This window comes from Bacteroidota bacterium (genome assembly GCA_016718825.1).
Taxonomy (GTDB): domain Bacteria; phylum Bacteroidota; class Bacteroidia; order J057; family JADKCL01; genus JADKCL01.
Genome location: JADKCL010000006.1, coordinates 230,685 through 288,355, shown reverse-complemented (window position 1 = coordinate 288,355; position 57,671 = coordinate 230,685). Strand labels below are relative to the sequence as shown.

48 protein-coding genes and 1 pseudogene (2 of these 49 cut by a window edge) are annotated in these 57,671 nt (G+C 50.7%); 21 read left to right on the top strand and 28 right to left on the bottom strand.

What is annotated here, in order from left to right; all coding sequences use genetic code 11:
• Positions 1–1,630: the 3' portion of a hypothetical protein gene (locus IPN95_09480; protein MBK9449633.1), read on the top strand. Its footprint begins 173 nt before the window's first position; only the last 1,630 of its 1,803 coding nucleotides appear in the window; the start codon falls outside the window, past its left edge; it ends in the stop codon at positions 1,628–1,630.
• 232 nt (positions 1,631–1,862) lie between these two features.
• On the top strand, positions 1,863–2,309 hold the full coding sequence (locus IPN95_09475) for a hypothetical protein (GenBank protein MBK9449632.1): 447 nt from the start codon (positions 1,863–1,865) through the stop codon (positions 2,307–2,309).
• 521 nt (positions 2,310–2,830) lie between these two features.
• Here the strand turns inward: IPN95_09475 and IPN95_09470 are convergent.
• Both IPN95_09470 and IPN95_09465 read right to left on the bottom strand, forming a co-directional pair.
• Complete coding sequence (locus IPN95_09470; GenBank protein ID MBK9449631.1) at positions 2,831–3,601, bottom strand: response regulator transcription factor; 771 nt, start codon at positions 3,599–3,601, stop codon at positions 2,831–2,833.
• Entirely contained in the window at positions 3,594–6,464 is a 2,871-nt protein-coding gene (locus IPN95_09465; protein MBK9449630.1) for a histidine kinase, read from the bottom strand. Before IPN95_09465 ends, IPN95_09470 begins: the two co-directional genes overlap by 8 nt.
• A 163-nt stretch (positions 6,465–6,627) precedes the next feature.
• On the opposite strand from IPN95_09465, the gene IPN95_09460 reads away from it, so the two are divergent.
• Positions 6,628–7,035, top strand: coding sequence for a hypothetical protein (locus tag IPN95_09460; GenBank protein MBK9449629.1), 408 nt, complete (start codon positions 6,628–6,630; stop codon positions 7,033–7,035).
• A gap of 306 nt (positions 7,036–7,341) precedes the next feature.
• On the opposite strand, the gene IPN95_09455 is transcribed toward IPN95_09460, so the two are convergent.
• Both IPN95_09455 and IPN95_09450 read right to left on the bottom strand, forming a co-directional pair.
• Complete coding sequence (locus IPN95_09455) at positions 7,342–8,283, bottom strand: hypothetical protein (GenBank protein MBK9449628.1); 942 nt, start codon at positions 8,281–8,283, stop codon at positions 7,342–7,344.
• A 3-nt stretch (positions 8,284–8,286) separates the two neighbouring features.
• Positions 8,287–9,711: a ferritin-like protein gene (locus tag IPN95_09450; protein ID MBK9449627.1), complete on the bottom strand. Its 1,425-nt coding sequence runs from the start codon at positions 9,709–9,711 to the stop codon at positions 8,287–8,289.
• Between the two features lie 126 nt (positions 9,712–9,837).
• Here IPN95_09450 and IPN95_09445 point away from each other — a divergent pair, with 126 nt between their 5' ends.
• A complete protein-coding gene (locus tag IPN95_09445) occupies positions 9,838–11,676 on the top strand; it encodes an ABC transporter ATP-binding protein (protein MBK9449626.1) in 1,839 nt (612 codons plus the stop codon).
• Positions 11,677–11,860: 184 nt separating this feature from the next.
• Here IPN95_09445 and IPN95_09440 read toward each other — a convergent pair whose 3' ends face one another.
• The gene (locus IPN95_09440) at positions 11,861–12,730 is read right to left on the bottom strand and encodes a hypothetical protein (GenBank protein ID MBK9449625.1); all 870 of its coding nucleotides are present in this window, start codon (positions 12,728–12,730) and stop codon (positions 11,861–11,863) included.
• 264 nt (positions 12,731–12,994) lie between these two features.
• On the opposite strand from IPN95_09440, the gene IPN95_09435 reads away from it, so the two are divergent.
• Complete coding sequence (locus IPN95_09435) at positions 12,995–13,723, top strand: polyprenol monophosphomannose synthase (GenBank protein ID MBK9449624.1); 729 nt, start codon at positions 12,995–12,997, stop codon at positions 13,721–13,723.
• Positions 13,724–13,748: 25 nt separating this feature from the next.
• On the opposite strand, the gene IPN95_09430 is transcribed toward IPN95_09435, so the two are convergent.
• Complete coding sequence (locus tag IPN95_09430; GenBank protein ID MBK9449623.1) at positions 13,749–15,194, bottom strand: glycosyltransferase family 39 protein; 1,446 nt, start codon at positions 15,192–15,194, stop codon at positions 13,749–13,751.
• A gap of 45 nt (positions 15,195–15,239) precedes the next feature.
• Positions 15,240–16,163, bottom strand: coding sequence for a hypothetical protein (locus tag IPN95_09425; GenBank protein ID MBK9449622.1), 924 nt, complete (start codon positions 16,161–16,163; stop codon positions 15,240–15,242).
• A gap of 168 nt (positions 16,164–16,331) precedes the next feature.
• On the opposite strand from IPN95_09425, the gene IPN95_09420 reads away from it, so the two are divergent.
• The 4 genes from IPN95_09420 (at position 16,332) to IPN95_09405 (ending at position 18,518) form a co-directional block, all read left to right on the top strand.
• Entirely contained in the window at positions 16,332–16,538 is a 207-nt protein-coding gene (locus IPN95_09420; protein MBK9449621.1) for a hypothetical protein, read from the top strand.
• Positions 16,528–16,854, top strand: coding sequence for a type II toxin-antitoxin system RelE/ParE family toxin (locus IPN95_09415; GenBank protein ID MBK9449620.1), 327 nt, complete (start codon positions 16,528–16,530; stop codon positions 16,852–16,854). Before IPN95_09420 ends, IPN95_09415 begins: the two co-directional genes overlap by 11 nt.
• A gap of 67 nt (positions 16,855–16,921) precedes the next feature.
• Complete coding sequence (locus IPN95_09410; GenBank protein ID MBK9449619.1) at positions 16,922–17,314, top strand: RidA family protein; 393 nt, start codon at positions 16,922–16,924, stop codon at positions 17,312–17,314.
• Positions 17,315–17,357: 43 nt separating this feature from the next.
• The gene (locus IPN95_09405) at positions 17,358–18,518 is read left to right on the top strand and encodes a PLP-dependent transferase (GenBank protein ID MBK9449618.1); all 1,161 of its coding nucleotides are present in this window, start codon (positions 17,358–17,360) and stop codon (positions 18,516–18,518) included.
• Between the two features lie 147 nt (positions 18,519–18,665).
• Here the strand turns inward: IPN95_09405 and IPN95_09400 are convergent, their stop codons facing one another.
• On the bottom strand, positions 18,666–19,712 hold the full coding sequence (locus IPN95_09400; GenBank protein MBK9449617.1) for a DUF1186 domain-containing protein: 1,047 nt from the start codon (positions 19,710–19,712) through the stop codon (positions 18,666–18,668).
• 213 nt (positions 19,713–19,925) lie between these two features.
• On the opposite strand from IPN95_09400, the gene IPN95_09395 reads away from it, so the two are divergent.
• Positions 19,926–20,915 carry a hypothetical protein gene (locus tag IPN95_09395; GenBank protein ID MBK9449616.1) on the top strand — a complete coding sequence of 330 codons (990 nt, stop codon included), beginning with the start codon at positions 19,926–19,928 and terminating at the stop codon, positions 20,913–20,915.
• Between the two features lie 57 nt (positions 20,916–20,972).
• Here IPN95_09395 and trxA read toward each other — a convergent pair whose 3' ends face one another.
• The 12 genes and pseudogenes from trxA to IPN95_09335 all read right to left on the bottom strand — a co-directional run bounded on the left by trxA (position 20,973) and on the right by IPN95_09335 (position 35,287).
• The gene (gene trxA / locus IPN95_09390) at positions 20,973–21,302 is read right to left on the bottom strand and encodes a thioredoxin (protein MBK9449615.1); all 330 of its coding nucleotides are present in this window, start codon (positions 21,300–21,302) and stop codon (positions 20,973–20,975) included.
• A 39-nt stretch (positions 21,303–21,341) separates the two neighbouring features.
• Complete coding sequence (locus tag IPN95_09385) at positions 21,342–22,355, bottom strand: hypothetical protein (GenBank protein MBK9449614.1); 1,014 nt, start codon at positions 22,353–22,355, stop codon at positions 21,342–21,344.
• Positions 22,318–24,855: a DNA polymerase III subunit alpha gene (dnaE, locus tag IPN95_09380; protein ID MBK9449613.1), complete on the bottom strand. Its 2,538-nt coding sequence runs from the start codon at positions 24,853–24,855 to the stop codon at positions 22,318–22,320. The genes IPN95_09385 and dnaE overlap by 38 nt, the downstream gene beginning before the upstream one ends.
• A 158-nt stretch (positions 24,856–25,013) precedes the next feature.
• On the bottom strand, positions 25,014–25,751 hold the full coding sequence (locus IPN95_09375; protein ID MBK9449612.1) for an HNH endonuclease: 738 nt from the start codon (positions 25,749–25,751) through the stop codon (positions 25,014–25,016).
• 4 nt (positions 25,752–25,755) lie between these two features.
• A complete protein-coding gene (locus IPN95_09370; protein MBK9449611.1) occupies positions 25,756–26,538 on the bottom strand; it encodes an AAA family ATPase in 783 nt (260 codons plus the stop codon).
• Positions 26,539–26,739: 201 nt separating this feature from the next.
• Positions 26,740–27,141, bottom strand: coding sequence for an AAA family ATPase (locus IPN95_09365; GenBank protein MBK9449610.1), 402 nt, complete (start codon positions 27,139–27,141; stop codon positions 26,740–26,742).
• Positions 27,142–27,265: 124 nt separating this feature from the next.
• Positions 27,266–29,263 carry an arabinofuranosyltransferase gene (locus IPN95_09360; protein MBK9449609.1) on the bottom strand — a complete coding sequence of 666 codons (1,998 nt, stop codon included), beginning with the start codon at positions 29,261–29,263 and terminating at the stop codon, positions 27,266–27,268.
• Between the two features lie 184 nt (positions 29,264–29,447).
• Positions 29,448–30,605, bottom strand: coding sequence for an HYR domain-containing protein (locus IPN95_09355; GenBank protein MBK9449608.1), 1,158 nt, complete (start codon positions 30,603–30,605; stop codon positions 29,448–29,450).
• A gap of 163 nt (positions 30,606–30,768) precedes the next feature.
• Positions 30,769–30,885, bottom strand: a pseudogene (locus IPN95_09350) (HYR domain-containing protein).
• Positions 30,886–30,910: 25 nt separating this feature from the next.
• The gene (locus IPN95_09345; GenBank protein MBK9449607.1) at positions 30,911–31,240 is read right to left on the bottom strand and encodes a hypothetical protein; all 330 of its coding nucleotides are present in this window, start codon (positions 31,238–31,240) and stop codon (positions 30,911–30,913) included.
• A 648-nt stretch (positions 31,241–31,888) separates the two neighbouring features.
• The gene (locus IPN95_09340; protein ID MBK9449606.1) at positions 31,889–32,419 is read right to left on the bottom strand and encodes a hypothetical protein; all 531 of its coding nucleotides are present in this window, start codon (positions 32,417–32,419) and stop codon (positions 31,889–31,891) included.
• 174 nt (positions 32,420–32,593) lie between these two features.
• Entirely contained in the window at positions 32,594–35,287 is a 2,694-nt protein-coding gene (locus tag IPN95_09335; protein MBK9449605.1) for an HYR domain-containing protein, read from the bottom strand.
• A 501-nt stretch (positions 35,288–35,788) separates the two neighbouring features.
• Here IPN95_09335 and IPN95_09330 point away from each other — a divergent pair.
• Together IPN95_09330 and IPN95_09325 are read left to right on the top strand one after the other, a co-directional pair.
• Entirely contained in the window at positions 35,789–38,152 is a 2,364-nt protein-coding gene (locus IPN95_09330) for a choice-of-anchor B family protein (GenBank protein ID MBK9449604.1), read from the top strand.
• A 167-nt stretch (positions 38,153–38,319) separates the two neighbouring features.
• The gene (locus tag IPN95_09325) at positions 38,320–40,671 is read left to right on the top strand and encodes a choice-of-anchor B family protein (GenBank protein ID MBK9449603.1); all 2,352 of its coding nucleotides are present in this window, start codon (positions 38,320–38,322) and stop codon (positions 40,669–40,671) included.
• A gap of 118 nt (positions 40,672–40,789) precedes the next feature.
• On the opposite strand, the gene IPN95_09320 is transcribed toward IPN95_09325, so the two are convergent.
• The 3 genes from IPN95_09320 to IPN95_09310 form a co-directional block, all read right to left on the bottom strand.
• Entirely contained in the window at positions 40,790–42,886 is a 2,097-nt protein-coding gene (locus tag IPN95_09320; GenBank protein ID MBK9449602.1) for a hypothetical protein, read from the bottom strand.
• Positions 42,887–42,982: 96 nt separating this feature from the next.
• A complete protein-coding gene (murB, locus tag IPN95_09315; GenBank protein MBK9449601.1) occupies positions 42,983–44,029 on the bottom strand; it encodes a UDP-N-acetylmuramate dehydrogenase in 1,047 nt (348 codons plus the stop codon).
• A gap of 47 nt (positions 44,030–44,076) precedes the next feature.
• Positions 44,077–45,513 carry an N-acetylmuramoyl-L-alanine amidase gene (locus tag IPN95_09310; protein MBK9449600.1) on the bottom strand — a complete coding sequence of 479 codons (1,437 nt, stop codon included), beginning with the start codon at positions 45,511–45,513 and terminating at the stop codon, positions 44,077–44,079.
• Between the two features lie 73 nt (positions 45,514–45,586).
• On the opposite strand from IPN95_09310, the gene IPN95_09305 reads away from it, so the two are divergent.
• Positions 45,587–46,189, top strand: a complete 603-nt coding sequence (locus IPN95_09305) for a YdcF family protein (protein ID MBK9449599.1) — start codon at positions 45,587–45,589, stop codon at positions 46,187–46,189.
• 49 nt (positions 46,190–46,238) lie between these two features.
• Entirely contained in the window at positions 46,239–46,694 is a 456-nt protein-coding gene (locus IPN95_09300) for a transcriptional repressor (protein MBK9449598.1), read from the top strand.
• A 54-nt stretch (positions 46,695–46,748) separates the two neighbouring features.
• Here the strand turns inward: IPN95_09300 and IPN95_09295 are convergent, their stop codons facing one another.
• Positions 46,749–47,147: a MerC domain-containing protein gene (locus IPN95_09295; GenBank protein ID MBK9449597.1), complete on the bottom strand. Its 399-nt coding sequence runs from the start codon at positions 47,145–47,147 to the stop codon at positions 46,749–46,751.
• 189 nt (positions 47,148–47,336) lie between these two features.
• On the opposite strand from IPN95_09295, the gene IPN95_09290 reads away from it, so the two are divergent.
• Positions 47,337–48,128, top strand: a complete 792-nt coding sequence (locus tag IPN95_09290; GenBank protein ID MBK9449596.1) for a hypothetical protein — start codon at positions 47,337–47,339, stop codon at positions 48,126–48,128.
• Positions 48,129–48,285: 157 nt separating this feature from the next.
• Positions 48,286–50,514 (top strand): T9SS type A sorting domain-containing protein, encoded by a 2,229-nt coding sequence (locus IPN95_09285; protein MBK9449595.1) that lies wholly within the window; start codon positions 48,286–48,288, stop codon positions 50,512–50,514.
• On the opposite strand, the gene lipB is transcribed toward IPN95_09285, so the two are convergent.
• Together lipB and IPN95_09275 are read right to left on the bottom strand one after the other, a co-directional pair.
• Complete coding sequence (lipB, locus tag IPN95_09280) at positions 50,515–51,231, bottom strand: lipoyl(octanoyl) transferase LipB (protein MBK9449594.1); 717 nt, start codon at positions 51,229–51,231, stop codon at positions 50,515–50,517.
• A complete protein-coding gene (locus tag IPN95_09275) occupies positions 51,216–51,845 on the bottom strand; it encodes a NifU family protein (GenBank protein ID MBK9449593.1) in 630 nt (209 codons plus the stop codon). The genes lipB and IPN95_09275 overlap by 16 nt, the downstream gene beginning before the upstream one ends.
• 194 nt (positions 51,846–52,039) lie before the next feature.
• Here IPN95_09275 and IPN95_09270 point away from each other — a divergent pair, with 194 nt between their 5' ends.
• The 5 genes from IPN95_09270 to IPN95_09250 all read left to right on the top strand — a co-directional run bounded on the left by IPN95_09270 (position 52,040) and on the right by IPN95_09250 (position 56,523).
• Positions 52,040–53,503, top strand: coding sequence for a nicotinate phosphoribosyltransferase (locus IPN95_09270; GenBank protein ID MBK9449592.1), 1,464 nt, complete (start codon positions 52,040–52,042; stop codon positions 53,501–53,503).
• On the top strand, positions 53,500–54,426 hold the full coding sequence (prs, locus tag IPN95_09265) for a ribose-phosphate diphosphokinase (protein MBK9449591.1): 927 nt from the start codon (positions 53,500–53,502) through the stop codon (positions 54,424–54,426). Before IPN95_09270 ends, prs begins: the two co-directional genes overlap by 4 nt.
• 131 nt (positions 54,427–54,557) lie before the next feature.
• Entirely contained in the window at positions 54,558–55,277 is a 720-nt protein-coding gene (locus IPN95_09260; GenBank protein MBK9449590.1) for an NUDIX hydrolase, read from the top strand.
• 40 nt (positions 55,278–55,317) lie between these two features.
• Complete coding sequence (gene pncA, locus IPN95_09255; GenBank protein MBK9449589.1) at positions 55,318–55,950, top strand: bifunctional nicotinamidase/pyrazinamidase; 633 nt, start codon at positions 55,318–55,320, stop codon at positions 55,948–55,950.
• 48 nt (positions 55,951–55,998) lie between these two features.
• Positions 55,999–56,523, top strand: a complete 525-nt coding sequence (locus tag IPN95_09250; GenBank protein ID MBK9449588.1) for a hypothetical protein — start codon at positions 55,999–56,001, stop codon at positions 56,521–56,523.
• A gap of 158 nt (positions 56,524–56,681) precedes the next feature.
• Here IPN95_09250 and IPN95_09245 read toward each other — a convergent pair whose 3' ends face one another.
• Both IPN95_09245 and IPN95_09240 read right to left on the bottom strand, forming a co-directional pair.
• Positions 56,682–57,278, bottom strand: a complete 597-nt coding sequence (locus IPN95_09245) for an ABC transporter permease (protein ID MBK9449587.1) — start codon at positions 57,276–57,278, stop codon at positions 56,682–56,684.
• A protein-coding gene (locus IPN95_09240) for an ABC transporter permease (GenBank protein MBK9449586.1) crosses the window boundary here: on the bottom strand, positions 57,221–57,671 show its 3' portion. Its footprint extends 371 nt past the window's final position; only the last 451 of its 822 coding nucleotides appear in the window; its start codon lies off the right edge, out of view — the gene reads right to left on this strand; the stop codon is at positions 57,221–57,223. The genes IPN95_09245 and IPN95_09240 overlap by 58 nt, the downstream gene beginning before the upstream one ends.

Genomic DNA, 57,671 nt, shown 5'->3' with positions numbered 1-57,671 from the left:
ATTTGATGCCGCGCAAATCGACGAGTTGATCATCGGGATGCTGCATATTCAAGACACGCAATCAGGATCATTTTACATCGGTCGTTTGGCAGATGACAAAGGCTACGAATACGACCTTAACAACCTGGTCACAGCCGCCGACTTGAAAAATGCACCCAAATTCGGGCAGGAAACCACCAAATTGGGCGCCAATCTCAGCGGACAAGGCTTTTCTGCCGATGGCAAATTGATGGACAATGGATTGCTGACGATGAACGCGTCAGCACCAGATGGCATTCGCGTGAGCAAAATCAATTGGCATGATGCAGAAAACCAATTCAGCCTCAAAACCGTCGATGACAAAGGCGCGACCCTCGGCGGCATCCGTGGCAATATGGAATTCAAATTCAACAAAGCGAAGGACAATGCCTTGGAATCCGTTCACATCCGTTCCTTGAATGTGGACTATATCACCGCTGCCGGATTGGATATTGTGTCGGGTGGAAATTCGATCTATTTGAGTGGCCATGAGGCTTCGTCGATCACCAATATTCAGATGAAGGACCTCAACTACAAACTCAGCAACGCCGAACTGACCGGAAAAATTACTGCCGACAATATCCATTCGACCTTCACCGCCGAGTTGCAAAGTGAGATTTTGCAAAAACTGCTGATGTCACCGGAAATTAACACGGGGAAATTCAGCTTTGAACGAACGAAGGAAGGGGAAATCAACATTGAGCTGGAAAATGGAGGTTTAGGCCTTGCCATGGGCGACGAAAATGGCGAATGTGACAGCGACAAGTCGCCCAACCAAATGCACAACGAGGAAATGAGCGTCATTCTGAATCAGGTGGCAGAACATTTACCCTTCATCACGTTTGGTTCCACCTCCGTCAACATCAAAAAGATTGATCCATCGCTCGATACCTACACCAACAACGCGATCACTACCCTGCGCACGGTCAATCCGACCCTGAATGGCATGAAAATCAGCGGCACTGAATTTGGCGGCGGGGAATTCGGACAATTGGCAGGAGAAATGGAATTGACCGGCAAAATTGAAGGCGAATTGACGGTGATCGACACGCCCACTGGCTTGCAAATTTCCGTTTCGCAAAAAGATGAAGAAGGAAATGAAGTCAAGGGCGGCAAAGTTTCCGTGGCGGGTGGAAGCCTGGTCTTGAATGATTTCAGGCGATTGATGGAGATGGGCAGTGCTAAGGAGGAGAACCGAAATCTGCCAGATCCAAATGCAGGAAAAACCATCGACGATTACGAACCTTCCGATCGTTTTGACTTCCTCAATCAAATGAAACCGGCCAAAGAAAAGGGAGGCACCATCAAGATCAGATTGATGGGTGGACAAGCAATCGTCCCTATCGAAACAGTCAGCCCATCATTGTGGTCAGGCGACGATTTGGGTGGCTACATTGATATCAATTCCGCCTTGGATCAGCTAGAACCTCAGATTTCGAAAATCATTCGCAACTTTGTTTCAGAAAAAATCTCTGTGTTGGAGGCAATTGAATCCCCAGCAAGCGTAGTTGCCACGGAAACCCTCAATAGAGGGAATCTAACCCAATGGATTACCGTAGAAATACCTCACCTCGAATGCAGGAAAGTTCCTTCTAGCAGAACGAAATGGTGATCGCTACCAAATCGAGATAGGAATTCCAGGATTTAGTATGGGAGTTGGCGGGTTGCTGAAGGATACAATTCTGATGGACAAACTTGGGCCAAACGGAGTGATTGAGGAGAATGGCCGCGATCTAATTTCCCTATCTCATCTGCTTGACTATCAAATCTTCAAAGCAACGTTACCAAGTGATCCTGCCGAAAATTCTGAGGACGCATCCCCTGCTGAAGTTCTCAGTCAAATTATGCACTTCCTCGGCACGCAACCTTTCGGCATCGAACTAGACAACATACACGTCAACATGAAGGACGCGATCGACAAGCAAGGTCAACCCAACACTGCAAAACCGGGAGACACCAACCCTACCACGCTTGCCGACACCTGGAACACCGAAGACCAAAGCGAAATTGCGTTTAACCTTTCCCTAGGCGTTGCGCCGGCATTGGGCAAGGGCCCTTTGGTGTCACTCACCGATCTCAAAACGCCAGGATTCACAAAGACAGCGGGCATCAATGACGGTGCGTTTGAACATTTTGCAATGTCCACTTCGTCCATGAAAATTGGGAAGGCGATGGCCAAAGTTGAAAACATCTCCAATGCCGGGACCAAATTCAACCTCGAAAACATTGAGCTCAACGACTTCAACCTCCATCTCGCCAAGCGCAAAGTCTATTCGAAGAATATGCAGTGAACACAATTTTACTGAAGGGAAACGAGTGAATGAATGTCAGAGGGTTATATTTTGAAGACACGAAAAAGCAACGCAGCGATTTCTTTCCTCACCGCATTACCTCAAATCGCCCCGTTTCCCGGCGTCCGATTTCATCGCGGTACTCCCAGAGGTACCGCCCCCCACCATCAAGCGGTTCATGGGCCCGGTGGGGGCCCACAAACAAAGTTCTCATTGTCAATCTAGCGATGACCCATTTGGAAAATTCATTGTTAGGGCAGTCCCGACTGGCAAAATTTTCCTGGAAAGCAAAAGGTAAGGCACTTTCGGCCAAACTTTGTAAAACACCGTCCCCATATCGGAGCCCCGTGAATGGGCTCTAAACACCCCCCCCCCCCCCCCCCTTTCAACCAAACAAACCTAATTGACCGGTTTCAAGGATTAAAATCAATCTTTAACGTAAGAAATACCCCAGTAGATCTCCTTGAATTCCAAAGACCTATGGCTGCTTTAATCTGCACCATCCGAGGAAAAATTCTTCTCTACAACCGATCCCTATGCTGATTTGCTTCCAGGAATTCTTCCCGCCGGTTCCTCGCCAATGGAAGTTCCATTCCATTCTTCAATACCACGATTGCGCTATCGGAGCTGGAATATTGCCTTACAAAATCCAAGTTGACCAAGTAGCTGCGGTGGATGCGGAAGAAGTTTTTCGGGAGCATGGCTTCATAAACTTTGATGGGTTTGGAGGCCACGATTTTCTGATCCGCAAGCCTAAACACGGAGTACATCCCATCCGCTTCCAAGTACATCAAATCCTCAAGGTTCAGATAATGGGTTTCTGTCAAAGTTTGGATGGCGATCTTGACAGGTGAATTGGATTTCCGGTTATCTTCCAGCAGTTTCAAGCGAATGTCTTGGTCATGATCCAAATCAAGTCGCGCACGAATCCGAACCATGCACTCCTGCAACTCATTCACATCGAGTGGCTTGAGCAGGTAATCAATCGCACTGATCCGCATCGCTTGGATGGCATATTGATCATAAGCCGTCACGAAAACGAGGGCAAACTGAACTGGGCTCCCCAGATATTTCCGAATATCAAGACCCGAATGTCCCGGCATTTCAATATCCATGAAAACAATGTCTGGCGAATGCGATTGGATGAGATCGACCGCTTCCATCAGGTTGGATGCTTCACCGATGATTTCCACCTGGGGATCCACACGTTGCAAGAGGGCACGCATGATCATCTTCGCATGAGCCTCATCATCCACGATCAGGGCACGCAAGGTGCGGGAAATGTCATTCATCTTGAATTCGGATTTTGACTTCAGTTCCGGGGCTCAGGTCTTGGATGGAAAGGGTGATCGTTGGGCCACCGCTTTGACGGAGGTAGGAAATGCGCTGTTCGATGGCTTGGGTGGCAAAGGACTGATGCTTTTCTGTTCGTTGCGCATTGATCTTGGCCGCAGCTTCCCGTCCGATGCCATTGTCAGCAATTCGGATCAGCAGATCACCCGGCTGCCCTGTGCAGGAAATGTCGAGTTGCTTTTGTCCTTTTTGATGGAGCAGACCATGGCGGAGGGCGTTTTCTACGAATGGCTGGGTGATCAAGGCCGGAATTCGAATCCATTCCCCTTCCAACGCAGCATCCACAGAAACACGGTACTGAAAAGCCTCCCCAAAGCGATTCGACTCGAGTTTGAGGTAGTTCCGAAGGAAGCCCATCTCCTCCTCCAAGCTGATATATTCCCGTGAGGAATAATCCAAAACCGAGCGCAGCAATTTGGAAAACGTGGAAAGGTCATCGTAGGCAGCATCCCCATCTTGCGCCAATACCTTGGCCTGAATCGCACTGAGGGTATTGAAAATGAAATGCGGATTCATCTGGGAGCGGATCGCCTTGAGTTCAGCGGAGAGCACCTGGATTTTGAGGCGCTCCTGTGCGATTTTACCTTGGTTTTTCTGCTCTTCCTTCCAGATTCGCCATTGCAGAATGCCATAGACCGCAGCTGCCATCAGCGTGACACACAACGTCCAAAACCACCATGTTGCGTAATAGGGCGGATTCACAGTCAAGCCCACTGTCCAAATCTCGGAGTGGATTCCGTCTTGATTTTCAGCGCGAACCGCAAGCTGATAGTATCCCGCTTCAAGGCGATCCAATCGGATCCTAAAAAGGCCATCGTGTAATTCAGCCTGCCGCCATAAGCTGTCTTGCCCATGCAGGTTGTACCAAACGCGCATCTCTCCCCTGCTGCTGATGCTTGGAAGCGCTTCTATTTCCAGCTGGACAAAATTACCGGTATGGCGGGATGACCATTTTCCGTTGTAGAAATGGTAACTGCCCGCTGCCTTGCGCACATATAAACGTGGCTGAACCGTACGCAAGGGTGTAAAATGATCTATTCGCAGCAAGGACCGTGGCGTAACCACGTACAACTTTCCGTCCCGGAACTCCACCCCCTGGATATCATTCTCCAGCACAGCCTTGGTTTGGTCAAAAGCGCGCCATTTGCCATCATGCACCCAAACCCGGTCACGCGAAGCCCCATAGAAAACACCTTCATGAATTGTGAATTGGATGATCTCCGCCCAAGGTGCCTGAGAAAGGTCTATGATCATTTTTGCGCTGTCTCCTTGGATGAGGTAGCATCCCGATCGGGGTACCAAAAGTGCCAAGCTGCCATTTGGAAGCGGTTGAAGGCGCGTTCCGGCCAGCTTAGGCAAGCCTTTGATTTTCATTTGTTGCGGCGTGGAACCGGCCTTGTCGGGATTCATTGAATACAAACCTCCACGCGCCAAGACGATCAGGTTACCCGCCGTGTCAAACTCCATGTCCAAAATCCACTCCTGCACGATATACGTGGTTTGCTGCTTGCCTGAAATGCGAAAAAGCCCTCGGGAAGTTCCACAAAAGAGGGCATCTCCATGCACGCGGATCACTTTGGTGGAGGTCAACGCGATCGAATCCAATACTTTTCCCGTCTTGCAGTCGATTTGGAAAAGTCCATCGCAAAATGCCCACAACGATTTGCCAGATGATTCTGCAAAAAAAGACTGGATTTCGCCGTTGCGGGGAAGTTTTGTAGACCTATAGGTAACCCCGCCTTCGTCCAGCCAGAATATCCGGCCATCCATGCTTCCCAAAACAGCAGAGTCCCGACCGGTGAAGGCATGGGAAGAAATCTTGGCTCTTCGGTCCAAACGGCTCATGTCCAGACGCTTCAAATGCATGGAGGGCACGACCATCAAACCGTCTTTCAATGTGCCCAACCACAGGTTTCCTTCCTCATCAGCGTGTATCGCTGAAATTTGATAATCATGAAAATATTGGCCGATCAATGCTCCTTTTTCGTCCAGCAAAAATAGACCGCTGTAACTCCCGACTGCAATGACAGAATCGTTGATAGCCGCAATGCGCGTAATCTTGATGCGAGGGTCCAATGCCCCTTTTGCGACAGCGAAGGTCTTCTTTTCGTTGATTTGAAAAATATCCATTTCGTCGTATAAGAAAACATGCGGAAGTCCCCTGAGCATAAAAACACTTGCTCTCCCATAGGTTTTCAATTGGAGCAACTGCGAGAAAGTTCCCGTTTTGAGTGAAATTTCGATCAGGCTCGTGATCCCGTTCACCGCAGCATAGGCATACAGCAGGCTGTCTCCTTGCAGGATGGCTTCGAATATCTCTACACTGTCTGAGGAGGAATGAAAACGCAATGTCTTTGCTTGCAAATCGGCACTGATTTGATAGAGTTCCGAAACGCAATTGGCAACACGTGCAGAATGATTAAAATAAAACGTGGGAAGACTAGGCGGTGGTCGTTTGAGCTGTGGCTGCATGCGCAGTCTATTGCTATTGATCAAGGCAACTTCACCGCTGAAGGTTCGTGCGAAAACCGTGTCGTTTCCCCAGGGTGCAATCCCCGCCAAGGCTGTTTCTGTACTTGGAACACTGAAATGCTGAAACCCAAGTCCATTGTAACGGGAAATTCCACGGTCATGCCCGACCCAGATTGCTCCCTGATAATCCTGTACAATGTCGAAAACGGTGTTGGATGGCAGCCCTTCGGCCACCGAGATGGGGTAGGCGTTCAAGTCGAATTGCCCAAACAAGCCGGCGGGAACACCCGCAAATATCAACCAAAGAATCACCCTCCACCCAAAAAGCATGCTGCAATTTAAATTTTTGGACCAAAAAAAAGGGACAAGGATGAGGCTAATTTTCCCCGCAAGCAATTGCTGAACGGTAGCCTTCAATTGCTGAATGGTAAGGCCGGAGCCAAACGAGCTCCCGAACTTTGCCTGTAAGTAAAACGATCAACATTATCTTGATATGAAAAAGTACATCGCAATTTTCGCACTTCTGCTTTTCGCTGCTTCTGCTTTCGCGCAAAACGGCATCAACCACGTGTTTGTGCAACGCGACATCAACGGCGACCAGGTAAACTATAATGTAAACCTCGCCGGACCTGGTGCAAATGACGTGGTCTCCATGGCCATCACGTTGTCCAGCGGTATGGACTGCCGTGTGTGCACCAATGTCACCCTGCCCATGGGTCCCTCATCAGGAAACCAATGGACTGGCGGCGGACAAGGCTTCGTCGCTTTGGCCCTCGGCGGACCTGGTAAAATCACAATGGAGACCACCAACGGGGACATTTGGATTTACAGGTTCGTCTTTAACACGAATGGCCCAGGCGCATCTTCCGGTCATGCAGCCGTAAAGGCAGAGTTGGAGTAAGCAAAGATCATTTGCATCTCCAAATCATTTAATTTCTACCAACTACGAAAAGAATCTCTCCACAGAGGTTCTTTTTGTTTTTGGCTCCTTTTTGGGTAATTGACTTACTGAGTTCCCTTCCGAAGGCAACACGCTGCGGATAAAAACGAAAGGCAGCCGCCCATTTCGCTCGCTGCGATCTGTTGAGTATAATGACAGAAAGGTATGACGATCGGTCATGATGATAGCGTTTAGCAAATCCCGAGGATAGAAGGGAGATATTACGGTCAACGTTTTTTAGGCATTGACAATTGACACGCCTCCCCCCTACTTCAATCCCCGTACCCAGCCTTCAAACCCAGCCCCAAGATCATACACCTTCAGCGTGCCGCCCATGTAAAACGTCAGGCTGTCGGCATCCCAGCTGCCCATCCAGAAGTTGATCGGCCAGGGCATCATCGGATTGCTCGGGTCGAGGTATGTCCATTGTTGCAGTTTTTTGGGGTCGCCGAATTTCCCGTTGAGCCAGGTGAGCGGGGTTTTGTCGAGGGCGACCGCCGCCGGACCATTCACTTGGAAATCGAAGATCGTCGCATTGAGCAATTGCCCCGTGCGGCGGTCGCGGGGATCGTCGATGCGCAGTTCATCGATGCGTTTGTTGATGGCCGCCAATCCTTCGGGCGTGAGACGGCTGCGACTGCGAATGTCCTCCAAAGTCCGGAGCCGCTGCGCACGGTACACCGATGGGTCCTGCGAAGGACCCAACAAGGCCGGGCAGGCAGGATAACCGGGCGTAAACGTCGAAGTGAAGGGACGCAAAATCGATTGCGGGGTCTCCATCAACGGAAAATCGAGCGGCTTTCCCGGATAATAATCCATCCACCGCCGAATTTCAATGCCTTTGCCCGCCACGCGCAGGTGAAAGGGTGCGATGACCCCGAAGGTCTCCTTCGTCACAATATAATTGCGCTCCTCAAACCGCGGCCCATCATCCAGAAACAGCGGCGCCTCAAACAGCGGATGCCCTTTTTGGATCGGTTCCGTTCCACAAAATCCGCTGGTGACTTTGACGCCCACTTTGCGGTCGGTGACGCCGATGCGTTCCACGACGCCTTTGCCGGGTTGCGTATAAATCGTCCAATCCAGGTCGGGTTCGCCCGGCAAGGCAAAAGTATAGCCGCTCACCCCGCGCCGTTCGTCGGTCGGGTCGGGATCGGTGGCAAGGCGGCATTGAACGTATCCTTCGAAGTTGAGTGTGATCACAGACATGGCTCAGAGATTCATATAGGTGGCAAAATTCATGGAAATGCGGCTCAGGTTTTGCTGAATGAAAGGCAGGGCCACATCGGGCCGGTAGCCTTGTTGCTCCAGCAGTTTTTTGACCTCGGGCGGCACAACCTTCACCGCCTCCGCAAAATTGGCGGCGTTTTCAGCAAGCCGTTCGTGAATCGTGATCCAGGCTGCCGGCTTATGGGGCAGGAAGCCGATCGTGCGGAAAAATTCGAAGCCGGGACCCGCAGTATAACCTCCCTTGCCATCCGCAAAGGCCGGCAGCAGACTCACCAATTCCGACAGCGGCCTGATCGCCATGGTCATCATCGGGAAAAACACCGTCTGCACGAGGCCATCGATCTCCGCAGGAGTGTCCCCCGCGTATGTGTACAGGCGCACGAGCATCTGCATCAGCGATTCGTAGGCGGTATTGGCGATGCCCATGAGTTCGCGGGTCCAAGGATGCGTCACCACGGCAACCGACAATTCGGGTTGTGGATCGACCCCGCGGAAGACTTCCATGGTGATCGTGTCCTGATGCAATTCCCAGGCTGGGTTGCGCACACAATTCCGCGCCCCCTCAAAAACCGGCTGCGGGGGATTCATCCGGCCAAATCCGCCGATGTATTCCTCAAAAATCTTCCGAAACTGCATATAATGGCAGTTGGGATCGAGATCGCTGACCTTCAAAGTCCCTGGCGAAAGCGTCCCCTCCCCCTGCTCAATGATCTCATCCACGGCATTGATCGCACTTTGGCGGTCCCATACCTTGAAAATGAACATGTCATACGTGGGTTTGGTCATGCTCCCCGAACCAAAAAGTGTGTCGTTGTTGACTTGTTCCTTGGCTGGAACGACAAACAGTTGGTCTTCGGGAAGGGTTGCAAATGCCTTTCGAATCTGCCCATACAAGTCCCCGATGGAGGAAAACCGCAATTCGATGGGCTGTGCGGAGGATTTGAGCGCAGTCGTCTGAAGTTTGAGCAGCGGATCAATGTCGGGATCCTTCAGGTTTTGTGGCTTTTCGAAGGCCAAGAACCGCAGCAGGGAGGAAACATTGAACCGCTCCAGTTGAATGGGCAGCTTCACCGGCCAAAACTGCTTGGGCTGCGGGAAATTGGGCCGGTCAAAATACTGATTGCCCCCAATCGCCGAAAGCATGTTGCAGACAAACCCGAGATGCTCCATTTCCTGACGTGCCACCCGCAAAATGCCCGCTTCCCAATTGCGAAGCTTGCTGCGAAGGACCTCCGGTTCAGCGTTTTGCGTCAGTTCCTCGGGGAATGACTTCATGGAAAATGCCGCATAAAGGTACATCAGCATGAGCCCGTGTTCGAGCTGCGAAGCAACCGTGAGCGCTTGAATCAGATCCGCACGGTTCTGAATTTCAGCACGGGGCTGCGAAATAGCGTCCTTGCTACTCATAAAAGGTATTTAGTTGGATGAATTGGAGAGCCAATCTAGTTGATTCCCGACCAACATCCAAACGCCACAGCAGTATCCTGACGAATTGTAGCCCACAAATTCAACAAAACATTCCCTGCATTTTCCATGTTCCTACACAGAATTCCGCTAATTTTGCGGGGCGAAAAAAGAAGTGTGGCAGAAGCGAAAAAATCTCCGGAGGCCGTCAAAGGTTCGGCATTTGACTGGGCGCTGATCAAGCGGCTCTTCGCCTACACACGTCCCTATAAAGGGCGGTTTATCCTCGTGCTTTCGCTCACGTTGATCAGCGCAGCCCTTTCCCCGCTCATTCCCTGGGTATTTCAGCACATTCTCGACAAGCCGACCCTCCAAGGCAACGTCGCAGGCGTCCGCACTTGGATCCTGATTTCCTTGGGCCTCTTGCTTGTGCGCGCAGCCATCATGTACCTGCTCACATCCCTGACCGGTTGGCTCGGGCAATCCGTCATTCGGGACATTCGCATCAAGGTGTACGATCACCTGACGGGGATGAACCTGCGCTTTTTCGACAAAAATCCCGTGGGAATGCTCCAAACGCGGACCATCAGCGACGTCGAAACCCTCAATGACATTTTCAGCGAAGGCATTGCCCACATTCTCGAGGAATTGCTCACGCTGATTTTCATTTTTGCCGTGATGTTTGCCACAAGCTGGAAACTTACCCTCGTGGTCCTCACGAGCGTACCGGTCCTGCTTGTCGCGACCTGGATCTTCAAAAATGCCGTCAAATCTGCCTTTCAGGGTGTGCGGAAGTACGTGAGTCTGATGAATGCCTTTTTGCAGGAGCATATCACGGGCATGTTGGCCATTCAAATCTTCAACCGCGAAAAGGTCGAATATGACCGCTTCGAGCAGCTCAACCGCGAGCACGAACAGGCCAATCAACGTTCGGTAACGGCATACAGCATCTTCTTCCCTGTTGTCGAAGTCGTCACGGCCCTCGCGCAGGCATTGCTTGTCTGGTACGGCGTCGGCAACGTCTTGAACGACTACCTGAGCTTCGGGGTCATGGTGGCCTTCCTCATGTACATCAACATGTTTTTCCGGCCGATCCGCATGTTGGCGGATCAATTCAATACGCTGCAATTGGGCATGGTCAGCGCCGAAAGGATCTTCAAGATTCTCGACCAAGATGACAAAATCCCCAATGAAGGCACATTGATGGCCCCTCCGAAAGGCAGCGACATGCAAATCACCTTCGACAAGGTATGGTTTGCCTATACCGAGCAGGATTGGGTGTTGCGGGATGTGAGCTTCGAAGTCCAATCGGGGCAGAAAATCGCATTCGTGGGTTCGACCGGAGCCGGCAAATCGACCATTATCAACCTCTTGACCCGCTTCTACGAAATCAACCGTGGCAAAATCGCCATCAATGGCCACGACATCGACGACTACGAATTGAGCCAACTCCGGCAATTGGTCGGTTTGGTCTTGCAGGATGTCTTTTTGTTTTCGGGCACGGTCTATGAGAATATCACCCTGAACCATCCGGGCATTTCGCTGGAACAGGCCAAACGCGCGGCAGAAGTCGTAGGAGCTGACAAATTCATTGAAAACCTCCCGGGCGGATACATGTACAACGTGCAGGAGCGCGGCGCGACCCTGAGCGCAGGGCAACGGCAATTGATCGCATTTGCCAGGGTGATCGCATTCGACCCGAGCATCCTCATTTTGGACGAAGCCACCTCCAACATTGACACGGAATCCGAGGAAATGATCCAAGCAGCGATTGACAAGGTCCTTGCGGGCCGCACGTCCATCCTCGTTGCCCACCGCCTCTCAACCATCCAAAAAGCCGACCAAATCCTCGTCATGGAAAAGGGCCAAATCGTCGAACGCGGCAACCACCAAAGCCTCCTGGAGCAAGACGGACTCTACCGCAGGCTCTACACCCTGCAATTTGCAGACGCGAGCGTTGCGGTTTGAGATACAGTTTCAGTTTCGCGTCGGGGGCGCTACCCACACCTTCTTCTTCCGCGTCGGGGGCGCTACCCAAGGGGCGCTACCCAAAAGCGGTGTGAGCGCCCCCGACGCTACCACACAACATAGGACAGAACCAGCGTCAGGGGCGCACACACCGCGTGGTCATAGCGCCCCCGACGCGGTCATTTTACCAATTTTGCTCGACAGTATAACTTCTGGACTTGCTCACTTTTCCAGCGACGTCAACGGTCTTGAGGGTGGCCGTGGCCTTTACCGGTTCTCCGCGCTGCGACGTAGCCAATGCGGTACCGGCGTCTTCGCTCACAAAATAGACCAAACCAGAGGAGGCACGCTTGGGAACGAAGGCGTTGAGCACCCAAAGGTCGTCGCGGGTGACCGCCAAGGTATGCACCTTTCCGTTGGAGAACTTATAATCCTCGGGAACTTCGCCAATGGCGTAGCCTGCTGCCGTCGTTTCGACATAGTAATATTTCAGGCCATTTTGATCAAGTGCAGCGCCATTGCAGTCGTCACAGGCCACCGCAACCGCCATATGACCAGGAGGATTGAGCAGAATCGCCGAATAACCCAATTCGCGGAGCATCGCTGCAAGCAAAATGGACGTGTCCTCACAATCTCCACCCCGCTCGGCAAGCGTTTCGACCGGAAATTTGGGGTACTCACCGCGTTCAGGCTGATATTGAAGTTGTTGCACGAAAGCGATGACAAATCGCAGCGTCGTTTCCCGGTCCATCAGGGATTCATCGGCCAAACACTGCAGCTTGCGAACAAAGTCAGGCAACAAGGAATAATGGGGATTTTCGTAGGAATAGACGGCATAGTTGTGAAACACACGCTGCTTTTCCTGGTAAAAATGGTAGGTCTCCCAAGGGAAATCATATTCCAAAACGTAGCTCTCACCGTCAAAATGCCAAAAATAAGTTCGGTGAAAAACGTCCCGTGACGATGCTGCTTGGGCATCATGCATGCTTCCTGCTCCCAAAAGGAACACCAAACCGATCAAAAACAAGCGAATCCTTTCAAAATACCTGTTCATTTTATTGTCCATCCTTTCTCTCAGGCATATTCCGCGAGAAATTGCCTATCCATTCAAAACATCCAACCTTAGCAGGGGGCGTAGTTCAGGAATGTATACGGCAGGAATTCAAAAAAAATTGTTCCGAAATTCGAATTAGTCGCATCGGGAAAGAATTCAGTGGATTTCGTCAAAGAAACAGGCCATGAAAATTTGCCCTGATGTAGAAGGACCTTGGTAGCTGATTGGATTTTGCAGCAAGGTTTTTTGCCCTATATTTGGCGCATGTCCCAGTACTTGGTCATCATACCGACCTACAATGAGAAGGAAAATGTGGAGCTGATGGTGCGAAAAGTGTTTTCGCTCCCGCAGCCTTTCCACTTGCTCATTGTCGATGACGGCTCCCCAGACGGGACGGCGACGATCGTAAAGGGCCTTCAAACGGAATATCCCGATCGTCTTTTCATCGAGGAACGCGCTGGAAAACAAGGCCTTGGAACGGCTTACGTGCATGGCTTCCGCTGGGGAATGGCGCGTGGCTACGAATTCCTTTTCGAGATGGACTGTGACTTCAGCCACAATCCGGATGACTTGCCACGCCTTTTGGCCGCTTGTGAAAAGGATGGATTTGATCTGTCGGTCGGTTCGCGCTATGTCAAAGGCGGCGGCGTCGAAAATTGGCCGCGCGGGCGCGTACTTATGAGCAAGTATGCGAGCGTGTATGTGCGTATCGTGACTTGGATGCCCGTGCACGACACCACTGCGGGATTCAAATGCTACCGTAAACGCGTATTGGAGAAGATTTTGCAAGAGCCGCCACGCTTCGTGGGCTATGCCTTTCAAATCGAAATGAAATTCCGCACGTGGAAATACGGCTTCAAAATCAAGGAGGTGCCGATCATTTTCACGGACCGCAAACGCGGTGAAAGCAAGATGAGTGGCAAGATTTTCAACGAAGCCTTCTTTGGCGTCCTGAAAATCAAATGGAGCTCGCTTTTCAAGAAGTGGAAGTGACGACGAAGGAATTCAGCCTGAATCCCTACCTTTCCAACACATAAACCCGCATCGCCTTTTCGAAATTTTGGTCCTGTTTCACTTGAAAATCTGCTTTCAAGCCATCAAGAATCCCATTTTGCGGATAAACCGACTGAATATCGGCATCGATGAGCACGACCCGCTGCGCCGCGGCCAAGGCCTGGGTTGGCAGGGATGAAAAGCCATTGACTGGAAAAATGCCCTTTGCAGCAAATTTCTCCTGCCAGTGCAAATAATCCTGGAACAGAGGAAGGTCGGCATGATAGAGATAGGTCTTGTCAAAATAGTCGGGGGCAATGATCAAAATTGTCCCGGGTTGCATGGATTGCCTGACAAACTCCACCATCGGCTTCACAGCCCGGTCATTCCCCGGATTCAGCTTGAAACCCGGGAGCATCGCAGCCACAATCAACCCGAATCCGGCCATTCGCCACCGGACATCCGCAAATAGCAAGGTGAAGAGTGCTGCAACCGCCATGAAAAATGGAACGGAAACCCAACTGAGATACCGCGGAATGAAAGCCGGTGTGAATACCAAGGATTGAATATAGATGCCCAGGTAAATGCCGGCAAACATCGCACCCAAAATGAGCGCCTTGCGCAATTGCCTTCGGTCGCCAGCAAATTGGCCTTTACCGCCGTTGCGAAAAGTCAATACCAACCCGATGATCACCACCACAATGCAGGCGATCGTGGCCCACTTTCCGTTCCAGAAAATGTTCACATGGCCATAAAGCTGGGTCCAATGCGGTTTGGGCACCCACGTCGGCGTTGCCGCCACAGACCGGAGGCGCATCAGCAAGGCATAAAGATTGGGCGCATAAGCAAGGAGAATAGCCAGATAAAGCACCAGAAAACGAGGAATTAAAACGCGGCGCTCTTGAACCGCCAACACGCATACTGCCTGAAGGAGGAGCACCCAAATTCCTAGAAAATGGCTATAAATCAACAGGATATTCCAGATGCCCAAAAGCAAATAGGGCCGAATACGTCGTGGCTCGTCCAAAATCTGTAGAAAGCTACCGATCGACAAAGCGACAAGCAGGCTCAGCAAGGCATAGGTTCTTGCCTCGTGGGAATAATAGATTTGCTCCGTGGAGAAGGTGAAAAGCAAACTTGCCCCGACGCCGGCAACCCAACCAAAGTGACGCTGCCCGACATGAAAAACCGTCGCGGCACAAAGACTGCTGAAAATCAAGGAAGGGAAGCGTACGCTGAACGGCCCGATTCCGAAAAAGCGAATCCAGATATGTTCAATCAGGAAATGAAGCGGCGGATTGTTCTCGTTTTTTGCAAGTTCCAGAATATCACCGAGAGGACGCTGTGCCCAAAACAAGGTAAATGGTTCGTCAAGGGCAATGTCCTGTGCGCCCAAAAACAGTGCTTTGAGCAGGAGATTGACTGCAAAAACAACCAAAGCGAGCACCCAAGGCCGTTGCGGAATTTTCACTGACGGATTCCATTTCACAAGACCAATTTAAACAAATGGCCGAGATCAGGGCTGCGGATAGAAACGCAAGTCCAAGTCACGCTGCCTGCGCAAGGCAGGTGCCAGTTTGTACTTTCCGTCTCCGTAGGTTTTGTGCAGTGCTTCAATCACCTCCACAACGTTCCAAACGCCGATTTTGTCGCACCATTCAAACGGTCCCTGTGGATAGTTGGTCCCGAGTTTCATTGCCTGATCCACCGCCTCGACGGTGGCTGTACCTTCGCCCAAGACAAAAGCCGCTTCGTTGATGATCATGGAAACGACACGCGGCGTGACCATTCCGACCTGATCCTGCACGAGTTCGTATTCGAGTCCGAGGGTCTTCATCGTTGCCTCGAGAATCATGTGATCTGCCCGTTCGATCATGCTCATTTCGAGCTTTGGCCGATCAATAAACGTTGGCAAAGCATTCATTCCAAATATTTTGCAATCCATGTGCTCGAATCCGCTGACCATCTCTGCCAATGATTTTTTGACAGCGCAAGCGATCACCACCTGCCCTTCATTGTAGAGATAGTTCACAAACGAACTCTCGTCATCATCAAAATTCAAGTCGAAAATGATGTCATAACCGTCGGTGTCGGGCGAATCGTCATGCTCATCATCGTCGTCATCTTCCCATCGTCCGCCAAACACATATTCATCGCCACCTTCGTCGTCGGCCTCTTCCCCCTCCTCGTCGTCGTCTTCCTCGACAAAAATCAAATCATCTTCCTCATCATCAACGGCTTCACCAAAAACAAGTTCGTTGTCATCTTCGTCCTCGTCTTCATCCTCCGCGCCTTCACCAAAAGTACTTTCGCTGTTCCAGTCCAATTCCATCGAATCGAAACTCGCGTATTCATGATATGTGACCTCTGCATGCTGCAAATTCAGCATTTTGAACTCCTTTACGCGCTCTGCGTCACCGACCACAAGTACCTTTTTCATCGTCATTGAATTTGCTGCAAAATTAAGTAAGATGACGCTTCAAACCGAATTTTGAAGGGGAAAAAGCGGGGAAAAGGTCAGCCTGCCGGATTGCGATTCGAGGAAAAACTCAGTATTTTTGGTTTGTAAAGGGTTGATATCCGGAGTACACAAAAATTGAATTGACCGATGAAAATGACAATCGAAGTGCGAGACGACAAGGCGGCGTTCATTTTGGAGCTGCTCAAGAATTTTTCTTTTGTGAAGCTGGATGAGGCTTCGAAGGAAAAAGCGAGGGTGTTGGAGGAACTGAAGGAGGCTGTCAATGAGGTGAATCGCGCAAAACGCGGAGAAGTCAAGCTTCAAACGGCGAGGGAATTGCTCAATGAGCTTTGAAATCGTTGTCACACAAGCATTCCGCCGAGCTGCGAAAGCATTGAAGAAGCGGTATAGATCCTTTGACGAAGATCTTGGTTTGTTAATCGATTCCCTTGAGAAACAACCTGTTCAAGGGATTGAAATTCGGCCAAATTGCTACAAAATTAAAATTGCAATTTCCTCAAAGGGAAAAGGAAAGTCTGTCGGGGCCAGAGTGATTACCTTCATTGAGATTCAGGGTGAAAAGGTGTTCCTGTTATTGGTCTATGACAAATCGGAGAGAGACAACATTTCCGACAAAGAATTGGACGAAATTCTGAAGGAAATTGAATGATTTCGGTATTCTCGATAGGCGCTGAATGCCTTGGTTTTCCTAATATTGACAATCAATTCCAATACTGATGAAAAAGGAAATCATTCACACGTCCAAGGCACCCGCAGCGATCGGCCCCTATAGCCAAGCGGTGGCCGTCGGCCATATTCTCTACGTCTCCGGCCAAATTGCCATCGATCCTGCCACCAACGAAGTCAACCATGGCCCGTTGGATGTCCAATGCAAGCAGGTGATGAAAAATCTGGAGGCCATTCTATCAGCCGCTGGAACAACCTTTGCCCAGGTCATCAAAACGACAATTTTCCTCGCTCCGGGCGAGAATTTCGCCACGGTGAATGAAATCTACGGCAGCCATTTTGACGGCGACTACCCAGCGAGGGAAACCGTTTGGGTCCACAGCCTACCCAAAGACGTCAAAGTCGAAATTTCGATGGTGGCAATGATCCCGGCTGCCCTGTAAGCAAATCGTTTCTTTGTGCCTTAGTGTCTTCGTGGCAAAAAACATGGATATCTCCTACATTTTGAATGAGTTGGGCGAAGACCGCGAGCGTCATTACGGCTCGGTCTCCACGCCTTTGTATCAAAGCAGCAACTTCTGCTTCCCGAATGTCGCGGCCATGCGGGCTTCCTTGGAAGACGAGATGGACGTGCCGTTTTACACCCGCGGCCACAACCCGACGGTGGCGGTTTTACAGCAGAAAATCGCAGCATTGGAAGGCGCAGAAGCTGCGTTGGCCTTCGCGAGTGGCAGTGCCGCAGTCGCAGCCGCCGTGATGCAAGGCCTCCAAGCAGGCGACCATGTGGTGTGTGTACAAAAGCCGTACTCCTGGACGGGCAAATTACTGAGCAAGATTCTGAAGCGCTTTGGCGTCGAAACCACCTATATCGACGGCACCTTGGTCGAAAATTGGGAGGCGGCCTGCAAGCCCAATACCCGGCTTTTTATGCTGGAGAGCCCGAATTCGATGACGTTTGAGCTGCAAGACATCCCAGCGGTGGCCGCCTTGGCCAAGTCAAGGGGCATCCGTACGGTGATCGACAACAGCTATGCGACGCCGCTCAATCAGCGGCCGATCGAAATGGGCATCGACATTGTCGTACACAGCGCGAGCAAATACCTGAGCGGGCATAGCGACATGGTCGCGGGCGTGCTCTGTTGCAGCCGTGCGATTGCCGAGGAGATTTTCAAAGGCGAATTCATGACCCTCGGCGGCATCATTTCTCCGAATGAGGCTTGGCTGATGATTCGCGGGCTGCGCACGCTACAAATCCGGATGGACCGCGTCGCGGCTACCACGGCCAAGGTCGTCGCTTACTTGGAGCAACATCCCAAAATCGAACGTGTCATTTACCCTTATTCACCGAGCCATCCGCAGTATGAATTGGCCAAAAAACTGATGCGCCAAGGCACCGGTCAATTCTCCATCCTGCTCAATGCGCCCGACCTCGCCGCTGCCGAACGCTTCAGCGACGCCCTGCAACGCTTCCTCCTCGCCTGCAGTTGGGGCGGCCACGAAAGCCTTCAATTCCCCATTTGTACACTGTACACGAGTCAAAACTACAGCGAGTCACCCCTCCCCTGGAATTTTGTCAGACTCTACGTCGGATTGGAATCGCCAGAGGAGTTGATCGCGGACTTGGAGCAGGCACTTTCTGTTGTCTGAATCAGAATTTACAGAATTAGCAGAATTCACATGCTTGTTGAATTTGAGAACGGTTGCGAGAATTCGATACTACTTTGAATTATTGCAATCCTTCAAATTCTAATCAGTATTCGATTCTGGAAATTCTGTGAATTCTGAGAATTCTGATCAGCCGTGGCACTTTTTATACTTCTTCCCGCTACCGCAGGGGCAAAGGTCGTTGCGGCCGGGTGTGGGTTCCTTCTTGGGCAGCTGTGGATTGGGATTGAACGATGCCAAACCTTTGTTTTTGTCCTTGGATTGCATGAAGGCACCGCCGCTCAGTAATTCGGCATCATCATCATCTCCCGGGTCGGAGTAGGCTTCCCAAGTATCCGTAAAGTGCTCGTAGACATCAAAAATGCTTTTGATCGGTCTTTTTGCCCAATTGTTGACGGGCTCATACATATCTCCCTGAACTTCCAGGAAGGATCCGCATGTGGAGGTTTCTACAAAATCCTCATTAAAGAGGCTTTCAATTGCATCAAGCAGGTCAGGCGCACGCAAGTCGGCGACTTCGGAAATGGTAGCACCGAGCAGCAGGGCATCATCGTCATCTTGAAATTCTTCCAGGTAATACCCAAAAAATGCTTCAAACCAGGCAAAAACCTCCTTGCGACGGGCGGAATAGTGCCAAGCAACCTGTGCCACGGCTGCTGTTGCAGCCGCCCTTGCACGCCAATCGGCATCGTGGTTGCGTGCGAATTTCTGCAGACGCTCCAAATTGTCCTTGCCAAGTTTGAACAACGCCAACCACAAATCTTCGGAGAGATGGTCTGCCAGCCAATAATCCACCATTTCAGGATTTTTGCCCAGGAATCGGCAGACTTTTCCGAGGCTATTGGTGGCTTTGAGTTCGGCAAGGAGGAAAATCGCGTGAACGGGGAATGAAATCAGGCTCAAGGGCAATGGCTCCTTGGCTGCTTCCTCACGTTGGAGATAGGCCGCATACCGGTCATCGGCGTCTTGCAGCACAAGCTCCAAGTCCAAAATCAAGGACTCCACCGGCAGTGAAAGTATCCTTTTGACGACCGCCGTCGGAATATCAAATCCCCAAGCATAAAGATGCTGGATTTCAGGATGTTGAAAAGCGGGTATGCCGGGAATGGCCTTCCAATCTTCATTGCCATTGGAAAGCGGATGCTCCTCATTCCACTCTGAGAGCAAATCGTTCATTGTCATGAGCGAGCTGTAAAATGAATGCGATACATGAAATCCGAACTATTGAACTATGAATCGAATTTGGAAAAAAAAATTGTCATTCAAAAATCTGAACCGACTTGTATGAAAAAAGCTTTTCGTCAAGAGAAAAGTCTATTTTTGGGTGTAAAGGCTGAAAAACAGGGTTCTGAATGCCCGATGATTCCTACCCTAGGATTGAAAAAGACGATGATTCGAAATAAACTTCTCGTGACACTTACGTTATTGGTTGCTGCCGTTCTCGCTGGTTGCGATGACGACCGCTTTGCCATCCGCCTTGCCCCCAACAGTGAAACCTGCCTCGAATCCATACTTTCCACGACGAATGAATTGGCGAGGCCTGGGGGAAAGCTGCAACCGGGACTTGAATTGGAGGATATCCAGGCCTTGGCAATGCGCCCTGAAAATCTAGCAAGGGCCGTTGGCAACAAACAATACATTCTTCATTACTACCGCAGAAACAAAGATTTTGATGAAGAAGTCAGTCCGATCAAGTTCCCGTTTTATTGGGAAATCGATTCGACCAAGTTGCAAACAGAAGGAACCTACCTTGTGGAAATCAAAAGCCAATCGGAGTTACATCTTGCATTCTACTGTGAAGATTGTCAATCCATTGCGCCAGAAGGAACGCTGAAACCCGGCAGGGCGCCTAAAATCAACAATGATTTTGACTCAGATACGCAGGCTCGCCACTGCAACGAAGACGCGTGCTTTTCGATCCGTCCAAGAAAATTGGATCTCAGCAAGGAGGTCGGCAAAACCTATCTGGTCAAGCTGGAAGCGCAACAAACCTATCTAGATTCGGCTAAAACGCGCATTCAAGTGGAGAAGTTCGGCAGTACGGGAAACTATTTGCTACGCTTCCGTGACCAATTGTTGTATCGCGTCTCGACCTTTGTCAAGGAATTGGGTATCGCCATGGCATTGTCTGACAAAGCGCAACGTGAGAAGGAGATTTTGCCAAGAATTGATGCCATCAAAGGCAAAATTGATACGCTGAGGGTCAAAATTCAACTTCCACAGGGAAACCCTGTGACCATTACGCCAAGTGATCGCGCTGCATGGGAGCAGGAAATCGTGGCCTTGGAAACAGAACGGGTTCAATTGCAAATGGAGGCTGTGAGTGTGATTCCCCGCCTTTTGGTCATCACTCCCGGGATGCGTTGTGGAGGTAAATAAAAATTCCTGGAGTAGACAGATGCCTGCTCCAGGAATTCAAGAAAAGCGTCGAATAGATCAAAGCATTGACTGTGCCTTTTCCTTGAGTTTTGCTTTTGTCGGTACGCCCATGATGCTCTCGACTTTCTGGCCTCCTTTGAAGAACATCAGTGTTGGAAGTGCCGAAACGCCGTATTTGGTCCCAGTCATATTCTTCTGAACATCCATTTTGCCGAAAACCACTTGGCCATCCATTTCTTTGGCAAGCTCCTCGACAATCGGGCTCAGCATCTTGCAAGGGCCGCACCATGTTGCCCAGTAATCGACGATGACGGGCTTGTCAGACTTCAACACCAGTTCCTCGAAGTTGGCGTCGGTGATTTCCAGAGTTTTGTGTTCCACACTCATAGTATCTTATTGTTTCAAGTATTCGAATCTAAGGAATTCCTACTTCAACTGGTATTCGATGTCAAATGTTTCCAAGGCTTGGATCAATTCAAGACCGGGCTGCACCATCATTGTGCGACTCGTCAAAGGCACAGTTATGCGGTTTTCCCGGTCCACAATGTTGAATTCCAGCGCGCATTTGCCCTTATTCGCCGCAAAAAGCGCCTCCAACTCAAAAACAAGGTTGTCGTCGATCACATTCAAAGGAATGTCAAGGCAAAGACGTTTCGACAATTTCTCAACTGTGTCTGCCAAGAACTTGATGTCGACGATCTTGAGTTCGAATTCGTTTTGGTCACGGAAGCCGGGGACATATTTGGCATTGATGAAGAGCATGTTGTTGACCTCGATGTAGTTGCGAAACTTCGCAAAGTCATCTCCAAACAATGCCAATTCGACAGCTCCCGAAAAGTCCTCGAGCCCGAAAGTGGCAAACTTGTTGCCTTTCCGGGTCATACCCTCCCGCTTTTTCGTAACGATTCCAGCGATGCGAAGTTCCTTGTTCTTGAATTTCTCGATATCGACCAAGCCCGTGCTCGTGAAGCTCTTGATTTCCAGCTTATAGGTATCCAACGGATGTCCTGACAGGAAAAATCCGATGACATCTTTTTCAAAGTTCAGCTTTTCCATGAGCGTCCAATCCTCGGCGGCAGGCACCTTGGGCTCTTGGATTCCTCCCACAGCACCCGTGCTCGCACCAAACAGGCTCACTTGCGAGCTATTCTTCTCTAACTGAATCTTGTTGCCATATTGGACTGCCTTTTCCAAAAGATTGCTCGTGCCATCGATCGGCTCAAAATACTGCGGACGCCTGATTTCGAAGGTGTCCAAGGCGCCCGCGTAGGCGAGTTGTTCCAAGGCTTTCCGGTTCATGCTTCCCGTCGGAATGCGTTTGCACATGTCAAACAGGCTGGTATAACGCCCGTTTTTCTTGCGCTCGGCAATCAAGGCATCCACCATGTTTCCGCCGACACCTTTAATCGCCTCCAACCCAAACCGGATGTGTCCCGGCATCGGTCACCGCAAACAAACGCATCGATTCGTTCACGCAAGGCGACAACACCTTGATGCCCATGCGACGGCATTCCTCAATGAAGAAGGTGATCTTGGTGATGTCGCTCACGTTGTGGGTGAGGACCGCCGCCATATACTCTGCCGGATAATGCGCCTTCAAATAGGCCGTCCGGAATGCCAAAACCGAATATGCTGCTGCGTGGGACTTGTTGAAACCATAGGAAGCAAACTTCTCCATGGTGTCAAAGACTTCGCCGGCATTTTTCGCGTCCACCCCGTTGTCGAGGGCTCCCTTGACGAAGCCTTCGCGCTCCTGCGCCATGACATCGGCCTTTTTCTTACCCATGGCTCGGCGCAACAAGTCGGCTTGACCGAGCGTGTACTTCGCCATTTTTTGCGCCACCTGCATGATCTGCTCCTGATAGACCATGATCCCGTAAGTGTTCTTCAGGATCCCCTCCAACATCTCATGGGGATAAATGATCGGTTCGCGACCATGTTTCCGGTTGACGAAGGTCGGGATGTTGTCCATCGGACCCGGCCGGTAAAGCGCGTTCATGGCGATCAAATCTTCGATGTCGGTCGGCTGCAACTGCTTGAGGTACTTGCGCATGCCGTCGGACTCGAACTGAAACGTCGCCACGGTTTCGCCACGCTGATACAGCTCAAAGGTCTTGAGGTCGGTGATGTCGATTTCTTCCGGGTCGATTTCGACCTGATAGCGATCCTTGACCATGTGCACGCAGGTCTTGATGATCGACAAGGTTTTGAGACCGAGGAAGTCCATTTTCAAGAGACCGGCCTTCTCGGCCATCGGGCCGTCGTACTGCGTGACAAGGCTTTTGTCTTTGGCAACGGAAATCGGCACGAAATTGCTCACTTCGCCCGGCGCGATGATCACAGCGCAGGCGTGCACACCCGTGTGCCGGGCGGTGCCTTCGAGCGTTTTCGCAAACTTCATCATTCTGCGCACTTCCGGGTCCGGGCTTTCAAAAGCCTTGGCCAATTCTTGGGCGAAGTCCGGATTTTCGTCCATTGTCATCGCCTTTTTGAAGGTCATTCCCGGCTTTTCCGGAACGAATTTGGCGATACGGTTGACCTCCGCAAGTGGAATTCCGAGTGTGCGGCCTACATCACGGAGGGCAGTTTTTGCGCCCATCGTTCCGTAGGTAATCACCTGACTCACAGAGTTACGCCCGTATTCTGTGACCACAAAGTCAATGACCTCTTGACGGCCTTCGTCGTCAAAGTCGATGTCAATATCGGGTGGCGAAACCCTGTCAGGATTCAAAAACCTTTCGAAGAGCAACTGATACCGCAGCGGATCGACGTTGATGATTCCGAGGGCGTATGCGACGACGGAACCTGCCGCCGAACCACGACCGGGACCGACGTAAACGCCACGGCGGCGCGCTTCGGTGGTAAAGGATTGCACAATCAAGAAGTAACCCGCGTACTTCATCTTCGCCATGACCCGCAATTCCAATTCGATGCGCTCCTCGAGTTCCAAGCTGATCTCCCCGTAACGCTTGCGTGCGCCCTCGTATGTGAGGAAGCGCAGGTAATCGTCCATGTCGAGGAAACCCTCCGGCACCTTGAACTGCGGCAGGAGCATGTCGCCTGCAAGGTTCATTTTGAAGTCGCATTTGTCGGCGATCTCCATCGTGTTGTCGAGGGCAAAAGGCACGTCGGCGAAGAGTTTGCCCATCTCCGCCGGAGTCTTGAAGTAAAAATTCCGATTCAGATTGCCGCGGTCATCGGTGAATCGGAAGCGCTTGGGGTCATTGTAGTCGCTTGCCGTTTGCAGGGCAAGCAACAAATCGTGGGCATCGCTGTCCTCCTCGTTGACGTAGTGGACGTCGTTGCTCGCGATGACTTTCAATTCATATTTTTTGGCCATTCGGAGGAGCCATTCATTGCATTTGTCTTGGTCCTCCAATCCATGGCGCTGAATCTCTACGTAATAATCTTCCTTCGGAAAAATCTCGAGGTAGTTGCGCATCATGGCTTCGGCGGCGTCTTCCCCATGGGAAAGCAAGGCTTGGTTGACCTCGCTGCCCAAACAGCACGTCGAGCCGATCAACCCCTCGGAATGTTCGCGCAAAAGCTTCCGGTCGATGCGGGGTTTGTAGTAGAATCCGTCGACAAAGCCGATCGAGCAAAGTTTGATGAGGTTTTGGTAACCTTGGGCATTTTTTGCCCAAAGAATTTGGTGAAAGTTGGTTTTGAGCTTCTTCTTTTCGCCGTCGCCTTCAGATTCTTCGCGGCGTTTCAGGGTATGGTCGTTGGCGATGTAGAATTCGCATCCGACAATGGCCTTGATTCCCTTGCTTTTAGCCTCCAAAACAAACTTGGGAACACCGTACATGTTACCGTGGTCGGTGATCGCGACGGCCTTCATGCCGCAATCGCAAGTCTTTTGAATCATATCACTGATTTTGGCCGCCCCGTCGAGGAGGCTGAACTCAGTGTGGTTGTGCAAATGGACAAACTCGGGCATAGGAGCAGAAATAAGCAGAATTTACAGAATTCGCAGAATCAGCTTGCGTGTTGAATTCTGCGGGCAGGATTCAGCATTTGGCCGATTACAAAGTTACGGCAGATGTTTGGAGCGTGGGGGAATGGGTTTCCACAGGGTTTCCACAAATGGGGATGGAACTAGATTTCGGAGCCGTTTCTTGGGATGGGGTTGCCGTTTGGGTCGAAGCAGTTTTGGGCTGTGCCGGGGAATGCTTGGATGAGGGCTTGGCAGACTTCGGGAATGTCCGCGAAAATCTGCATCCAAACGGAGAAAAAGCCGCTTCCTAAGACAGAGATCTTCATCAATTCGAGAAAAGTTGCAGCGTTCTCAGGCTCTTTGTCCCAATACTGTCGATAGGTTTTTGCTGCCAAAAATGCCTTGTGACGAAAATACCATCGCATATCGGTGCACCGCGGATCAATTTTGCGGATAGCGCCCAATTTGCAAAGTTCAATGGTTGCTTTTGCCTTTGCGGAGTCTATGGCGTTTATGTTTCGAGGTTGGGGAATACAGGCCATTCGGTTGGGTTTGGACGGATGAGGCACTTCGACATACTCAAATACCAAATGGGTGTTGTGGTACTCGGCCAGATAATGGAGTGTCTCGGAAGTCGGTTGATTGGATTTGAATCGGTTGCATGGGCCACAAGCCAAAACCATATTCTCCCATTCCAAAAAGGAACCTGCGGTTTGACCGGGCTGTGGATTTTTAGGACTCACATGTTCGACTTGCGGGCTGTCTGTCAACGGCATATTGCAATAGCAACAACAATTTCCAAGCCGATTCATCAAGTCTTCCCGCCAATCCTTGTAGTCGGAGACCTTTTTGGGGCGGCCTGACAAAATTGGAACTGGACCTTTGTCAATCGGGCGCATATTTTTACTTTTTGTATTTCAGCCGCTGCATTTGAAGAAATGCGCGCATCACAGGGTCAGATATTTGCTGTTCCAATTCGTTCAGTTCGGTCTCCTTATTGCTGTTTCCGAGGAATTCGAGGCCTTTCTCACCTGGATCTTCGACGTCGACAGTACCCTTTTCTGTTCCATCTATTGCTTCCAAGTATTTGGTTGCGATTTCTTCAGTCTTTTGATTTTCAATCGAAAACGGGCTCTCAACACCCATGATTTCCTCTGCGACGTCCTCCAAACTTAGCGAACTAGGATTAACGTCTACAATTCCATCCAAACTAATAATTTCATCTGCCTCGAGTGACTGCACGATAAACGGCGAGTGCGTGGTGCAGATGAATTGGATTTTGGGAAAGGTGCGCTTTAAGTCGCCAACGATACGTTTTTGCCAATTGGGATGGAGATGGAGGTCGAGTTCATCGATGAGGATGATCCCAGGAGATTCCTTGGCTGCATTTTTACCCAAATGCGGGTTCAAACGAACGCAGCGCCAAGCAATTGTACCGACAAGAGCGACCATGCTTCGGTATCCATCGCTTAAATCGCGGAATAAACGCAGTGTTTGGACACCATTTTCATCAACGACCGTGCCCACCAAGTCATCCTCAGCCCAGCTGAAGGCCAAATCCTTCCAATCTTCTATCATGGAGAGAATAGCCTCTTTAACGGCTTCAAGATGATCACGAACGAAGTCTTTGTTGGGAAATTTGATTGCTTCGTCTTCAAAAGTCTTATACCAAGATAGGAAGCTCATGATTTTCGAATCACCATGAATAAATGTCCTTAAATATCCATTTTCGATCCGAGTCTCATTTCGAGAAAACTTGACATCTTCGATCCATCTTGTCCTGCTTCTATCGGTACCAAAAAAGTCCAATACTGGAAGTAGTACTTCTTCACCTTTCTCAATTGACCGACAAGTATCATCAACATACAGGCAAACTTTTGGACATAGTCATAGTAAAAGATGGGATCCATTTGAATAGAAATTTCTATTTTTTTTCTGATCATCCTTACCAACCGCATATTCAATTTCACAATCTCTTCGATTCCCGTTTGGTAACTGAAATTCAAACCTCTGAATCAAATTTCTGCTCCGTACGATACTTTGGAATTCATCCGTCCAGTAGCGAAAAATTTTCCGATTTACGAGTGATGGGTTACCAAGTTCGTCGTTGCCAACCTGCTTCCCAAAAGGACCAACCAGGTTTCTATCTAAACATATACTCAATGCCTCCAGAATAGCACTCTTCCCAGTCCCATTCTCCCCGATCAGCACGGAAAACATCGCAGGAAACTCCACCCGCTTCTTTTCAAACATCCGGAAATTTTCAAGCTCAATGGAAAAAATGCGCATCTTATTTGAGTTTTCGATCTCGATGAAGACAGAAATACGGCCTCCATTGCTAAATTAAGGGAAATCCCGCAAACTCAACCACCTTGACCTTCACTTCTCGCCCTTCCACCTCGATCTCAAACCCCTACTCTCCAAGGTACCGGTGCCAAAACACCCGTTGCCACATCAAATAGTCGGTCACACGGATGCGAATTTCATCTTTCATCGCCGACATGGTGGCTGTGGGAATCTGACTAAGAACAGCTTCTTTGTCCTGATCGCTAAACAATGCCACCAAACGTTGCTGCGCGGGTGTGAAGGTCTTCCAATGGTCGGCAGGCATTGGCTTGAGGTGTTTGATTTCTCGAAAAAGGCTGTCCTGTAAGAAAAAATCACCTTCGAAGGCATTGGGAGCAAACTGCAACACAACCTTTATATGTGCAGGCTGCTTGGGGAAATTGTCATCGTAGATTTCAATGCGATTGTCGTCTAGAATCACGTAGTCGACAGCATTGTACTTGTTGTATTGCAACATCCAGGAAATGAAATCGGAATCCTCGCTTTTGGAAAGCAACGTGAGAAACTTCAAACGTTCACGGTACCGCGACGCGGGGTGCGAATAATGGGCATTGGGACAAATGAACAGGTACATCGGTCTGTGGGCGACCAAATCGAGCCGGTTGGTCAGAAAAACCTTATCCTTGGCCAATTCGGTGAATTCAGGAAAGGGCATCAAACCGGGTGGCTTGGTATTGGCTGCTGCCTGCGAATCGTCATTTCCCTTTTCCCAGCTGAATCCCATCGCCATTCCGACCACAAAGACGCTCAAGATCGCCACAGGTAGCATTTTTTCCCATTTGGATTCGATGAAACCCGTGAAATGTTGGAGCAATCGAATCAGTCCAAGAATCAGACCGAGTTGCAGCAGGTATTCTTCGAGCCCTACCATCCTGAAATGCAGCAAAGGGAAACCTGCATACATGGCCCAATGCCCCACCAAAATGTAGGCGATCATTGCCACAAACAACGTCAAAATGGTCTGTGCGAGCTTGTTCCACGGCGCCAATCCGATCAACACGATCAACCCCAGCAATTCCTTCCATTGGTTGCTGATGTCAAATGGAAGCCCGAACATGTGAAACGCGAACCAACGGTTTTGATAGGAAGCCATGCCATAACGGGCCATGTCCCCGATCAGCGGCACCCAATAGACAGCGGATACGAGCATCATCACCCCGATCATCAAGGCAAATGCCTTCCATCGGGCCCAAATCTTTCCGATGTCCTGCGTCATCCGCCAATCAACCAGCAGTTGAATCGGAATCCAGACAATGAAGAGAAAGAAATAGTAATAGAAGGTCATGAAACAGAGTCCGCCAATGAGGCCCCCTATCAGTATATTTTTTCGGTCAAGCACCGAAGACATTTCCCAAACAGGATTTCCCTCCTCGATTTTCATCCGCACGCCTCCAACATAGTAAAGTGCCCAAGGAATGAAAATATTCAGCGAGATCACCTCAAATGGCTTGAAGGCCAAATTTCTGCGACAAATCATCATTGCCAGAACGATCATGAGAAATGCGGGCAATTCGGCTAGCACCTTGCGCCAGAGGCCGTAGGCCGCCAAAGGCAACAAAAAGGCCGTCCAATAGACCGCGTATTTCATCGCCTTGATCGCAGAGGTATGCGTCAAGGCCGCCAACCGACCGCCAAGGTATTGATAGAGTGAAGGATAGAACGAATGCAAGCCTTTGTAGGCGAAGTCCGTGTTAGAACCTTGATGTTTGTATTTGACAAGAATCGAGGTACTGAACCAAGCATCGCTCCCGATGCCACCGGAGCCATAATCATAGGAAGACCAAGCCAATAACGTTGCTGCACCAAATCCGAATGCAAACAAATGAGCAAGGAAATAGTAGCTCCATTGCCGTCCCTGCCACCACCACATCGCCACGATCGAAAGCAAACTGGTCAGCAACAAGGCCGTTTGCGGCAGCAGATTCTGGGTGGGATAGGCTGGGAACTTCACCCCTTCGAAGGCACGAATCAGAAAGTAGAATGCCAATGCAAAGCCGACAGTGATCATCACCTTGGGATGCAAAAGGGATTTGAGACCTGGGCGAGACTGAGTGCTGAGTTCCATTGCTGCGCTAAACCGGGGCAATATAGGAAATTGTCGGTGATGCGAGTGCTTTGAATGCGGCAACCGTCAGCGAGAAAGCAGCAAAACTCAAGATGGGACCTCCAACATGTGCAGTGTTCCATGTACCCCCAAATGCACAGAGGCCACCCAGTGGGTGGCCTCTGCTTCCTGAATGATTTCTATCTTATTGCTTCACAATACGTTCAACAAGGCGCTGATCTCCATTGGTGGCGGTGATCATATACACACCTGCAGCATACTGTGACAAGTCAAGCTTGGTCGAAGCTTCGCCGGAAGAAAGGGTGATTTCAATTTGACCCAATTGTTTTCCGTAGATATCGCTCACTTTCACTTGGTAGGTAGCGTCCTCGGTGCAGTTCTGGCAAGCCAGTTCTACCGTCAAAGCGCCGTTGGTCGGATTCGGGAAGGCACGCATAGTGACTTCTGATTCGAGTTCCATGGCAGCAGCTGGCTCGTCAGCCATCTTTACACCGACACATGTAATGTCGATTGCACAGACGCGTACGCTATCAACACCTGTACAGCCCTGAGCGTCCGTCACCGTGACGAAATAGGTGGTAGATACCGTCGGGCAGACATTCTGGCTACTTGCCTGCGAACCGTTGCTCCAGTTGTAGGTGTAAGGTGCACATCCACCGGCGCCGACGACGCTGATGGTTGCACAAGCAGAGTCAGCGTAGGCTGGGAACACCACGACGTCATTGCTAGCAGTTGCAATCACTGGAGTAGCCAAAGCCGTCAAGGTCTGCACACAAGTCACGCTGTTGCCGTAGATATCGGTCACGCGGTAAGTGCGCAAGATTACGCGTGCATTGCCAGTACAACCTGTGCCGGTAGTCACGTCTCCGACATGCGTCACAGCAGCAACACCGCAATTGTCACTGCTTCCTACAACTGCCGTATTGGCTGCAGGAAGGTCACGTACACAAGAAACGTTCACATTCGCTGGGCAAGTGATCGTTGGATTCTCGTTGTCATTGACCGTCACAGTGAAGGTGCAATTGACAGCGTTGCCCGATGGATCGGTTGCGGTAGCGGTCACGCTGCCGGTTCCGACTGCAAACACGCTGCCTGGAGCGATGCTGTAGCTCACCGTGGCGCTGCAGTTGTCAGCAGCGGTAGCGGTGTAGCCTACCACTGCACTGCAAAGACCTGCGTCATTGCTTACCGTGATGTTGGCTGGGCAGGTGATCGTAGGGTTGATGTTGTCCTGAACGGTGATCGTCGCTGTGCAGTTGCTGCTGTTGCCATGAATGTCCAGAACAGTCAATACGACGGTGTTGGCACCGGTGTTGGCGCAGCTGAAGTTGCTGTTGTTCAACGACTGCGAATGTGCTGCCGCTTGCAGGTGTCTCGACGATCGAGGCAATGCCGCAATTGTCAGTTGCCGTTGCGCCATAGCTGACCACAGCGCTGCAGTTGCCTACATCATTGTTCACAGTGATATTGGCAGGGCAAGTGATCGTTGGATTCTCGTTGTCATTGACCGTCACAGTGAAGGTGCAATTGACAGCGTTGCCGGATGGATCGGTTGCGGTAGCGGTCACGCTGCCGGTTCCGACTGCAAACACGCTGCCCGGGTAGCTCCCGTGGCGCTGCAGTTATCAGCAGCGGTAGCGGTGTAGCCTACACTGCGCTGCAAAGACCTGCGTCATTGCTTACCGTGATGTTGGCTGGGCAGGTGATCGTCGGATTGATGTTGTCCTGAACGGTGATCGTGGCAGTGCAGGTGCTGCTGTTGCCATGAATGTCAAAGACGGTCAATACGACGGTGTTGGCACCGGTATTGGCGCAGTTGAAGCTGCTGTTGTTCAGGGCGTAGCTGGCAATGCCGCAGTTGTCGCTGCTGCCGTTGTTCACGTCTCCCGTGGTGATGCTGCCTGCGCCGTTGGCGTCCAATTGCACGGTTAAATTCTGGCAGTTGGCCACAGGTGCCTCGTTGTCATTGACCGTCACGGTGAAGCTGCAGCGCTGTGTTGCCGTGGATGTCAGTCGTCAAGGCGTTGACGGTGCTGGTTCCGACTGCATGTGCTGCCGCTCGCAGGCGTTCGACAATCGAGGCGATGCCGCAATTGTCAGTTGCCGTTGCGCCAGCTGACCAAGCGCTGCAGTTGCCTCATCATTGTTGACAGTGATATTGGCGGGCAAGTGATCGTTGGATCTCGTGTCGTTGACCGTCAGAGGTGCTGAAGCGTGCCCTGGTGCGGTAGCGGTAGCGTCCGACCAACCTGCCGTGTAGTGTGGGTGGCCCCGGCTGAAGCTGGTTGTGGCTGGGCAGGTGATCGTCGATGTTCCTGAACGGGATCCGGCGTTGCTGTGCCATGAATGTCAGGCGGTCGTGATGAAGTGCGTGTCGGCTCGGGCGGCGGCGAGCGGGGGGGGGGGGGTGGGGGAACCGTTCCTGGGAGGCCCGCCAAGCGGTGGGGGTGCCGCGTGGCCAGGGCAAACCCCGGTTTGACCCGCAGAGCCCGACGTTAGAGTGACGTGACCCGTTAGCTGCGTTGCCTGCGAACCCGGAATAGGTTGGCGAAGCTCCGGGAGCAGTAATATTCGCCCAAGTAGTTCCACCATTCGTGCTGACCTGCCACTGATAGGCGATCGTATTTACCGTGGTGGTGCCAAGTGTCGTAGCAGGGGATGTAGGCAGGGAAGTCGCAGTGACGACGGAAGTGTGTTCCCGCCAAGAGCTACAAGCCTGTTAGGAGGACTTCCAGCATTCACGTTCACGCCTTGCAGATTCTTACGATATCCTTGCGTCGTAGACGCTGGGAAGGTAGAATAACGGAAATTTCCGATAAGTCCAGCGGAATTCACAAGACCGTTCGCATTCGCAGTACCAGCAAGTAAGGTAGGAATACCTGTTCCATAAATGCCTCCATCCCCAGCATCGGCATTAGGGTTATTGTAGGCTTCATTTGCATCGGAACATCCGTCATTGTCTGAATCCAAATCGACAATATTCATCAAACCATCGCCGTCGGTATCGCAGGTAAAGCTCGGGAAATTAGCACCGAAGAAGAAATTGACATAGTTCTCGTTGTTGAGATAAGAGAACGTAATGCTAGAGAAAGTACCATTGAGCTGGATAAGGGTATATCCTTCCAAACCGGTGATTTGGGTTGGAGAATTCTGCACTACAGCCGTGGACCATAGAACAGTAATCGGAACGGTGAAGTTGACCCCAACTGAAATACTTCCACTACCGATCGAAGCGAAGCCAAGATGGGGTTCACCATCGGAGATGCGAAAGTAATTGTGTTGGTACTCGTAAGAAGATTGCGAATGACTCCCTGGTTTGGAATTCCATAGCTAGTAGGGAATGTCCCGTAAGCAAAAATGGAAGGGCTTGTAAATACCTGCTGGCTGGAGGTATAAGTGTAATTGATGCCATTGATGGTACCTTGCCGTGTTAACTCCTGTTACCGTAGGTGGATTGGACCAGAAGAATGTTCCTGGGCACTCAGTGGAGTCGGTGATGCCGTCGTTGTCGTCGTCGAAATCGCAAATGTTCAACAAACCATCCGCGTCAGTGTCCAAGGTACTTGTTGGCGTCACTGCGACATTGAAGGAGCAAGAGGCAGTTTGGCCATTGGCAGCGGTCACTATGAACGTGTTCGTCGTGTTGCCAAACGGGAACGTCGTACCACTTGGTAGTCCTGCAGTCTGCACAGTGGTAGCTCCTGGACAATTGTCGGAGCTCGCAACAGCGTAGCTAACCAGCGCACTGCAGCTGCCTAGGTCGTTATTGACCGTGATGTTGGCGGGGCAAGTGATCGTCGGACTCTGGGCATCCACCACGGTCACAACATAAGAGCATGCACTCTGATTGCCTGCGGCATCCACCACGACAAAATCATTCGTGGTCGTACCTACGGGAAAAAGAGAGCCGCTGGTCAAACCGGCTGTCTGGCTGAGCGTCTGTCCGGGGCAATTGTCGGAAGTTGAAACTGCATAGGAGACCACAGCACCGCAAACGCCATTGTTGCTGTTGAGTGTGACCCCAGCTGGGCAATTCACCACTGGAGCCTCAACATCGACGACGGTTACGACAAAGGAACACTCGGTTGTATTGCCAGAGGCGTCCGTTGCGAGGAACGTATTCGTCGTAGCGCCAACGGGATAGGTACTTCCAGAAGGCAGACCAGCTGTTTGGACGAAGCTGAATCCTGGACAGTTGTCGGTGACCTCATTATCGAATTCATGCAAGGCACCGCAGATTCCTGGCTCATTTGCCAACGTGACGTCGTTGTCAAATGAATTGTGATTCGGACCCGAAATCAAACCGCCGCTGCCACATGTTACTATAGGGGCTTCGTTGTCGATGACCGTGACCACAAAACTGCAGGTTGACGTGCGTCCGGATCCATCCGTTGCACGGAATGTGACAGAGGAATTGCCTACCGGAAAAGCTGATCCCGAAGGGCTTCCGCTTGTCTGTACAACCGAGACCGTACCGCAATTGTCCGTTGCCGTTGCACCAAAAGTTACAACCGAGCTACAGAGGCCTGGAGCATTGTTCACAGTGATATTGCCAGGGCAGTTGATCACTGGATTGGTGAGATCGGGGGTCGTGCCCACCGTGGCAGTGGCTGTCGCTGTACATCCCACGGAGGTCACAGTAACCGAATAAGTACCTGCAGGTACGTTGCTCAAGTCTTGTGTGGTCGCACCGTTACTCCATATATATGTGACTGCGCCACCTGCGCCAGCAACGCTTAAGTCGACAGATCCAGTTGCCGTGCCCGGGCAGCTTGCCGGGGTAGTGCTGGCAATCGAGGCCGTGAGGTTGCAACAGCTACCGACATTTACGGTGATCACCTCAGTAACAGAACCAACGGGAAAACCATTGTCGGTCGCAGTCAGGCTGATCGTATGGGTTCCTTGGTTGCAAGGTGCACCGGTGATTGTAATCGTTGTAGTTGAAGTTGCTCCACTTGTAGAGCTGACAGTCGTGTTGCAAAGTCCGCCAGTATTGACCACGGTGGATACAGTCTGATTGACTTCAGGCGCGATAAAAGTCACTGGAAAGGTCAGCGTCTGACCACAAGCAATGTTGACGGTATTGTTGGATGGAATCGTACTCGTGGTTGGAGGAATATTCCCGGAGTTGCTTACGTTGAAGCAGGTACACTGATCGTCAAGGTAATTAATACCATCTGTCGCGCCGCCTGGGCCATCATAGGCAGAAGAATTCACACCAAAACGACCGATTTGAATATAGTCAATGCTGTTGCCTTGATTGATGCCCACGGTAGAAGGCGTACCACCAAAACCTGCAGATCCGCCAGATGCATCACCAGTCGTCCATTGCATATCACCGTAGTGAAAGCAAACGTTCTGACCAAGACCGATTAAAGGATCATTATTCGTGCCAATGATACATTGAAAGGTGTTAAGTTTCTCAATATGCTGACTATAATAGCCGACACCATTCCAAGTGACAATCAAATTTGTCGGATTCACCTTGTAGTAAATCATTCCGCCCGTGCGCGTATCGACGTCTGCCCAAAATGGCGCGACCATCGGAACGTTGAAGGGGAAACCCGAAGCGCTATAGACACCGTAAGGGCCTGTAAACGTTAGGTTTCCATTGGTGTTGATCCACACTTGGTTGTAATTTGTGCCATATAAACTAAATGTAAATGGCAATGCGATGGGACCAAAAGACCCATCGTCGTTCCTTGGAATGGACGTGAAACTACCATCCACCGGCACAAAGCAAGCAGGAAGGTTAGCCGAAGGATTTTCAAGATCCCCCACCCTTGCCGCACTCAATGGATTTACAGTTTCTGAAAGGGTTTTCGGGTTCCCTGTTCTGGTGTTTGACCCTTCCGGAGTTTGGAAAGCCTGCACTGTTTGCCGCTTCTGGAGGTCGTAGTTCCTGACCAGCACCGAGGGGTCGGTGACCGTCTGCGCTGAGACCAATCGAGGTAGACAACTCAATGCCCATGTCGTTCCAACCATCAAGGCGAATAACATGACTTGAATTTTTCTAATTTTCATAGTGGTTAAATTGAATCAATGACTGAAAACAAAGAACATCACCCTTGAATCAAGCACCGGCAGAATTCTAAATCAGATTTCTTCTATCTTTCTCCGTTACAGGTTCTCGGTCGATCGAAAGGAATCTTGCCAGACACCATTCGACACACAAAGTAATAAAAATCCTACACAAAAATAACACTCCAATGAATGATTTTTTTATAAAACAGAAGCCTAAAAGGGTAAGATTTAAGGCAAAATTGAGGCATACAATCTCGCAAAATTCTATGAACCAATTATTTAACAAATTGGAGGAGAATCGAGAATTTTATCCAAAAAACTTACATATAATCTCTTCGATTCTCATTTTTATTATCCATAACGGTAACCTATAGCCAGGAAGGACAAAAAGGCTTATCCCTCGCCGATACCTCCCAAAAAGAATTTAGCAACCAATGCAACCATTTGCCCCTATCTTCGGTCTACTTTTGGCTTTGGTAAATGAAATCGAATCCTTCCCTTATGATAAAAACATTGACATCTTTTTTGGTTCTGCTCCTATTTACTTTTGCTGCTTCCGCACAACCCATCGTTTCCAAAAACATTTCCCTCGTCAGCCATATTCCCTACAACGACATCTGCTCTGATGTCGAGGTCTATACCGATGCCGGCGTGGAATACGCGATCCTTGGACATGAATTCGGAACGAGCATTATCTCGCTTGCCAACCCGGCGAGCCCCGCGGTTTTGTTTGAAATCCCGGCTCAGGCGCCGATTATGTGGCATGAAGTTGCTGTTTATCAGCACTATGCCTATATCACCAATGAAGGCGGCGCTGGGTTGCGGATCATTGACCTTGGAAATTTGCCCACCTCGGTAGCGCACATCGACACGGTCATCGACGGCATGACCTCACAACACACCCTGATGATCGAAGGTGATCGCCTCTACATTTTTGGGGCGAACATTGACAATGGTGGCGTGAGCATTTATTCGCTTGCAGATCCATGGCGCCCGAGCAGGCTCGGCGCTTACGACGGTCAATATGTGCACGATGCCTACGTCCGCAACGATACTGCCTATCTCGGCGAAATTTACCAAGGGTTCATGCACATGGTGGACCTTGGCAATCCGACAAATCCTGTCTCGATTGGACAGGTCTTGACCCCGGACCAATTCACCCACAACACTTGGCTCAACGATGCCGGTAACATCTGCTTCACCACAGACGAGGTCGACGCGGCCTACGTCGCAGCCTACGACATTTCCAATCCCGCCAATATTTTTGAAGTCGGCAGGTACCGCTCAAGCTTGAGCGGCGGGCAATCCATCCCTCACAATGTCAAGGTGCTCAACGACTTTCTTGTGCTCGCCTACTACAAGGACGGCGTCAACATCGTGGACGCTGCACGTCCCCACAACATGATCGAAGTCGGTTATTTTGATACCAATCCCTTGTCGGGACCGGGTTTTGACGGGGTTTGGGGGCTGGAATGCTTCTCTCCGAGCGGACGCATCTATGCAGCGGACATGAGCCAAGGATTCTGGGTTCTCAATCCGACATACAAACGTGCCTGCTACCTCGAAGGGACTGTAACGGATTTCTCAAACGGCAATCCGCTTACAAATGCGTCCATCACGATTCTCGGCACACCTTCTTCCGATCTCTCCTCCAACTTTGGTGAATATGCCACGGGCGTAGCCGATTCAGGTACCTACACCATTCGCTACGCAAAATACGGCTACAGAGACACCACGATTACGGCATTGCTGGATCACGGCGTTCTCACGTTGCGCAACATCGCCTTGGTTCCCAATCCCAGAGTCGCCATGACGGTGAATGTCATTGAGACCGGCACAGGCAATCCTGTAGCCAATGCAGGTGTTGTCTTCCAGGAAGTTACAAGTGGAATTCCAACCACATACACCACCAATACCCAAGGGCAACTGGTCGACAACAACTTCATGGCCTCCGACTATCACTTGATCGTCGGGCATTGGGGTCATCAGACGGTACAAATTGACACCAATATCACCGCCTCAACCAACACGATTACCGTCTCTATTCCAAAGGGATACTACGATGATTTCACATTTGACTTTGGTTGGACTACCTCTGGAACGGCCCAATCTGGTCAATGGGAACGTGGCGAACCCGTCGGAACACCCTTTTTCAACATTTTCTGCAATCCAGAAGTAGATGACAGCACCGACTTTGGCAACGAATGTTATGTCACTGGCAACCAAGGTGGTGACGCAAACTTCAACGATGTGGATCAAGGCGTTACCGTGCTCACTTCTCCTGTGATGGACCTCAGTGGCTACACCAACCCCTGGCTCATTTTTGATTATTGGTTTATCAGCATTTCCAATTCGGGGCAAAATGGTTTCAAGGACAGTCTGTCTGTTTACCTCAACAATGGCACAACCCGCCAACGTGTTTGGTACCTGAAAGACAGGCAGTTTCCAGTATGGCAGACGGATACGATTCAAATTGCATCATTCTTACCCTTCACGAGCACGATGACCGTTGAGGTGCGCTGCAGCGACAACGTTTCGGACCAAATCGTAGAAGGTGCGATTGACAAAATCCGGATCGAAGACCAGAGTTTTGTCGGGCAAGCTCACGGCACCCCAGACGTTGAGCTTCTGAAGGCATTCCCGAATCCTTCCAACGGGTCGATTTCATTGGAATATGACCTTCAGGGATTACAGGATGGGGTGATCAGTATTTTGGATCTCAACGGCCGATTGGTCAGTCAATATTCCCTCCATAACGCCAAAGGCGTGCTGAAAGTAGATCTTGCGCTCAAAACGGGGATGTATTTTGCAGTTTTGGAAGCTGGCGGATCAAGGTTGGCGACGCAAAAATTGGTGCGCTTCTAACTAAGGCGCTGACGATCGCAAAGGGCTGGCATATCAATTGTCAGCCCTTTGCTTTTTTTGCCCCGTCCGCTAGCAGACATTTAGAAGCGCAAGGGCGTTAGAATCCCGTCATTCGTAGTAAATTGCTCCTTGGTAGGTTGGAAAATTGTAAAAACAACAACGACAGGATGAGAAAATATTTAATGATGTTGGCTGCCTTGCTTCTGGTAACAGGCACAATTTGGGGCCAAGCGTCCAAAAACATGAGTTTGATCGGCCATTTGACATTTCCAGATGACCTTGCAGATGTGGTTGGCTACAAAGCCGGCAATACCGAGTACGCATTTGTCGGCCATGAAAGTGGCGTGGGAATCGTTTCTTTGGCCAATCCTGCGAATCCCGTTTTGCTTCAGGATTTGCCTGGTATCAACACCATCTGGCGCGAGCTCGATGTCTACCAAAACTACCTCTACATCGTCAACGAAGGCGGCGATGGCCTGCGCATCGTGAATTTGGCCAACCTTCCCGGAACAGTCACATACAAAGACACCGTGATCAACGGCATGGAAACAGGCCATACGCTGATGGTGGATGGTACACGCCTTTATGTATATGGTGCAGACATTGACAATGGCGGCGTAAGCATTTTTTCATTGGCAAATCCTTGGAAACCAACACATATCGGACAATTCACAACACGCTATGTACACGACGCTTATGTGCGTAACGGGGTTGCCTATCTGGGTGAGATCAATGATGGTTTCATGGAAATTGTGAACCTCACCAATGCATCCAACCCCGTTTCCTTAGGCAGCGTCACAACACCCAGCAATTTCACCCACAACACTTGGCTCAATGCAGCAGGGGATGTTTGTTTTACCACCGACGAAGTAAATGCAGCATTTGTTGCTGCCTATGATATTACCAATCCGGCAAACATTGTGGAAATTGACCGCGTACGCAGCAGCCTGAGCGCAGGCCAAGCCATTCCACACAACGTTAAAGTGCTCAACGAATACCTTGTCACCGCCTATTACAAGGACGGCGTGCAGGTGGTCGACGCTTCGCGTCCACACAACTTGATCGAAACCGGCTATTATGATACCAATCCGCAAAGCGGAGGCGGATTTGACGGCGTTTGGGGAAGCGATCCCTACCTTCCAAGCGGGCTGGTGTTGGCAAGCGACATGAGCGAGGGCCTGTTTGTTCTCGGTTCTACCTATACCCGTGGATGTTACCTTGAAGGTCAAGTTACTGACTTTGCAACGGGTTTCCCCATTAACGGAGCTTCAATTACCATCCAATCCACATCGATCGTGGACGCAAGCAACGCCACAGGCGACTATGCAACAGGCGTAGCCGATGCCGGAACCTATTCTGTGACTTATTCCAAGTTTGGTTACCAAGATTCCACCATTTCAGTCGCTTTGACGAATGGTGTTTTGGTAACCGCCAACATTCCCTTGCGCCCGCTCAACCGCGTGAGCGTCACGGTCAATGTCATCGAACTCGGGACGGGCAATCCGATTCCCAATGCAAAAGTCGTCTTCAATGAAATTTCCGGAGCAAGCCAAACACCTTACACGGCCAACGGCAGCGGACAGGTTGTCGATCCCAATTTTATTGCCGGCAATTACAATGTCATTGGTGGCAAATGGGGCTGGGTGACGCGACAGGTGGTGGTGAATGCGACGCAGTCCGTCAATACGATCACGATTGAGTTGCCCAAAGGCTACTACGACGATTTTGCACTCGACTTTGGATGGGCCACGCAGAGCAATGCCAATTCAGGGGATTGGGTTCGCGAGGAACCGGTCGGAACGTTTGGTTTTGGAAACCAAGAGTTTAATCCAGAAGAAGATATCAATGGCGACATCAGCGACCTCTGTTTCGTGACCGGTAACGGTGGCGGACAAATCGGCGATGACGATGTCGATGCAGGCGAAGTTACCCTGATTTCACCGACGATGGATTTGACGACCTACAATACGCCGGTTTTGCGCTACCATCGTTGGTTTGCAAATGGCGGTGGCAACGGCAATCCCAACGACAGCTTGATCGTCGAAATCAGCAATGGACAGTCCACCGTGGTGTTGAAGCGTGTGTTTGGCCTGTTTTCCAATTTCTGGCAGCAAGACAGCTTTGTGGTGAGCAACTATATCACGTTGACCGCCAACATGGAAGTGCGTTTCATCGCAGGGGATTATCCTCAAGGTAACGTCGTCGAAGGCGGTGTGGACGGTTTTGATGTCGTCGATCGTGGCGCCGTCGCAGTCAACAGCCCGTTTGACAGCAACGTGCTCCTCTCCGTGTTCCCAAATCCGATGACGGCACAATCAATGGTCCGCTTCGAATTGGCTCAGACAGAGGTCGCAACCGCATTCGAATTGCGCGATGTGCTCGGGAAGCTGGTGTTTACAAAGGAATTGAACCAAGCTGCCGGACAGTTTGAAATGCCAATTGACCTTCCAACGGGAGCATACTTCGGTTCCTTGCTGTCGAATGGACAAGTGGTCAAGACCACCAAGGTGCTGAAATAATCTGGCTTTAAAGCTGGAAAATAGCTTTGCCAATTGCGAACGGCGCAAACAGGTGAAGCGATGGTTCGAAGCTTAACGAATGGGGCGCTCCAACATGATTTGTTAGAGCGCCCTTTCATTATTGCAATCCGCTTTTTGGTAAAACTGCCTTCATCAAGACAACCCGTTCCCGGTCATCGGCATGAGTATCAAAACTTGTCGTCCAAACCACTTCGCGTGAATTGTCCAACACCAATACGTTGATACCGCGGTTGTTGAGGCTGCATTCGCGGCCGTCGAGCAGGATAGTTGCAAAGTTTCCTACAAATAATCCTGCAGAAACTACCCGTACTTTCTTGAGCCCTTGGGCGACGTATTCTTGCTTTTCAGGGCCCCATTGCTCGTGGATCAACTTCCCACCTCTGATATGTCCAATATAACTTTCCCGCAACTTAACGCTGTCAAACTGCGAATGGATCGATTGTAGATAGGCTCTTGTTTCCAATGCAGGTCCCGTTGTTGCATCGTCTTTTCCAGCAAGGAAAATTTCATGCTGCGAATTTGCCTTCAGAAAGTCTCCCAGACAAAGCCGCACAAAGGAAAGGCTGTCGATGACAATTCCAGGAATTTCCCTGACCTCGGAGAGTTGGTTGGAGGAAAACCAAAATTCCTTTTCGCCAGAAGATTCCAAGGCATACAAGGAATTGTACAACGTTTGTTGCTTGCCAAAATGGTCTTGGCGGTTCCACCTGGAGAAACATTGCCGCACATTTGGATCGGGTGGGCCGTAAAGCATCGAGACACCATTCGGTAAACGCCCGGCAAGTTGCAGTATTTGCAATTCCAGCGCTGTCTCCTGGGCCAATTTCGCGCGTTGGTACTCGGAGGCCAGAAATTGGGGATGACGCCAGTCCCAGCGGCGTGTTTTCCAGTTCTGATCGATGTTGGGATTGTCATTCCATGCTTGCGTCTCGAGGTTGTTGAGCCCTTGGAAGGTATGGATATACACTCCGATTCCGCTCAAAAACACAAAACTTGCCGCCAATCCCGTTCGCAATTTGGGAGGCATTTCCGGCAAATGTTTGGCCATCATCAACAAGACCACCGCAAACCCCGGGATCATTTCGGTAAAAAAACGGGGGCCGAATGTCCACCCAGCCCAAGGCGACTGCGAGCGGAGCAACAAAATCGTATGGAAGATCAGCCAAACCCAAACCAACAAATGCAAGGGTTGAAAGCGAACCTTTTTCATCGCCCAAGCGCCAAAAAGAAGCAAAAGGACTGGTGTGAAGGACCAAAGTCCTCTCGCAGGCCCAAACCACAAGGGAAGCAAATGCTCGATGAATCCTTTCCCAGGCCTCCAAAGCCGCGGGTCATAGTAGCGCGGCAAAATCATATGGAATTCGAGCCAAGACCAGAGCAGAAACAAAAGGAACAATCCGCCCGAAACTGCGAGGGTCCAAGGGAGTGACTTACGGTCGCGCCAAGCAAGATACCCGATCACCGGCAAGATCAAGGCCGCGGATGTCGGTCGGCAGAGATAAGCCGCAAAAAGGAGGAATCCGACCCAAGCCCCACGGATTTTCGTGCGTTTTCCTTGCTCCCATTCCGCCAGTTCCAGGATAACCAACATCGTGAACAATGTTTGGAAGTTTTGGCTCCACAATGCTGTCCCCAATGTGCTGGTAAACGTCGTGCCAAAAAAGATGCCCAAGGAAAACAGCAAAGCTGCCCATTCGCCGAGAAAAAGGTTGGAAAGCCGGAAAAGCAAGAGGAAAATTGCCACACATAAAATGGCTGCAATCCCGATTTGCATTGACGTATCGTCAGCGATCACCGCCGGATTCATCCCCAAAGCCCAGCCGATCCACACAAAGGGAATGCTGAAAATCGGCGTACCCACGGGATAATCGTAGTAAAAATGTCCGGCATCGCCCGAACGGAAGATCATCCAGTTGTGGCCGTTGTTCAGCGCCTCAAGGTCGAGTTCATTCACGTAGGCATCCATCCGCAGGTTTCCCTGCTCAAGGAGTGCCGTCGTGGCCAGCAAGGAATAACGCGCATCGCCCTCGGTGTACCGAACGGTTCCCGACATCACGACCACAAAAACCAACAACGCCGACAACCACATGGCCCAGCGGGCGATTGAAATTTCAAAAGGCTGCATCAGCGGCGTAGATGTACTCGAATTTTCCAATTGCATCGTCTTGGTCGGAAAAATAAGCAACTCGCGCATCACTTCGACGGCCTGACCAACAAAACCGCCATGGATCGCCTCAGATTTTGAAGTTCAATTTTCTAGGACATACAATCGAATCGTCGAATGGGTACTTCAAGCGCCGATCACGTTGACTTCCCGCTCCAGCGCGATCCCGAATTTCTGCAGAACATCGGCCATAATCTCCGAGGAGAGGGCCAAAATTTCCTCGCCCTTTGCACCGCCGTAATTGACGAGCACCAAAGCCTGCTGCGCATGGACGCCGTAGTTGTCAAAACGCCTGCCCTTCCATCCGGCCTGCTCGATCAACCAACCCGCAGGGATTTTGACCGTTTCCTGATCGATGACATAACCCGGCGCCGAAGGGAATTTTAACTTCAACACATCAAACTGGGCTTTGGGAATCTCGGGATTCTTGAAAAAACTGCCCGCATTGCCGATTTGCGCCGGATCCGGAAGTTTGCTTTGGCGAATGGCAATCACGGCGTTGCTCACATCCCGAATCGTCGGGGCGGTGACGCCAGCCTTGGCCAATTCGTCTTTGATCGCTCCGTAGTCGAGGTTCAAATTATGGGGCGCTTTTTGAAGCCGAAAAACAACCTCGACAATCATAAACTGACCGCGGTAATCACGTTTGAAGACCGAGTCCCGGTATCCGAATTGGCATTCTTCAAGGGAAAAAATACGCTCCTCCCCTGTTTCCAGGTGGATGGCCCGCAGTTGCAGGAACAAATCCTTGATTTCGACGCCGTAGGCGCCAATATTCTGGATCGGCGAGGCCCCGACATTCCCCGGGATCAAGGATAGATTCTCCATTCCGCCCCAACCGTTGTCCAATGCCGTCAAGACCCATTCGTGCCAATTTTCACCTCCCGCAACGGCGACATCCACCGTAGTATCGTCCTCTCGCAAGACCGCATACCCCTTGATTTGGTTGTGGATGACCAATCCGGGAATATCGCCGACGAGCAACATATTGGACCCACCTCCCAAAACGAACTTGGGCATCCCCTTGATTTCTGGTTGGTGCAGGAGCGTCCCCAATTGCGCAACGGTGCGAACGGTCACAAAATTTTGCGCAAAAGCCTCCAAACCAAAGGTATTGAAGGCCTTCAAAGAAACATGCTGCCGGATTTCAGGGAGGGATGCGTTGGGAATCATGGGACAAATCTAATGCGCGGGTTGCTTTTGGAAGAATAAAACGAAGTTCATTGTGCATTTACCCAAGCCAACAACCCTTCATAGTAGGCATCGGCGACCTCCCGAATGCGGTTGGGCAAGGGCGTGGTCATCCCGGGCAATACGAAATCCTTGGCATTGAGCTGCTTGGCCTCCACGATATTGTCTTGGTAAAGGCTTTCGCCAAAACAAAGGGTGCCATGAATCAAGCGCGTCAATTGCAAGTTGCGGGCAAATACGCCCTTGGCTTCGGTTCGCAAGGATGCATTCTTCAGGTACAGGAGCCGTTCGTCCCATTCCATTACGGGAACGCCTAACCGACGTTCGTGAGCCTCCACCACGTATTTACAGAGCGATTGGGAACGTGCGAGATCGTCAGTGAGCAGCTTGGCAGCAAAGGCAATGCGGTCTTCCGGTTCCTTCAATTCGCCTTTCATGAAACTTCCGGGAATGAAGGCCATGCAGTAGTTTTCGGGGATGCCCAATCGGTAGCCGTCGTTGTTGGCATTGTTGCTTTCACCGACATTGTAATGAATGATCAGGGTCGCATGGGGCTTGAAAGCATTGATGAGGCGGGCGCGTTCCAGGAATTCAGCTTTCAGAAAGGGAATTCGATGGACATGTGCCAAGGTGGCTTTGGTTCGCCACCAAATCGCGTCTTTGCCTTCCAATTCATAGTCACGAATGTAGTTTTCGGCGGCGCATTTCACCCTCCACGCTGCAGAGTCACTCCTGTTGATGGCCATATTTCGGGAGCTGAGGTAGGATTCGTAGGCATTGACCTGCCAATCGAGCCACGTTTCAAATGAGACACCAAAGGCATTGAGGCCTTCCTTTTCACGGGTGAGCAACACTTCGGCGCCGGCTGCGCGGAGCTTTTCTGCCAAAATGAGGGCGGTACCCAAGGCAAGGTTGCCTTCACAAAATCCGATTTCTTCAGGTATACCATTCGTTGGATCGGCATGGATGAGCACATACTTTTCCTCCATCGTCTTGGCGTATTCCATTTTTCCGCCGACGTGCCCCGGATCCAAGGCAATTCGCATTCCCGCCAAAGGCTTGTCAATATTTTGCTGCGGAATAAACGGCAGTGGCGGTTCAGGAATGTGAAGAAACTGCCTTGGGTCCCAATGATTCTGTCCTTTGGCCGTATAGAGCGCAACGAAGGAGTCGATGGGCATTGCACGCAACAACTTCCTGAAAGTCGAGACTTCATCCCAATAGATCACGGCTTCGGGCACGCGGTCAGGATTGAGCGTGTCGACATCAAACATCTCCAAGCCGCGTGCGGTGATGTCAAATTGATTTTGGAGGCTGCTGTCCTTGACCATGTAAGCGGATGCCCGCGCCCGCGTCAGGCGCTCCTGCTCGCTCGGTTCACGGTTGCATGCCCACGCGAGGGACACCGCAAAAAAGCCGAGGAACACGGCCAAAATGGAAAGTGGAAGGCGGCGAAGGTGCTTCATGCTGCGGAATTACGTACTTTGGCGGGAGATGGCAACAGCAGCTCATCCACCACAGGTCCGAAAGGTCAAAAAAATGCGCATTTTTCTGGGCATCTTGCTCGGGATCATGCTCCTCGCTGCCATTTTCTACCGCCAAATTTTGCGGGAAATCGGTAATTTCCTCATTGTTCAAGACGAACTCACCCAAGTTGATGCGATGTTTGTACTCTCGGGGAATTCTTTTGACCGAGGACGTGAGGCAGCAGTCCTTTACAAGCAAGGATGGTCTCCAAAAGTGGTTTGTCTGGGCGGGGAAACCAATCCTTCCCTCGAACTGTATGGCATTTGCGACCTCAGTTTTGAAGCGACACGCAGGGTTTTGCAGGAAAACGGAGTCCCGATCGCGGCCATTGACAGTTTGGCAGAGGGGACAAGCACATTCGAAGAATTTGAAGCCATTACCCGCTATTGCAAATCCCGGAAACTGGACAAGATCATGGTGGTCTCCTCCCTGTTTCATACGCGCAGGATCGACGAATTTTTTCGCATGCGTTTGAAATTTGAAGGCATCGATCTGATTTTGCGCGGGGCGGATGAAAATGCATTTGAGGAGGAAGCTTGGTGGAAAGAGGAGCCCGGGTTGTTGTTTGTGAACAGTGAATACATCAAGCTTTTCTATTATTGGCTGAAATTCTGACGCCATGCTGCCCGTTGTACGAGCGACCTAGATGACTTAACTTTGCCCCATGACCCATCAGCATGATCATTTGCAGCAGTTGCTCCGCACCCACGACATCCGTCATACGGACGGAAGGATGGCGATTTTGGAGCATTTTGACCATGTTGGGCATGCCCTTTCACAACCTGATCTGGAGAAAGCGCTTGGCGAACAATTTGACCGGGTCACCATTTACCGGACGCTGACGCTGTATTTGGAAAAAGGGATTTTACACAAAGTGCTCGATGATTCCGGCGCAATGAAGTATGCGCTTTGTCCTGATACGTGCGGCACACACGACCATCAGCATGAGCATGTCCATTTTAAGTGCCTGCGATGCGGAAATACAAGCTGTATCGAGGATTTGGAAGTCCCACGGATCGTTTTGCCCAAAGGCTACACGCTTTCAGAAGCCAATTTCTTGCTGAGCGGGGTCTGTTTGCAGTGCAATGCCGCAAAGGAGAAATTAGAAATTAGAAATTAGAAATCGTGATTGGAAAATACGCCGGATGAGCATTTTCCATTTCTAATTTCTCATTCAATCGTGCGTATGTGCGCAGCGCTTGCAGGACCGGATGTTGAGTACTTGGGCGATGGCGATGCCGATGGCCCCGGTCGAGACGAAGTAGGGCTCCAAGTTTTCCGGGGCAAAGAAAAAACCGCCTGCAATCAAGAGCGTTCCAAGTGCCAAGGCGATCACGGGTCTGATGTCGCGGTGTTGATAAATATAGGAACGGATCACACCGTAAAGTCCAAATCCGACACCAAACGCCAACAAAAGACCCTCCATCAAGTGGGAAGCCAAAAATTGCATTCCGATCAAGGGTAGAATTGAAATCAACATGGGCATCGCCGCGCAATGAATCGCGCAGGCAAGACTGAGCAAGGCACTGATGCGATTGCTGCGATTGACTCCTTTGTGGGTATGTGCGTGCATTCCGTATCTGGAGCTGCCTAAAATGCCAATGAAGATGCAACTCTGTTGCAAATGTAAGCAATGATTTCAAGAATGAAACAATGTTGCAAAAGTAAAATGCCATTTAGCGACAAATGCGAGATTGAATTTGGCCTAAATCAAAAATTCTTCCTACTTTTAGGCGTTTGTTACAACATGCAATTGAGAATGATGAGTAAGAGCTTTTCTTTTTTGCTGGCCACAATGGTGGCAGGCTTGCTTTTGGTCGGGTGCAAAGAGAAACCCGTAACTACTCCTGGAGACCTTGAAGATCCAAAGATTGTGATGACGAGCCCATTGGAGTTGCCCTATGGTGAGTATATCTCCATCACAAGCACTGACAGCTTCTTTGTTGATGTCGCGTTTAGCGATGACAAGGAACTTCGCGATTGGGAAGTCACGATCAGGTTCATGCCTGATATGAATTACCTGCGCACCAACACAGCCGCTTGGAAGGAAACTTGGTATGGCGACCTCGATGGTGTATCTGGCGGTGTAAACTTCAAGGAGTATGTGATTTATGATCCAACCGCTGGTCCCTACGAATTTACCGTCAAGGTGACCGACATGGAAGGCAAAACGGTTCAAAAGAAGACCTATTTCTTTGTAAAAAACCGTCAGGACTTGAATGGCCCAACGGTAACTTATAGCGATCCTGACACCGTGAATGTTGACACGTTCACAATCGGCAATCCGATGCATATCGCGGCCCGTGCCCAAGAAGTACCCGGTAGCCTCCTGAGCGACCTCTACCTTAGAGTGCGTGACAAGCTTACCAAAGACGTTTTGGAAGGAAGTGAAATGCGCTGGGATACTGTATTTGTCAACTCGTTTGACATTGATACCAACATTGTCATTCCTGCAGGCGCAGTTCCAGGCAACTACGAAATCGAATTGTATGCCACCGACTTCACCTTCAACGTGACGTTGGCCAAATGCGAAGTGTTCATTAAGCCCAATTAATCTGGGCTCCGATAAATTTAAGAGGAAAGCCGACCATTGAGTCGGCTTTTTTCTTGTCGCGCTTGGCGACAATTCGAGGGATTTTCAACGACGAAAGATGCGTCGATGACCTCCTTAGCATCCTACATTTGATTAAATTAGCAAAAAATGTAGCGTGATGAGAAATTCCAGCTTCGCCTTTCTGCTTTTGAGCCTTTGGACCTTGAGTGCACTTCACGCTCAAAATGCGATTCCACGCTGGGACAGCGTGCGGGTTTTGGAATCCAACATCTTGCTCCGCAATCCCGCTGCCGGCGGATTCAACATTCCGGAGTTTTCGCCAATCGACCTGGACCAAGACGGCACGCAGGATCTTTTCGTCTTCGATCGATCGGGCAAAAAGGTCATTACCTTTCTGAATCGCGGCACCGCCGGCCAAGTCGACTACGATTTTGCGCCCGAATATGTCAGCGCTTTTCCGGCAGGCATCACGGATTTTGCCCTTTTGCGCGACTTCAATTGCGATGGAAAAGCCGATCTTTTCTTCGGGACAAGCAACGGAATCAAGGTCTATGAAAACACTTCGGTGAGCGGGAATTTGAGTTTCCAGCTTTTCCGGGACACACTTCTGACCGACCTCGGTGCAGGTCCCGCAGTGGCTTACCTCTACCAAGGTGACCTCCCCGATTTCGTGGATGTCGACGGCGATTCTGATCTGGACATGCTCACATTCAATCAGTTTGGCACCGTCGTCGAATGGCACAAGAACCTCGCCGTGGAAAATACCGGTAATTGTAATGGATTGGAATTGATTCGTGCTGACGCATGTTGGGGGAATTTCCAAGAAAGTGGTCTGAATCAAACGATTACCCTGGGCATCAACTGTCGTGTCGCCCCTGGCCAAACCCAGCCCGTCAAGCCAAGTGCCCACTCGGGAAGTACCATTGCCGCATTTGACGAAGATGCAGATGGCGACTACGAATTGGTGATCGGTGACCTCACATACGACGGTCTCACCTACCTGCACAATGCAGGAACCAACGTGGATGCCGAAATGGATTCAATCGACGCGACATTTCCCTCTTATGCAGCTTCCGTGCAGCTTGATGTTTTCGCAGCTGCATTTTTCATGGATGCCAACAACGACGGCAAAAAAGACATGCTCGTCGGGGCCAACAACCCCAATGTTTCCGTCAACTACGACAATAGCTGGTACTATCAGAATATCGCTCCCGGTAATGGCGTTGTGCTGGAACGCGTCACCCGCAACTTTTTGACTTCCGAGATGATCGATGCCGGTCTTTGTGCCTTCCCCGTGCTGTTTGACCACAATGCAGATGGCCTGATGGATTTAGTGGTCGGCAACTATTCGCGCAAAATCACGGCCTCCAATGTCAATTCTGGACTCGTACTCTACGAAAACACAGGAACGGCCAACTCGCCCGAATTTCGGTTGACAAGTCGGAACTATGCAGCTTTAACCAATGCCTTTAATCCCGCCATTTTGGGAATGACCCCGGCATTTGGAGATATGGATGGGGATGGCGACCAAGATCTGATGATCGGCGACGCCGACGGCAAACTGCATTATGTCCAAAATACGGCCCCAAGTGGCCAAGTAGCCAACTTTCCCAACGTCACCGTTCAATATTTCAACATCGACATCGGTCAGTTTGCAACGCCGTCTTTGGCAGATATCGACCGTGATGGAGACTTGGATCTGATTGTCGGCGAGATTACCGGCAACTTGAACTTTTTTGAAAACACTGGAACCGCACAAGCTGCGGTTTTCAGCAACATTCCCAATACCGAAACCTGGGGCAACGTGGACACCGAACCCATCTGCTGCACAGGATTCAGTGTACCTTTTATATTCGAGAATCCGCAGACCAACCGCTTTGACATGATTGTCGGCTCGGAAAAAGGCGATTTGTTTTATTACAAAGACTTCGAAAGCGAATTGGGCGGAACCTTCACGTTGGACCAAGGTAATTTTGGAGAAATCAAGGAAGGTCAGCGTACCGCCATCGTCGGAGGCGACCTCAATGGCGACAATGTCTGGGAGTGGATGGTCGGAAACGTGCGGGGTGGCATTGGTTTCTATTCAGGAAATGGCCTAGTTTCTACCGACGCGGATCCCTTGGTTCCGATGACCAGTGATTGGTCAGTATTCCCAAACCCCAGCGCCAACTTATTCAATATCAAGGTTGAGCAACACCTGGCGAATGGCACGATGAGCATCAGTCTGTTGAATCTGCAAGGACAAGAATTGCTGGCGCAAACGAATTTGGCTGCGGCCAAAGGCACAACCTTGGACCTGTCATCTTTTGCACCGGGAATTTATTTCCTGCGAATGGAATTGAATGGCGTGTTTGGCGGGGTCAAGCGGATCGAGGTGATGCGCTGATCATTCCCATTCGAATCCGTAAAGGTCGGCCATGTGGGCCTTCATCTTCTCTTTAACCTCCTCGATGTCAACGGCATGCCCCAATTCTTTGGCAATGGAGGTGACGCCTTTATCGTCGATGCCGCAGGGAATGATGTTGTCGAATAGGCTCAAATCCGTATTCACATTGAAGGCGAAGCCATGCATTGTGATCCACCGGCTGCAGCGCACGCCAATGGCCATGATTTTCCTGGGATTCGGGCCGTCAACATCGAGCCAAACGCCTGTCAGGCCGTCAATTCGCCCTGATTCAATGCCGTATTCTGCCAAGGTTTGAATACAGCTTTCCTCCATTTTGCGCAGATACTCATGGATATCGGGCCGGAATTGCTCCAAATCAAAAATCGGATAGCCGACAATTTGGCCGGGACCATGGTAGGTGATGTCCCCGCCACGGTTGATTTTGAAGAAATCGATTCCCTTTTCCGCCAATTGCGCTTCGGAAAGCAGCAAATTGTCCAAACTCCCGCTTTTTCCGAGGGTGTACACATGCGGATGCTCGCAAAAAACGAGGTAATTTTTTGGAGTGAGCGTAGGCTGATCAGGAAATTTGCGGTTGTTGGTTTTGATCACCACACCTTCAGTGAGCAAGACGTCTTGCCGCTCCCATGCTTCCTGATAGCGCACCAAACCCCAATCGAGAAACTTTACAGTGGGCTTCTTCACGGCTGTGGGGATGATTCTTCCTGCTGTGGCGTTTCCTCTTGCTGCGTATCACTCCAATCGACATCGTCACTCGTCACCGAGACAACGTCCGGGAAATGGCGCTTCAGCAATACCTCCACACCATGTTTGAGCGTGCGTGGCGCGAACGGACAGCCCATGCAGGCACCCGCAAGTTTGACTTTCACTACACCATCGACAAAGGATTCGAAGTAGATCTCGCCGCCATCTTGCCAAGTTGCCGGCTGAATCTGCCGATCGATGGTCTCGCGGATCTTTTCGCTGAGATAATCCTCCTTCTCGGGCAATGGCGGTGCCTGGGTTCCATCAAAGTCAAACAACGGTTCGCTGTCCTCCAAGTGCTTTTTGATCAAAATGCGGGCATCGATCAAAACGCTGTCCCAAATCGGTTCTTCGTCCTTTTTGGTCACCGTAATGAAGTTTTTGGCAATAAAAACCCCGGCGACATAGTCCAAACCGAAGAGTTTCACCGCCAATGGCGACTTTTTAGCCTCTTCTGCGCTCCAAAAGCTATAAGCACCTGGCGTCAGGAGCAGGTCGTCGACCTCAAATTTCATCGCCAATGGATTGGGTACCTTGACGGGATGGATGTTGATCACCTTTGTCATCGGCTGCGAAGTTAGGCAAAATGCACCGAATCAAGGGACGAATTCAATTTCGAATTGCAGCCTGATTGTCAATGATGAAGGATTGTGTATTTTGCAGACAGCTGGATTTCTCAAGAGAATCGTCAATTTCCGGCATCCAAATTTGAATTCTTCCGTATTTGTGTAAAATTTACACAAAGATTCATTCTAAGAACATGAATACCCTTTCGCAGCTTTACCGCCCTTCTTTGTCCCTGCTCACGGACCTGTATCAGTTGACCATGGCCTATGGTTATTGGAAAAATGGCATGGCCGAACGCGAGGCGGTATTTCATCTTTTTTACCGAAGCAATCCATTTAAAGGTGGTTATGCCATTTGTGCTGGTTTGGAGTCGGCGATCGGATTGATGGAGGGCTTTCATTTTCCTTCAGACGACCTCGCCTACCTTGCCACGCTTACAGGCAACGATGGAAAACCGTTGTTTGAGCAGGGATTCCTCGATTTTCTGGGTAAGGCCAACTTCGAATGCACCGTCGAAGCCATTCCAGAGGGCACCATCGTTTTCCCGCATGAGCCGTTGCTGCGCATTCAAGGGCCACTTTACCAATGCCAATTGCTCGAAACCGCCTTGCTCACGGTGGTCAATTTCCAGACGCTGATCGCCACCAAAGCTTCCCGTGTCTGCAAAGCAGCCCAAGGCGACTCCGTACTCGAATTCGGATTACGGCGCGCGCAAGGCATTGACGGCGGCCTCTCCGCCTCTCGCGCAGCGTATGTCGGAGGATGCCACGCCACCTCCAACGTATTGGCTGGCAAGCTTTTCGGGATTCCCGTGCGCGGTACGCACGCCCACTCCTGGGTGATGTCATTCGATACCGAATTGGAATCCTTCCAAGCCTACGCCAAGGCGATGCCCAACAACTGCGTCTTCCTCGTCGATACCTACGACACCGTCGAGGGCGTGACCAAGGCCGCCGAAGTCGGCAAATGGCTCCGCAGCCAAGGCCACGAATTGGCGGGCGTGCGCCTCGACAGCGGCGACCTTGCCGACTTGAGCATCAAAGCCCGCAAAATCCTTGACGAAGCCGGATTCCCCGACGCCAAAATCGTTGCCAGCAACGACCTCGACGACAAAACCATCGTCGAACTCAAAGCCAAAGGTGCCCAAATCGGGATTTGGGGCGTCGGAACGAAGCTTGCAACGAGCTACGACCAACCGGCACTTGGAGGCGTTTACAAATTGGGCGCGATCAAGGATGCCGAGGGAAACTGGGACTTCAAGGTCAAACTCAGCGAAATGCTCATCAAGGTCTCCAATCCGGGGATGCTGCAAGTGAGGCGTTATACGTTAAAGGGGAATCCCGTAGCGGATATGCTCTACAATCAGGAGCAGCCGATCCTGGAGGCGTTGCTAATGGACCCGGTCAATGCTGGGCAATCGGAACAGATGCCCACGCACGATGATATGCAGGACTTGCTGGTGAAAATTTTTGACGGTGGAAAATTGGTCTATCAACTGCCCACCATACATGAGATTCGGCAGCGCGCACTTGACCAAATCGCTGCATTCCCCCAAAATATCACCGCATTGCAATCCCCCGCCGAATTTCCCGTAGGTTTGGAGGAAAATCTTTACCTTCTCAAGATGGATTTGATCCAAAAAGCCAAAGCCCAATGAGCACCTCCCCGATTCTGTTTGCCACGACCTCTTATCAGTATTTGCTGAAGCGCATCCTTGCCTTGCATGCCTATGAGGTCGGCCAAGTTGATGTGAAGCATTTTCCGGATGGCGAGCGTTATCAACGCGTGATGAGCGATGTTGCAGAACGTGATGTGGTGCTGATCGGCGGCACACAAACCGATGCTGCAACGCTGGAACTCTACGATTTAAGTTGCGCATTTGCAAAATTTGGGGCGCGGAGTTTGACGTTGATCATTCCTTATTTTGGCTACAGCACGATGGAGCGGGCGGTCAAAACAGGCGAAGTGGTAACCGCCAAAAACCGTGCGCGGCTGCTCTCGAGCATTCCGCCGGCGGGCATGGGCAACCGCATCGTATTGCTGGACTTGCATGCAGAAGGGCTGAGTTTTTACTTCGAAGGCAGCGTCGTTCCCTTTCACTTGTATGCCAAGGATGTGATTTTGGAAGGTGTGCGCAGTCTGGCTCAAGGAAATTTTGTCCTGGGTTCGACGGATGCCGGCCGTGCAAAATGGGTGGAGTCGCTGGCAAATGACTTGGGCGTCGAAGGCGCATTCGTCTTCAAACGCCGCATCGACGGCCGCACCACCGAACTCACGGCCATGAGCGCCCGCGTGCAAGGTGCCGATGTCGTGATTTACGACGACATGATCCGCACGGGTGGTTCATTGATCAGCGCCGCCAAAGCCTATTTGGATTCAGGCGCCAAAAGCGTCTCCGCAATTGCAACCCACGGCATTCTGCCTGAAAATTCATTGCAGCGCATTCAAGATGCCGGTATTTTCCAGAAGGTGATCGTGACCGATTCGCATCCACACGCCGTCGAATTGGAAAATGGTTTTTTGGAGGTCAGGTCTGTCGCCGGGATTTTGAATACTTGGATTTTGGAGCATTTGGGGTGAAACGTTGACCGACCATTCGAATTGATTTTCATGGATATTCTTGACCAAAACATTTCCCATACTGCTTGAGGCTGCGAATCAGACATTAATCCCAAAATCTCCTCTCCCTTATTACAACAAAGCGCCCTCGGATGCTGATCAACTTGGGGTATAGACATTCTTCCCTTCCGGGCGGGATCCCCCTCGCTCAATTCCTGATCTCAGCTGTGGTTTTTGGCTGGGATGGTCAGGCGCTCAAAGTGCTGTTGATTCAGCGCAATGAGCCGCCTTTTGAAGGTCAATGGGCTTTGCCGGGTGGATTTGTTCACATGGACGAAGAATTGGAAGCGGCAGCCCGCCGCGAATTGGAGGAAGAAACCGGACTGAGCGACATGTACCTCGAGCAGCTTTACACGTTTGGCGGTGTCGCACGCGACCCGCGCGGACGCGTGGTCACGGTGGCATGGTACGCGCTCATTGACCTGCACAGGTACGCGCAGCCTGTGGGCGCGAGCGACGCACGCGACGCGGCGTGGTTTGCTGTCACTTCCCTCCCACCCTTGGCATTCGACCATGAAAACATCCTCAACACGGCCTTCAAACGCCTGCAAGCCAAAATCGAATATCAACCGGTCGGCTTCGAATTGTTGCCAAAAAAATTCTCCTTCACGCAGCTCCAACAACTCTACGAGACCATCTTGGGCGAGGAGTTTGACCGTCGCAATTTCCGCAAGAAGATGCTGTCTATGGGCATTTTGACCGAATTGCAGGAAACGGTTTCCGGTGTGCCGCACCGGGGGGCCCGACTCTACAGCTTTGACGAATCCCGCTACCGGGAACTGGAAAGAACTGGTTTTCAATTCAAAATCTAAGTATCTTCATGTTTCACGCACGTATCAATACCACAGCATTATGAGAGCGATCATCTTGGTGGACATTCAAAATGACTTTTTGCAAAACGGTGCCCTCGAAGTGCCCGACGGTGAAGCGATCATTCCGATTGTGAATCAGCTGCAACCCTTGTTTGACCTTGTGGTGATGACCCAAGATTGGCACCCAGCCGACCACGGCAGTTTTGCACCCAACCATCCGGGCCTGCGGCCCTACGATGTCGTCAACTTGAATGGCCTGCAACAAGTGCTGTGGCCCATCCACTGCGTCCAAAATTCGCCCGGCGCTGAATTCAGCATGCATTTGGACATCCGGAACGTGGACAAAATTTTCCAGAAGGGCACCGATCCCGGCATCGACAGCTACAGCGGATTTTTTGACAATGGCCGCCGCAAAGCGACAGGAATGGGTGATTATCTCCACGAAAAAGGCGTCACAAGTGTCTTTGTTTGCGGACTCGCCACGGATTACTGCGTCAAATTCACCGCTTTGGATGCCCTGAGTCTGGGATTCGAGACCTTTCTGATCGAAGACGCGTCCCGCGGCGTGAATGTGAACCGTGGAGATGTGAAAAAAGCCGTCGCGGAGATGAAAGCTGCTGGCATCGGAATTATGAAGTCCAAGGAGATTTTGAAGCCGGTGCGGGTGAGGTAGGTAAAAAACTAAAACTCCAAGATGAATAGCAGTTTATGGCGCTTTCGGTTGGGAAGTAGTATCGAAAATTTCGAGGTTAAAATAAATATCCCACTTTTGTTCATCATTTTCATTGGAGCCCTTGGTTTGGCTTCCTGTGACAAGCGCTTGGAAACTAGGGAGGTAAGGATCGGGGACTGCATTACGGGGTTCAACCACGGTGATGCGGACATAATGATGGTGATAAGGAGTGATTCCTCATATTTAGCCTTTCAAGAAAGTCTTTCTCAGCAGTATTCTAGGAACGGTAGCCACGACTGCACATTTCCCGAGATTGATTTTTCCAGGCAATTATTGGTTGGGGCTTTGGTCAAAATCATAGGCCATCAAGGAGTAAGCTGTGATGAATCGGCATGGTATTCTAGTTCAGACGGTGTATTGGAAATTTATTTGTCAACCGATGTCGAGGAGTCCGGAAATTCGGAAATCCATGTATTGAACTATTTTACTGTGGACGATGTGCCTGATATGGATTGCAAGGTGAGGGTTTATGTGGACGGAGAGGAAATTGTTGAACAGACACAGGTGCCCTGAACGTGGCTGCTACCAAGTGCATGTCTGAAAGAGTGAGGTTTTGGGTTAATTCCAAAGTCCAAAAAGCCTCGCTGTAACATCCAGCAGGATACAGTTTCGCAATTCGTCTACACTAGATGCAGGCGTACCGCGCATTTAGTTCTTTTCATGGACCTCTCTCACTTCCGCAAGCTCACCACGATATTCGTATTCGCAGCTTTGATGCTGGGCAAGATGCCCGCCAAAACAGAAATACCGAATACCGTCAACGACGTCAGCGCATAGTCACCCCACCAAGCTGCGATCGGGAAGTATTGAATGTCGGAAAAGGATTCGCCACCATTGAGACAGACGACGCCGAAGGAGGTTTGCATCCACGTGAATATTCCAGCGCAAAGCATGCCGGCCACGCCTCCAATGGCACCGACAAATACGCCTTCCACGATAAACAACCTCCGAATCGTCTTCTTCTGCGCCCCCATCGAACGCAAAATGGCAATGTCACGGGTCTTTTCGACGATGATCATGGAAAGCCCGCCGATGATGTTGACCGCCGCGATGAGCAGCATCAGGGTCAGAATGAAGTAGGCGACGAGCTTCTCATTTTTCATCACTTTGAAAAGCGTGTCGTGCATGTCAAACCAAGTTTGCACTTTGTAGTTCGGGCCCAGCTTTGCTTGCAAGGCCTTGGCAAAACCTTCGGCATCGTCAAAGTCCTTCAAGGCAATGTCATAGGTCGAAACTTTCCCTTTGAGGTCAAACAGGTCCTGTACCATGGCAAAATCACCAGGATGTAACGGGTATCGTATTCCATTTGCACCTTGAAATAGCCCGCGGTGAAAATGTCCTTGCTCCTGACAGCCTGTTCAGGATTGGTGACCAAATCGGAAGCATCGCCCACCGCCCAGAGTTTCATGGGATGCAAGCGGTCGCTGATACGGGCATTGATGAAATAGGCAACAGAGCCACCCAAGACCGCCTGCGGCCGTCCATCCTCCCCTTCGAAGGCAAAATCACCTTCATAGACCAAGGTATCGAGCCGATTCACCTTCAAATAATCCTGCTTCACTCCTTTGACCTCGACCATGTATTGCTTGTCGAAGTAGGACATCATCGCCTTGTCTTGCACCGTCGCTGCAACGGCCTCAATTTCAGGCATCGCCTTGAGC

Bases quoted from the DNA above. Each gene is read 5' to 3' on its own strand.
- IPN95_09465 (MBK9449630.1), bottom strand. From the start codon at position 6,464: ATGCTTTTTGGGTGGAGGGTGATTCTTTGGTTGATATTTGCGGGTGTT.
- dnaE (MBK9449613.1), bottom strand. From the start codon at position 24,855: ATGCCCGAGTTTGTCCATTTGCACAACCACACTGAGTTCAGCCTCCTC.
- IPN95_09460 (MBK9449629.1), top strand. From the start codon at position 6,628: ATGAAAAAGTACATCGCAATTTTCGCACTTCTGCTTTTCGCTGCTTCT.
- IPN95_09295 (MBK9449597.1), bottom strand. From the start codon at position 47,147: ATGCACGCACATACCCACAAAGGAGTCAATCGCAGCAATCGCATCAGT.
- IPN95_09410 (MBK9449619.1), top strand. From the start codon at position 16,922: ATGAAAAAGGAAATCATTCACACGTCCAAGGCACCCGCAGCGATCGGC.
- IPN95_09285 (MBK9449595.1), top strand. From the start codon at position 48,286: ATGAGAAATTCCAGCTTCGCCTTTCTGCTTTTGAGCCTTTGGACCTTG.
- IPN95_09305 (MBK9449599.1), top strand. From the start codon at position 45,587: ATGCGCATTTTTCTGGGCATCTTGCTCGGGATCATGCTCCTCGCTGCC.
- IPN95_09310 (MBK9449600.1), bottom strand. From the start codon at position 45,513: ATGAAGCACCTTCGCCGCCTTCCACTTTCCATTTTGGCCGTGTTCCTC.
- IPN95_09440 (MBK9449625.1), bottom strand. From the start codon at position 12,730: ATGAACAGGTATTTTGAAAGGATTCGCTTGTTTTTGATCGGTTTGGTG.
- IPN95_09415 (MBK9449620.1), top strand. From the start codon at position 16,528: ATGAGCTTTGAAATCGTTGTCACACAAGCATTCCGCCGAGCTGCGAAA.
- IPN95_09365 (MBK9449610.1), bottom strand. From the start codon at position 27,141: ATGCGCATTTTTTCCATTGAGCTTGAAAATTTCCGGATGTTTGAAAAG.
- IPN95_09360 (MBK9449609.1), bottom strand. From the start codon at position 29,263: ATGGAACTCAGCACTCAGTCTCGCCCAGGTCTCAAATCCCTTTTGCAT.
- IPN95_09370 (MBK9449611.1), bottom strand. From the start codon at position 26,538: ATGAGCTTCCTATCTTGGTATAAGACTTTTGAAGACGAAGCAATCAAA.
- trxA (MBK9449615.1), bottom strand. From the start codon at position 21,302: ATGAGTGTGGAACACAAAACTCTGGAAATCACCGACGCCAACTTCGAG.
- IPN95_09275 (MBK9449593.1), bottom strand. From the start codon at position 51,845: ATGACAAAGGTGATCAACATCCATCCCGTCAAGGTACCCAATCCATTG.
- IPN95_09385 (MBK9449614.1), bottom strand. From the start codon at position 22,355: ATGCCGGGACACATCCGGTTTGGGTTGGAGGCGATTAAAGGTGTCGGC.
- IPN95_09475 (MBK9449632.1), top strand. From the start codon at position 1,863: ATGCACTTCCTCGGCACGCAACCTTTCGGCATCGAACTAGACAACATA.
- pncA (MBK9449589.1), top strand. From the start codon at position 55,318: ATGAGAGCGATCATCTTGGTGGACATTCAAAATGACTTTTTGCAAAAC.
- IPN95_09245 (MBK9449587.1), bottom strand. From the start codon at position 57,278: ATGGTACAGGACCTGTTTGACCTCAAAGGGAAAGTTTCGACCTATGAC.
- IPN95_09435 (MBK9449624.1), top strand. From the start codon at position 12,995: ATGTCCCAGTACTTGGTCATCATACCGACCTACAATGAGAAGGAAAAT.
- IPN95_09470 (MBK9449631.1), bottom strand. From the start codon at position 3,601: ATGAATGACATTTCCCGCACCTTGCGTGCCCTGATCGTGGATGATGAG.
- IPN95_09445 (MBK9449626.1), top strand. From the start codon at position 9,838: ATGTTCCTACACAGAATTCCGCTAATTTTGCGGGGCGAAAAAAGAAGT.
- murB (MBK9449601.1), bottom strand. From the start codon at position 44,029: ATGATTCCCAACGCATCCCTCCCTGAAATCCGGCAGCATGTTTCTTTG.
- IPN95_09395 (MBK9449616.1), top strand. From the start codon at position 19,926: ATGATTCGAAATAAACTTCTCGTGACACTTACGTTATTGGTTGCTGCC.
- IPN95_09400 (MBK9449617.1), bottom strand. From the start codon at position 19,712: ATGAACGATTTGCTCTCAGAGTGGAATGAGGAGCATCCGCTTTCCAAT.
- IPN95_09290 (MBK9449596.1), top strand. From the start codon at position 47,337: ATGAGTAAGAGCTTTTCTTTTTTGCTGGCCACAATGGTGGCAGGCTTG.
- IPN95_09405 (MBK9449618.1), top strand. From the start codon at position 17,358: ATGGATATCTCCTACATTTTGAATGAGTTGGGCGAAGACCGCGAGCGT.
- IPN95_09335 (MBK9449605.1), bottom strand. From the start codon at position 35,287: ATGAAAATTAGAAAAATTCAAGTCATGTTATTCGCCTTGATGGTTGGA.
- IPN95_09270 (MBK9449592.1), top strand. From the start codon at position 52,040: ATGAATACCCTTTCGCAGCTTTACCGCCCTTCTTTGTCCCTGCTCACG.
- IPN95_09325 (MBK9449603.1), top strand. From the start codon at position 38,320: ATGAGAAAATATTTAATGATGTTGGCTGCCTTGCTTCTGGTAACAGGC.
- IPN95_09320 (MBK9449602.1), bottom strand. From the start codon at position 42,886: ATGCGCGAGTTGCTTATTTTTCCGACCAAGACGATGCAATTGGAAAAT.
- IPN95_09300 (MBK9449598.1), top strand. From the start codon at position 46,239: ATGACCCATCAGCATGATCATTTGCAGCAGTTGCTCCGCACCCACGAC.
- IPN95_09455 (MBK9449628.1), bottom strand. From the start codon at position 8,283: ATGTCTGTGATCACACTCAACTTCGAAGGATACGTTCAATGCCGCCTT.
- IPN95_09420 (MBK9449621.1), top strand. From the start codon at position 16,332: ATGAAAATGACAATCGAAGTGCGAGACGACAAGGCGGCGTTCATTTTG.
- IPN95_09260 (MBK9449590.1), top strand. From the start codon at position 54,558: ATGCTGATCAACTTGGGGTATAGACATTCTTCCCTTCCGGGCGGGATC.
- prs (MBK9449591.1), top strand. From the start codon at position 53,500: ATGAGCACCTCCCCGATTCTGTTTGCCACGACCTCTTATCAGTATTTG.
- IPN95_09450 (MBK9449627.1), bottom strand. From the start codon at position 9,711: ATGAGTAGCAAGGACGCTATTTCGCAGCCCCGTGCTGAAATTCAGAAC.
- IPN95_09375 (MBK9449612.1), bottom strand. From the start codon at position 25,751: ATGCGCCCGATTGACAAAGGTCCAGTTCCAATTTTGTCAGGCCGCCCC.
- IPN95_09330 (MBK9449604.1), top strand. From the start codon at position 35,789: ATGATAAAAACATTGACATCTTTTTTGGTTCTGCTCCTATTTACTTTT.
- IPN95_09425 (MBK9449622.1), bottom strand. From the start codon at position 16,163: ATGAAAAAGGTACTTGTGGTCGGTGACGCAGAGCGCGTAAAGGAGTTC.